This is a genomic window from Vibrio sp. Vb1337 (assembly GCF_033338715.1).
Lineage (GTDB): Bacteria > Pseudomonadota > Gammaproteobacteria > Enterobacterales > Vibrionaceae > Vibrio > Vibrio alginolyticus.
Genome location: NZ_JAWOTD010000028.1, coordinates 1 through 51,655 on the forward strand (window position 1 = coordinate 1; position 51,655 = coordinate 51,655).

Annotated in this window: 47 protein-coding genes and 1 pseudogene; 36 read left to right on the forward strand and 12 right to left on the reverse strand. The window is 45.0% G+C overall.

The genetic code is table 11. The features are described from left to right. The 4 genes and pseudogenes from R7E42_RS21485 to R7E42_RS21500 all read left to right on the forward strand — a co-directional run. Window positions 1–71, forward strand: a pseudogene (locus tag R7E42_RS21485) (elongation factor Tu); the annotation flags it as partial. 331 nt (window positions 72–402) lie between these two features. Next, window positions 403–591, forward strand: a complete 189-nt coding sequence (locus R7E42_RS21490; RefSeq protein ID WP_005381360.1) for a (2Fe-2S)-binding protein — start codon at window positions 403–405, stop codon at window positions 589–591. 93 nt (window positions 592–684) lie between these two features. Continuing rightward, window positions 685–1,161: a bacterioferritin gene (bfr, locus tag R7E42_RS21495; RefSeq protein ID WP_005381359.1), complete on the forward strand. Its 477-nt coding sequence runs from the start codon at window positions 685–687 to the stop codon at window positions 1,159–1,161. Between the two features lie 206 nt (window positions 1,162–1,367). Beyond that, a complete protein-coding gene (locus tag R7E42_RS21500; protein WP_005381358.1) occupies window positions 1,368–2,645 on the forward strand; it encodes a malic enzyme-like NAD(P)-binding protein in 1,278 nt (425 codons plus the stop codon). Between the two features lie 113 nt (window positions 2,646–2,758). On the opposite strand, the gene metJ is transcribed toward R7E42_RS21500, so the two are convergent. Further along, window positions 2,759–3,079: a met regulon transcriptional regulator MetJ gene (gene metJ / locus R7E42_RS21505; protein ID WP_005381353.1), complete on the reverse strand. Its 321-nt coding sequence runs from the start codon at window positions 3,077–3,079 to the stop codon at window positions 2,759–2,761. A 225-nt stretch (window positions 3,080–3,304) separates the two neighbouring features. On the opposite strand from metJ, the gene R7E42_RS21510 reads away from it, so the two are divergent. The 3 genes from R7E42_RS21510 to metF all read left to right on the forward strand — a co-directional run bounded on the left by R7E42_RS21510 (window position 3,305) and on the right by metF (window position 8,054). Further along, on the forward strand, window positions 3,305–4,465 hold the full coding sequence (locus tag R7E42_RS21510; protein WP_005382793.1) for an O-succinylhomoserine (thiol)-lyase: 1,161 nt from the start codon (window positions 3,305–3,307) through the stop codon (window positions 4,463–4,465). A gap of 15 nt (window positions 4,466–4,480) precedes the next feature. Beyond that, window positions 4,481–6,889 (forward strand): bifunctional aspartate kinase/homoserine dehydrogenase II, encoded by a 2,409-nt coding sequence (locus R7E42_RS21515; protein ID WP_115386339.1) that lies wholly within the window; start codon window positions 4,481–4,483, stop codon window positions 6,887–6,889. A 262-nt stretch (window positions 6,890–7,151) separates the two neighbouring features. Next, window positions 7,152–8,054 (forward strand): methylenetetrahydrofolate reductase, encoded by a 903-nt coding sequence (gene metF, locus R7E42_RS21520; protein ID WP_256900716.1) that lies wholly within the window; start codon window positions 7,152–7,154, stop codon window positions 8,052–8,054. A gap of 70 nt (window positions 8,055–8,124) precedes the next feature. On the opposite strand, the gene R7E42_RS21525 is transcribed toward metF, so the two are convergent. From R7E42_RS21525 to argE, 3 genes are all read right to left on the reverse strand, one after another. Beyond that, window positions 8,125–8,664 carry a PadR family transcriptional regulator gene (locus R7E42_RS21525; RefSeq protein ID WP_005382791.1) on the reverse strand — a complete coding sequence of 180 codons (540 nt, stop codon included), beginning with the start codon at window positions 8,662–8,664 and terminating at the stop codon, window positions 8,125–8,127. Between the two features lie 426 nt (window positions 8,665–9,090). Beyond that, on the reverse strand, window positions 9,091–11,724 hold the full coding sequence (gene ppc, locus R7E42_RS21530) for a phosphoenolpyruvate carboxylase (protein WP_005381336.1): 2,634 nt from the start codon (window positions 11,722–11,724) through the stop codon (window positions 9,091–9,093). A gap of 272 nt (window positions 11,725–11,996) precedes the next feature. Further along, window positions 11,997–13,133, reverse strand: a complete 1,137-nt coding sequence (gene argE, locus R7E42_RS21535) for an acetylornithine deacetylase (protein ID WP_005381335.1) — start codon at window positions 13,131–13,133, stop codon at window positions 11,997–11,999. Between the two features lie 144 nt (window positions 13,134–13,277). On the opposite strand from argE, the gene argC reads away from it, so the two are divergent. From argC to argH, 4 genes are all read left to right on the forward strand, one after another. Further along, window positions 13,278–14,282, forward strand: a complete 1,005-nt coding sequence (gene argC / locus R7E42_RS21540) for an N-acetyl-gamma-glutamyl-phosphate reductase (protein ID WP_005382790.1) — start codon at window positions 13,278–13,280, stop codon at window positions 14,280–14,282. A gap of 21 nt (window positions 14,283–14,303) precedes the next feature. Beyond that, a complete protein-coding gene (argB, locus tag R7E42_RS21545; protein ID WP_005381333.1) occupies window positions 14,304–15,095 on the forward strand; it encodes an acetylglutamate kinase in 792 nt (263 codons plus the stop codon). Between the two features lie 84 nt (window positions 15,096–15,179). Then, entirely contained in the window at window positions 15,180–16,394 is a 1,215-nt protein-coding gene (locus R7E42_RS21550) for an argininosuccinate synthase (RefSeq protein WP_017821738.1), read from the forward strand. A 242-nt stretch (window positions 16,395–16,636) separates the two neighbouring features. Then, window positions 16,637–18,511 (forward strand): argininosuccinate lyase, encoded by a 1,875-nt coding sequence (gene argH, locus R7E42_RS21555; protein WP_005381331.1) that lies wholly within the window; start codon window positions 16,637–16,639, stop codon window positions 18,509–18,511. A gap of 194 nt (window positions 18,512–18,705) precedes the next feature. On the opposite strand, the gene R7E42_RS21560 is transcribed toward argH, so the two are convergent. The 3 genes from R7E42_RS21560 to R7E42_RS21570 all read right to left on the reverse strand — a co-directional run bounded on the left by R7E42_RS21560 (window position 18,706) and on the right by R7E42_RS21570 (window position 21,751). Next, entirely contained in the window at window positions 18,706–18,987 is a 282-nt protein-coding gene (locus R7E42_RS21560) for a DUF3624 domain-containing protein (protein WP_017633527.1), read from the reverse strand. 372 nt (window positions 18,988–19,359) lie between these two features. Beyond that, complete coding sequence (locus R7E42_RS21565; protein WP_318072985.1) at window positions 19,360–20,832, reverse strand: dihydrolipoyl dehydrogenase; 1,473 nt, start codon at window positions 20,830–20,832, stop codon at window positions 19,360–19,362. A gap of 190 nt (window positions 20,833–21,022) precedes the next feature. After that, window positions 21,023–21,751, reverse strand: coding sequence for a redoxin family protein (locus R7E42_RS21570; protein ID WP_005382781.1), 729 nt, complete (start codon window positions 21,749–21,751; stop codon window positions 21,023–21,025). 169 nt (window positions 21,752–21,920) lie between these two features. Between R7E42_RS21570 and oxyR the strand changes: the two genes are divergently transcribed. Next, window positions 21,921–22,832, forward strand: coding sequence for a DNA-binding transcriptional regulator OxyR (oxyR, locus tag R7E42_RS21575; RefSeq protein ID WP_005381326.1), 912 nt, complete (start codon window positions 21,921–21,923; stop codon window positions 22,830–22,832). 52 nt (window positions 22,833–22,884) lie between these two features. On the opposite strand, the gene R7E42_RS21580 is transcribed toward oxyR, so the two are convergent. Beyond that, the gene (locus tag R7E42_RS21580; protein WP_005381325.1) at window positions 22,885–25,446 is read right to left on the reverse strand and encodes a penicillin-binding protein 1A; all 2,562 of its coding nucleotides are present in this window, start codon (window positions 25,444–25,446) and stop codon (window positions 22,885–22,887) included. Between the two features lie 144 nt (window positions 25,447–25,590). On the opposite strand from R7E42_RS21580, the gene pilM reads away from it, so the two are divergent. The 14 genes from pilM (at window position 25,591) to rplI (ending at window position 36,779) form a co-directional block, all read left to right on the forward strand. Then, entirely contained in the window at window positions 25,591–26,607 is a 1,017-nt protein-coding gene (gene pilM, locus R7E42_RS21585) for a type IV pilus biogenesis protein PilM (RefSeq protein WP_064354359.1), read from the forward strand. Beyond that, the gene (locus R7E42_RS21590) at window positions 26,591–27,166 is read left to right on the forward strand and encodes a PilN domain-containing protein (protein WP_064354358.1); all 576 of its coding nucleotides are present in this window, start codon (window positions 26,591–26,593) and stop codon (window positions 27,164–27,166) included. Before pilM ends, R7E42_RS21590 begins: the two co-directional genes overlap by 17 nt. Then, the gene (locus tag R7E42_RS21595) at window positions 27,159–27,752 is read left to right on the forward strand and encodes a type 4a pilus biogenesis protein PilO (RefSeq protein ID WP_064354357.1); all 594 of its coding nucleotides are present in this window, start codon (window positions 27,159–27,161) and stop codon (window positions 27,750–27,752) included. The genes R7E42_RS21590 and R7E42_RS21595 overlap by 8 nt, the downstream gene beginning before the upstream one ends. Then, on the forward strand, window positions 27,742–28,257 hold the full coding sequence (locus R7E42_RS21600) for a pilus assembly protein PilP (RefSeq protein WP_005382766.1): 516 nt from the start codon (window positions 27,742–27,744) through the stop codon (window positions 28,255–28,257). Before R7E42_RS21595 ends, R7E42_RS21600 begins: the two co-directional genes overlap by 11 nt. Window positions 28,258–28,282: 25 nt before the next feature. Next, window positions 28,283–30,028, forward strand: a complete 1,746-nt coding sequence (locus R7E42_RS21605) for a type IV pilus secretin PilQ (protein WP_005382765.1) — start codon at window positions 28,283–28,285, stop codon at window positions 30,026–30,028. Between the two features lie 187 nt (window positions 30,029–30,215). Beyond that, on the forward strand, window positions 30,216–30,734 hold the full coding sequence (gene aroK, locus R7E42_RS21610) for a shikimate kinase AroK (protein WP_005381319.1): 519 nt from the start codon (window positions 30,216–30,218) through the stop codon (window positions 30,732–30,734). A 32-nt stretch (window positions 30,735–30,766) separates the two neighbouring features. Continuing rightward, complete coding sequence (gene aroB, locus R7E42_RS21615) at window positions 30,767–31,867, forward strand: 3-dehydroquinate synthase (RefSeq protein WP_005381318.1); 1,101 nt, start codon at window positions 30,767–30,769, stop codon at window positions 31,865–31,867. A 52-nt stretch (window positions 31,868–31,919) separates the two neighbouring features. Beyond that, window positions 31,920–33,431: an SPOR domain-containing protein gene (locus R7E42_RS21620; protein WP_318072986.1), complete on the forward strand. Its 1,512-nt coding sequence runs from the start codon at window positions 31,920–31,922 to the stop codon at window positions 33,429–33,431. Between the two features lie 69 nt (window positions 33,432–33,500). Beyond that, window positions 33,501–34,340, forward strand: coding sequence for a Dam family site-specific DNA-(adenine-N6)-methyltransferase (locus R7E42_RS21625; protein WP_005381301.1), 840 nt, complete (start codon window positions 33,501–33,503; stop codon window positions 34,338–34,340). Between the two features lie 92 nt (window positions 34,341–34,432). After that, window positions 34,433–35,104: a ribulose-phosphate 3-epimerase gene (gene rpe / locus R7E42_RS21630; protein ID WP_005381300.1), complete on the forward strand. Its 672-nt coding sequence runs from the start codon at window positions 34,433–34,435 to the stop codon at window positions 35,102–35,104. Window positions 35,105–35,348: 244 nt separating this feature from the next. Continuing rightward, window positions 35,349–35,738, forward strand: a complete 390-nt coding sequence (rpsF, locus tag R7E42_RS21635) for a 30S ribosomal protein S6 (protein ID WP_005381299.1) — start codon at window positions 35,349–35,351, stop codon at window positions 35,736–35,738. An 8-nt stretch (window positions 35,739–35,746) separates the two neighbouring features. After that, window positions 35,747–36,049 (forward strand): primosomal replication protein N, encoded by a 303-nt coding sequence (gene priB / locus R7E42_RS21640; RefSeq protein WP_005381298.1) that lies wholly within the window; start codon window positions 35,747–35,749, stop codon window positions 36,047–36,049. 16 nt (window positions 36,050–36,065) lie between these two features. After that, window positions 36,066–36,293, forward strand: a complete 228-nt coding sequence (gene rpsR / locus R7E42_RS21645) for a 30S ribosomal protein S18 (RefSeq protein ID WP_000090472.1) — start codon at window positions 36,066–36,068, stop codon at window positions 36,291–36,293. 33 nt (window positions 36,294–36,326) lie between these two features. After that, a complete protein-coding gene (gene rplI / locus R7E42_RS21650) occupies window positions 36,327–36,779 on the forward strand; it encodes a 50S ribosomal protein L9 (RefSeq protein ID WP_005382760.1) in 453 nt (150 codons plus the stop codon). Window positions 36,780–36,856: 77 nt separating this feature from the next. Here the strand turns inward: rplI and R7E42_RS21655 are convergent, their stop codons facing one another. After that, window positions 36,857–37,621 (reverse strand): DUF481 domain-containing protein, encoded by a 765-nt coding sequence (locus R7E42_RS21655; protein ID WP_005381276.1) that lies wholly within the window; start codon window positions 37,619–37,621, stop codon window positions 36,857–36,859. A gap of 221 nt (window positions 37,622–37,842) precedes the next feature. Between R7E42_RS21655 and R7E42_RS21660 the strand changes: the two genes are divergently transcribed. Continuing rightward, the gene (locus R7E42_RS21660) at window positions 37,843–39,243 is read left to right on the forward strand and encodes a replicative DNA helicase (protein WP_005382759.1); all 1,401 of its coding nucleotides are present in this window, start codon (window positions 37,843–37,845) and stop codon (window positions 39,241–39,243) included. 13 nt (window positions 39,244–39,256) lie between these two features. Further along, a complete protein-coding gene (alr, locus tag R7E42_RS21665) occupies window positions 39,257–40,333 on the forward strand; it encodes an alanine racemase (RefSeq protein ID WP_031777284.1) in 1,077 nt (358 codons plus the stop codon). Window positions 40,334–40,371: 38 nt separating this feature from the next. On the opposite strand, the gene R7E42_RS21670 is transcribed toward alr, so the two are convergent. Next, entirely contained in the window at window positions 40,372–40,791 is a 420-nt protein-coding gene (locus tag R7E42_RS21670) for a secondary thiamine-phosphate synthase enzyme YjbQ (protein WP_042523680.1), read from the reverse strand. A gap of 306 nt (window positions 40,792–41,097) precedes the next feature. Between R7E42_RS21670 and pgi the strand changes: the two genes are divergently transcribed. After that, on the forward strand, window positions 41,098–42,750 hold the full coding sequence (gene pgi / locus R7E42_RS21675; protein WP_005381270.1) for a glucose-6-phosphate isomerase: 1,653 nt from the start codon (window positions 41,098–41,100) through the stop codon (window positions 42,748–42,750). 98 nt (window positions 42,751–42,848) lie between these two features. Here pgi and R7E42_RS21680 read toward each other — a convergent pair whose 3' ends face one another. Together R7E42_RS21680 and zur are read right to left on the reverse strand one after the other, a co-directional pair. Next, complete coding sequence (locus R7E42_RS21680; RefSeq protein ID WP_005381269.1) at window positions 42,849–43,310, reverse strand: chemotaxis protein CheX; 462 nt, start codon at window positions 43,308–43,310, stop codon at window positions 42,849–42,851. A gap of 9 nt (window positions 43,311–43,319) precedes the next feature. Continuing rightward, complete coding sequence (gene zur, locus R7E42_RS21685; protein WP_005381268.1) at window positions 43,320–43,784, reverse strand: zinc uptake transcriptional repressor Zur; 465 nt, start codon at window positions 43,782–43,784, stop codon at window positions 43,320–43,322. 321 nt (window positions 43,785–44,105) lie between these two features. Here zur and dusA point away from each other — a divergent pair, with 321 nt between their 5' ends. From dusA to R7E42_RS21720, 7 genes are all read left to right on the forward strand, one after another. After that, on the forward strand, window positions 44,106–45,086 hold the full coding sequence (gene dusA / locus R7E42_RS21690; protein WP_318072987.1) for a tRNA dihydrouridine(20/20a) synthase DusA: 981 nt from the start codon (window positions 44,106–44,108) through the stop codon (window positions 45,084–45,086). A 164-nt stretch (window positions 45,087–45,250) separates the two neighbouring features. Further along, window positions 45,251–45,466 carry an envelope stress response protein PspG gene (pspG, locus tag R7E42_RS21695; RefSeq protein WP_005381266.1) on the forward strand — a complete coding sequence of 72 codons (216 nt, stop codon included), beginning with the start codon at window positions 45,251–45,253 and terminating at the stop codon, window positions 45,464–45,466. Between the two features lie 98 nt (window positions 45,467–45,564). Continuing rightward, a complete protein-coding gene (locus tag R7E42_RS21700; RefSeq protein ID WP_130545458.1) occupies window positions 45,565–46,224 on the forward strand; it encodes a TIGR04219 family outer membrane beta-barrel protein in 660 nt (219 codons plus the stop codon). Window positions 46,225–46,381: 157 nt separating this feature from the next. Continuing rightward, a complete protein-coding gene (locus R7E42_RS21705; protein ID WP_005381264.1) occupies window positions 46,382–46,612 on the forward strand; it encodes a hypothetical protein in 231 nt (76 codons plus the stop codon). A gap of 117 nt (window positions 46,613–46,729) precedes the next feature. Further along, window positions 46,730–48,601: an assimilatory sulfite reductase (NADPH) flavoprotein subunit gene (locus R7E42_RS21710; RefSeq protein ID WP_318072988.1), complete on the forward strand. Its 1,872-nt coding sequence runs from the start codon at window positions 46,730–46,732 to the stop codon at window positions 48,599–48,601. Beyond that, on the forward strand, window positions 48,601–50,337 hold the full coding sequence (cysI, locus tag R7E42_RS21715) for an assimilatory sulfite reductase (NADPH) hemoprotein subunit (protein WP_262681895.1): 1,737 nt from the start codon (window positions 48,601–48,603) through the stop codon (window positions 50,335–50,337). The genes R7E42_RS21710 and cysI overlap by 1 nt, the downstream gene beginning before the upstream one ends. Beyond that, window positions 50,330–51,109, forward strand: coding sequence for a phosphoadenylyl-sulfate reductase (locus R7E42_RS21720; protein WP_005382748.1), 780 nt, complete (start codon window positions 50,330–50,332; stop codon window positions 51,107–51,109). Before cysI ends, R7E42_RS21720 begins: the two co-directional genes overlap by 8 nt. The last annotated feature ends 546 nt before the right edge of the window (window positions 51,110–51,655 follow it).

Consider the following 51,655-nt stretch of genomic DNA (forward strand, 5'->3'; position numbering starts at 1 on the left):
GTCTACGTTTCGCGATCCGTGAAGGTGGCCGTACAGTAGGTGCTGGTGTTGTTGCTAAGATCTTCGACTAATTCATAACGAATTAAACGAAATCTTGCACTGTTCTTCTTTTTGAAGAAAGCGCATCGAAAAGGGAAGCTTAGGCTTCCCTTTTTCATTTCTAGATTACATTTAGTTATAAGTGTTGAAATAAAAGACGTCACTTTTTCGATTTAAAAACAGAGTTTTACCGGCTTTGTTTCTTAACGCTTTTACTCACCCCTCTTAACCCTTTGATCTTTTCCTGCAGCGGTAAAATCGTTATAACCAAATATTCTGAGCGGACACCATAATGCGACTGGTAACAAGAACTATTCTTGTTTATATTGTTTGTCACAGATTAGTTTTATAGGTTTTTTGAGTATGTACGTTTGTCTTTGCCATGGTGTCTCCGACAAAAAAATTAGGAAGTTGGCGATAGATGAAGGCGTAACAGATATTAAAGGAATCAAAAAGTGCACGGCATTGGGCAGCCAATGTGGTAAGTGCATCAGACAGGCCAAGGAAATTTTAGCGGAAACTAGTTACACGGAATTTAAACAAGCCAGCTAATTGCTGTAAGTATGCAGTAATTATTTGCCTTACATTTTGACACCTTCTCATTTGCTTCTACATTTAAATGAAGCCAAAGAGGAGGGTTTTGTCATGAAAGGCGATCCAATCATCATTCAACATCTCAATAAAGTGCTCGGTAACGAGCTCGTCGCTATTAATCAGTATTTTCTTCACGCCCGAATGTATAAAGACTGGGGCTTAAAGCACCTAGCAGACAAGGAATATCACGAATCTATCGATGAGATGAAGCATGCCGATCATCTAATTGAGCGTATTTTGTTCCTTGAAGGCCTACCGAACCTACAAGATTTAGGTAAGTTGATGATTGGTGAAGATACCAAGGAAATGCTCGAGTGTGATTTAAAGCTTGAAATGGCGGCTATTCCAGATTTAAAAGATGCGATTGCCTACGCTGAAGACATTCGAGATTATGTGTCTAGAGATCTCTTCCAAGATATTCTTGAAGATGAAGAAGAACATGTTGATTGGCTAGAGACGCAACTTGGCTTGATTGAAATGTCTGGTATTGAGAATTATCTCCAAGCGCAATACGTGGACGAAGAGTAACGATACTTTCTGAGTTTGCATACTCCAATAATAGTAAGAAGAAAGAGCACCTGACTCGAAAATCAGGTGCTTAACCCCGTTATCTGGTCTAATCTCTTTTATTATCGGCTTTTTAAGGATATTGCTCGCAATCTTGCCTATGAAGTTTGATTTCTATCCGATAGAATTTATGCCCCCTTACCTAAAAATAAAAAAGAGAAACGTCCATGTCTGAAGACAACCACCAAGCAGCCACTCCAGAAGAAGAACATCGCCAAAAAGCATTGGATTACCATGCTTATCCAACTCCAGGAAAGATTGCTGTCGAACTGACAAAGCCTGCGGAAACGGCGGGTGATCTTGCCCTTGCTTACAGCCCTGGTGTTGCAGAGCCAGTGCGTGAAATCGCACAAAACCCGGATAACGTGTACAAGTACACTGCAAAAGGGAACATGGTTGCTGTTATTTCTAACGGTACCGCTATTCTAGGTCTAGGTAACCTAGGTCCACTTGCATCTAAGCCAGTGATGGAAGGTAAAGCGTTACTGTTTAAGCGTTTCGCAGGTCTTGACTCTATTGATATTGAAGTTAAGCACCGCACGATCGATGAATTTGTTGATACTGTTGCGAGCATTGCAGACACTTTTGGCGGTATCAACCTTGAAGATATTAAAGCACCAGACTGTTTTGAGATTGAAAAGCGTCTGATTGAACGTTGTGATGTACCAGTATTCCACGATGATCAACATGGTACTGCTATTGTAACGGCAGCGGGTATGCTGAATGCAATCGAACTTCAAGGTAAGAAACTTGAAGATTCAACAATTGTTTGTCTTGGCGCTGGCGCTGCCGCTGTAGCTTGTATGGAGCTTCTGATCAAATGCGGCGCAATGCGCGAAAAAATCTACATGCTAGATCGCAAAGGTGTGATTCACACTCGTCGTGATGATCTTAATGAATATAAGCAGCTATTTGCGAACAATACAGATAAGCGCACACTAGAAGACGTGATTGAAGGTGCAGATCTGTTCCTAGGTGTATCTGGTCCAAACCTATTGCCAGCGGAAGCGTTGAAGTTGATGGCAGATAAGCCAATCGTATTCGCATGTTCTAACCCGGATCCTGAAATCAAGCCGGAACTTGCTCACGCAGTTCGTGATGACTTGATCATGGGTACTGGCCGTAGTGATTATCCTAACCAAGTTAACAACGTATTGTGTTTCCCATTCATTTTCCGCGGTGCTCTTGATGTGCGTGCAAGTGAAATCAATGATGAAATGAAACTTGCAGCCGTTGAGGCGATTCGTGAGCTAGCAAAAGAGCCTGTACCTGAAGCCGTATTGAAGGCTGCAGGTGTTGATAAGCTAGAGTTTGGTGCGGACTATATTATTCCAAAACCAATGGATTCACGTTTGCTACCACGTGTTGCAAAAGCGGTTGCTCAGGCGGCGGTTAATTCAGGTGTAGCTCGTATCGAGATGCCTGAAAACTACATGGCAGAGTAATATATCTTTCAGATGTGATACATAAAAAATGGGACGCTATTGCGTCCCATTTTTTATGTCATTCATTTGGCTCGAGGCAAGAGTTATTACCTGAAACCTCTTATCAGGCTTTTTTATTCTTCGTCGAATGACTCAAATTCGATGCCCATTTCCGTCATCAGCGCTTTTACTTCTGTTGGAATATCATCAGGACGGTCTTTACGAAGGTCTTCATCTGTCGGAAGTGGCTGACCTGTGTACGCGTGCAAAAATGCCTCGCATAGCAATTCGCTATTGGTTGCATGGCGTAAGTTATTGATCTGACGGCGAGTACGCTCATCAGTTAGCACCTTTAAAACTTTTAGCGGGATAGAGACGGTAATTTTTTTTACTTGTTCGCTTTTTTTGCCGTGCTCTGCATATGGGCTAATGTATTCGCCATTCCAGTCAGCCATTGCACACCTTCATTTATGTAATCGGTTAAAAATAATTTAGGTGCTGATTTTAGCTGCATTTACCGCCATAAGCAAAGACATATAGACGTCTAGAAGTGTTGACGTCTCATTTTTTGACGAGTAAAGTGAACATAACAGCAAAGGAAGCGTGTTGATCACTTTATGTTACTCATTAGATATAGCGCATTCCTATTTAGAAGTCATTACCCGTGAAAGGATACACCCATGAGCACTCGCAAACCTGCGACCATTGCAGTACGCACTGGTATTGAATCAGACAGCCAATATCATGCTGTCGTTCCACCTATTTATCTTTCCACTAACTATGGTTTTCCTGCTTTTGGTGAAGTGCCCAAGTATGATTACACACGATCTGGTAATCCAAACCGCGGACTGTTGGAAAGTGCGCTATCTGAACTTGAGTCTGGAAAAGGAGCGGTTGTTACTAACTGCGGTACGTCGGCATTAAATTTATGGGTTTCCGCTTTTCTCGGCCCAGATGATCTCATTATTGCTCCTCACGATTGTTATGGTGGTACCTATCGTCTTTTTAATACCCGAGCTAACAAAGGCGATTTTAAGGTTCAGTTTGTCGATCAATCAGACGAACAGGCTTTAGATGCTGCATTGGCACAAAAACCAAAACTCATTTTGCTAGAAACTCCGTCAAACCCTCTGGTTCGCGTAGTGGATATTGCAGCTACTTGTGAAAAAGCGAAACAAATCGGCGCGTTAGTTGCGGTGGACAATACCTTTTTGACACCCGTGTACCAAAAACCTTTAGAGCTAGGTGCGGATTTTGTTATCCACTCCACAACAAAGTACATCAACGGTCATTCGGACGTAATTGGTGGAGTAATCATCACCAACACAGAAGCGCATGCAGAAGAGCTTGCATGGTGGGGCAATTGTATTGGTGCAACGGGCACACCTTTCGATAGTTACATGACACTGCGAGGTATTCGTACGCTTGCTGCTCGTATGAGAGTACATGAAGAGAGCTCACAGCAGGTACTAGCTTACCTACAGAAACAAGCGTTAGTTAAAACTATCTATCATCCAAGCCTGCCGGAACATCCAGGTCACGACATTGCTAAAAAGCAGCAAACGGGCTTTGGCTCTATGTTGAGTTTTGAGTTTGCTGGTTCGTTTGAGCAGTTAAAGGTGTTTGTGAAAGAGCTCCAACTGTTTTCATTAGCAGAGTCATTAGGTGGTGTAGAAAGTTTGATTTGCCACCCAGCATCCATGACGCACCGTGCAATGGGTGAGGAGGCGCTGGCGGAGGCTGGGGTCTCTCATCAACTATTGCGTTTGTCTGTCGGTTTGGAAGATGCACAAGACCTCATCACAGATTTAGAACAAGCGTTCGCTAAAGCTACCCAGTAATAGGAGACGATAACAATGACTGTACAACGTCAGCTGCATAAGTTTGGTGGCAGTAGCTTAGCAAACCCAGAATGCTACTTACGCGTTGTGGGTATTCTCAAGGAGTATTCGACAGAAAATGATCTTGTGGTCGTCTCTGCTGCAGGAAAAACCACTAACCGCTTGATTGAGTTTTTGGAAGGGTTAAGTAAAGATGGCCGAATTGCGCATGAAGCGCTTCAAAGCTTGAGACAGTTCCAAACTGAGCTAATAGAAAGCTTGTTGGAGAGTGAAGCAAAAGAAGAGCTGTTAGCTTTATTACATGATGAGTTCAGTACTCTCTCGGAGCTGACTGCACCACTCACTAATGCGCAAAAAGCCGCGGTACTGGGGCACGGAGAAGTATGGTCTGCTCGCCTATTGGCCGCGTTATTATCTCAACGTTCTATCCCTGCGGTTGCACAAGATGCACGAGCGTTTTTACGTGCAGAAGCGGGAACTCAACCAGAGGTTGATCGCGCTCGTTCATACCCTTTAATTAAAGAGATCCTCGCGCAGCATAACCATAAACGTGTGGTAATTACTGGCTTTATGGCTCAGAACGAGGCAGGAGAAACCATCCTACTTGGTCGTAACGGCTCTGACTATTCTGCAACGGTCATAGGCGCGCTTGCTGAAGTCAGTACTGTCACGATTTGGAGTGATGTTGCTGGTGTCTATAGTGCCGATCCACGTTTGGTGTCTGACGCTTGTTTATTACCGTTACTTCGATTGGATGAAGCCAGTGAACTTGCTCGCTTAGCTGCCCCAGTGCTACACAGTCGTACGCTTCAGCCTGTGGCGCAAAGTACCATGGACCTTAATCTCAAGTGTAGCTATCTGCCAGAGTCGGGTTCTACTCGTATTGAGCGTGTATTGGCATCTGGTCGTGGCGCTAAAATTATTACTTCACTGGATGATGTTTTATTGGTGCAGTTGTCTTTCATGCATGGGCACGACTTCGAAAAAACACAGAGTGATGTATTACAAGCGTTGCAGCGCGCGCAATTAGAGCCATTGGCATTTGAAGCTCAATCCGATCAGCATACGCTACGCTTGGCTTACACCGCAGAAATCGCCGGTGGTGCATTGAAACACTTGCAAGAGCTTGCGGTAGAGGCAGAAATTAAGCTAAAAGAAGGTTACTCGCTCTTAGCTGCGGTAGGTGCAGGCGTTACGAAAAACGCCAATCATTGCTTTGGCTTTTATCAGAAGCTAAAGCACTCTCCGGTAGAATTTATCTCTGAAACAGACTCAGGGCTGAGCCTAGTCGCTGTTTTGCGCCGTACTGATACCGAGGCGTTGGTTCAAACGATTCATAGCCAGTTGTTCCAAGCGCAAAAACGCGTGGCAGTGGCTTTATGTGGCAAGGGTAATATTGGTTCTAGTTGGCTAAATTTATTTGCTACGCAAAAAAGTGAGCTCGAAAAACGTCATGGTATGAGCTTTGATCTTGTCGCGGTTGTGGATAGCCAAACCTATTGGTTCGATGAGCAAGGTATTGAGGCGGCGAGTGTTGCTGAACGATTTGATGATGAAAGCATAGCAAACAATGGGGATTGGCTGGCACGTTTGGGAGCGCTTAAAAGCTATGATGAAGCCGTCGTGCTTGATGTTACCGCGAGTAAAGAGTTGGCTCAGCGCTACGTAGAAATCGCACAGCAAGGCATTCATTTGATTTCCGCTAACAAAGTTGCCGGTTCCGCAGATAGCCAGTACTACCATCAGGTTCAAGATGCATTCGCTAAAATTGGTCGTCATTGGCTATACAACGCAACGGTTGGTGCTGGGTTACCGATAAACCATACCGTGCGAGATCTTCGTGAAAGTGGGGATGAAATCGTCGCTCTATCGGGTATTTTCTCGGGGACGCTATCATGGCTGTTCCAACAGTTTGATGGTTCTGTGCCATTTAATGATTTAGTCGATCTTGCTTGGCAGCAAGGTTTAACCGAACCTGATCCTCGTTCTGATTTAGATGGCTCCGATGTAATGCGCAAGTTAGTCATCTTGGCTCGAGAGTCGGGCCTAGATATAGAACCAGACAGCGTTAAAGTTGAGTCTTTGGTGCCAGAAGAATTAAGAGAACTGAGCTTAGATGATTTCTTCGATAATGGAGCGTTGTTGAGTGAAATACTTCAAGAGCGTCTGACAAAAGCACAGAGAAACGATCAAGTGCTTCGCTATGTGGCGCGTTTAGAAAAAAATGGTAAAGCAACGGTGGGAGTCGAAGCGTTATCTCGTGAGCACGCGCTCGCCAACTTATTGCCATGCGATAACATTTTTGCCATAGAGAGCAAGTGGTACAAAGATAACCCTCTGGTCATTCGAGGACCAGGCGCAGGCAGAGAAGTGACAGCCGGCGCTATTCAATCCGACCTCAACCGATTGGCTGGTTTATTTTAAAGTTGCGATTGACCTAAAAACCCTGGAATTAATCCAGGGTTTTTTATTCCCCTATCAGTGCCATACTGAAGTCATAACCCGTGCAAAATGGTGAGATGATGCTCAAGTAGAAACTTGAACTATCTTCATTATTAACGTGAGAAAAATTCATAATTACAAGGTTGACATTAAATCGTATTCAATACATTCTGTAGACATATAGACGTCTAAACGTCGATTTTAAGGATTTGTTTTCGTGGCGGAGTGCCGCAGGGAGAGTAAGATGGGATATACGCACGCAGGCCATATCGACGCCTTGAACCAGAATATTGCTGAGTTATCAGATAACATCAATGTATCGTTTGAGTTTTTTCCGCCAAGCAGCGCTAAGATGGAAGAAACACTTTGGAATTCAGTGCACCGTCTTAAAACGCTTCAACCTAAATTTGTTTCTGTGACTTACGGTGCGAACTCCGGCGAGCGTGACAGAACACACTCCATCATTAAAGAAATTAAAGCCACAACCGGATTGGTTGCCGCTCCCCATCTCACTTGTATTGATGCGACTCGTGAAGAGTTGATTAATATTGCCGATGATTATTGGAACAATGGTATTGAAAATATCGTCGCTCTGCGTGGTGATATTCCTCCAGGTGGCGGTGCGCCTGATATGTATGCCTCGGATTTGGTTGAGCTGCTGAAATCACGCCACGATTTCGATATCTCCGTTGCTGCATTCCCTGAGGTTCACCCTGAAGCTAAAAGCGCTCAGTCTGACTTATTGAACCTAAAACGTAAGGTAGATGCAGGTGCAAACCGTGCTATTACTCAGTTCTTTTTTGACGTTGAGTCTTACCTGCGATTCCGTGACCGTTGTGTCGCAGCAGGAATTGACGTAGAAATTGTGCCAGGAATTTTGCCTGTATCGAACTTTAAGCAAGCTTCTCGCTTTGCGGCACAGAACAACGTGAAAGTACCAGGATGGATGAGCAAACAATTCGATGGTTTGGATGATGATCCGGTGACTCGCCAGCTTGTAGGAGCTAGCCAAGCTATTGATATGGTGCGTGTACTGAGTCGTGAAGGGGTTAAGGACTTTCACTTCTACACACTAAACCGTGCAGAGATGACTTACGCGTTATGCCATACGTTGGGTGTTCGTCCTCGCGCAGTAGTCTGTGCGTAAATCTGGTTTCAAAAGGATAAAAGGCTTGCCAAGTGGCAAGCCTTTTTCGTTTTATCAAAGCAAAAGGAGTTTAACCAATCACTTCAAGTTCAGTTAGAACTTCTTCTGCCCAAGTGATCCAAGTTTCACGTAACAGAAGGTTACGGCGAAGCGTTAGACGTTCTAGGCGAGCTTGTTTATCTAAAGTTGACGGCGTTGCGTAGTAAGCCGCTTCAATTTCTTTGTAGTGAGAAACCAGTTTGCGAGACTCTTCAACTAGCTCGGCGAGTTGGTCACGGAATGGAGCTGCAGGTTGAACGGCACATGCCATCAATTTCGCTGAAAACTCATCACGAACTGTTGGGTGTGCAGTTGGTTGATCAAACCACTCTCCTAAAGCGCTGCGACCAGCGTCTGTAATGGAGTAAACCTTGCGGTCTGGTTTGCCTTCTTGGGGTTCTAATACGCAAGTAACCAGTTCTTTCTCAGCCATTTTGTTGAGTTCACGGTACACCTGTTGGTGGCTTGCTTTCCAGAAGTAACCGATGCTAGCAGAGAATTCTTTAGTGATATCGTAACCGGTTGCGTCGCGAGTGCTAAGAACAGTTAAGATTACGTGTGGTAATGACATGTCTTCAATCCAAATGGTCAATAAACTTGTAAACAAGCTACTTATACTTTCAGCTGCGCTCTTACTGGCACTTGAGTTTTTTAATGTATAAGTAGCACCAACAATGTTGGTCCTGTCACCTTAAAGCCGTTTATCACCTAGAGAGATGGGGAGTCCCATCAAGGCTGGAGCAGGTATGATTGGATTTATGAGCTCTCAGCAGGCAAGTAGTATATAAATAATAAGCATGAAGTGGAATAGTAGGACAAAATTACCCTAAAAAACTAACATAATAATCAATAGTGTTAACTTGTGGTTTTTTATTCTTTTGTTTTGGTATTTTTTGGGTCTCTAGTGGTTTATTTGACTGCTTTTGTTTTGGTGCGATTATCCTGTGATAAAAAAAAAGCTGAGCATTTGCCCAGCTTTTTATTAAAAATGAAACGATTAGCCTGTGTTGCGCATACCAGCAGCAATACCAGCAATCGTCACCATCAACGCTTCTTCCAAGTTTGCAGAAGCTTCTTCGGTTTGACGCGTGCGGTATAGTAGCTCTGCTTGTAGCATATTCAATGGCTCAACGTAGATATTGCGTAAGCGAATCGACTCGAGTCCCCAAGGGTCATGCTGCATCAAGTTTTCATTGTTCTCTACATTCAGTACCGCTTTGATGTCTTCTTGAAGCTGAGCACGAAGTTTTTCACCGAGTGGACGGAGCGACTCATCCACCAATCGCTCATCGTAGTAGCGAGAGATATCAATATTACACTTCGAGTACACCATCTCTAGCATGCCGAGACGAGTAGAGAAAAACGGCCATTCGCGGCACATCTCTTCGAGCAATGCTTGGTGGCCTTTATCGATCGAGTATTGAATCGCTTCACCTGCGCCTAGCCATGCAGGAAGTACCAAACGGTTTTGACTCCATGAGAAGATCCACGGGATTGCACGTAAGCTTTCTACTCCGCCCTTAGGGTTGCGTTTTGCAGGACGAGAACCAAGTGGCAACTTACCGAGTTCGAGTTCTGGTGTTGCTTGGCGGAAGTAAGGCACGAAATCTGGCTCGCCACGAACCACATTTCGGTAAGACTCACAGCTTACTTCTGATAGCACTTCCATCAAGTCGCGCCATTCTTGTTTTGGCTCCGGTGGCGGTAACAAGTTGGCTTCCAGAATCGCACTTGCGTATAGGTTAAAGCTGTTTACTGCGACATCTGGGAGACCCAGTTTAAAGCGGATCATCTCGCCTTGCTCTGTTACACGTAAACCGCCTTTCAAGCTTTTTGGTGGTTGCGACAAAAGCGCAGCATGCGCAGGTGCGCCACCGCGACCGACTGTGCCCCCACGACCATGGAATAGAGTTAGCTCAACGCCTTCTTCTTCAGCCACTTTAACTAACGATTCCATCGCATGATACTGAGCCCAACCTGCAGACATAACACCTGCATCTTTCGCTGAGTCAGAGTAACCAATCATGACCATCTGGTGGTTTTGGATAAAACCACGGTAAAGGTCAATCCCCATAAGCTGCTTGATGACCGATTCTGCGTTGTTCAAATCGTCTAGCGTTTCGAACAGAGGACACACATCCATGCGGTAAGGGCAACCAGCTTCTTGTAGCAGTAGATGAACGGCTAGTACGTCAGAGGCGGTACGTGCCATTGAAATAACGTAAGCGCCAAACGCTTCACGCGGTTGTGCTGCAACAATCTTACAGGTATCCAAAACCTCTTTGACGGGTTCAGACGGTTCCCAATCACGAGGGAGAAGCGGACGTTTAGATGCCAGCTCGTTAGTTAGAAAAGCAATCTTATCTTGCTCACTCCATTGTTCGTAATCACCAATACCTAAGTAGCGAGTTAGTTCAGACAAGACGTCTGAGTGACGCGTGCTCTCTTGGCGGATATCAAGACGTACAAGATGGATACCAAATGCTTTTACGCGGCGTAGTGTATCCAGTAATGAGCCGTTGGCTATTACACCCATGCCACATTCGTTTAGTGACTGGTAGCAGGCATACAGCGGTTCCCAAAGTTGCTCGACTTTTTGCAGTGGTGCTTTAACAGCCAGCTTTTGACCGTGGATCTTAGCATCGAGAATATCTTTGGTTTCATTAAGCAGAGTGCGTAATTGCTTCAGGATCGCACGGTATGGTTCGTGCTGATCTTCGCCAGCAAGTTCACGGACTTGATCGTTTGAAACTGTCATAGACAGCTCGCTGATCAACTCGTTGATGTCATTGAGATAAAGATCGGCGGCTTTCCAACGAGACAAAAGTAAGACTTCACGCGTAACGTTGTGAGTAACAAACGGGTTACCGTCACGGTCACCGCCCATCCAAGAGGAGAAGTGCACTGGGCGAGCATCAATGGGTAAACCTTCTCCAAGGTAAGATTTTAGACGGTCATTCATCTCACGTAGGAAGTCCGGTACTGCTTCCCATAGCGAGTTTTCAACGACCGCAAAGCCCCACTTTGCTTCATCCAACGGAGTAGGGCGTTGTTGTCGAATCACGTCTGAATGCCAGCCTTGGGCAATCAGTTGCTCTAGGCGGCGTTCGGTTTTTCTGCGCTCTTTAGAAGAAAGATCGCTTAGCTCCAACTTTGATAAGCACTCATTTATCTTGACCAGTTTGTTGATCATCGTACGGCGCGTAATTTCTGTTGGGTGAGCCGTCAATACCAATTCAATATTTAGATCACGAACCGCTTGGGCAGTGTCCAGTTTGCTCACATCGTTTTGTACCAGTTTAGAAAACAGCGAGTTAATCGCGTCTGGTTCGCAAATGTGCTCTTCACAATGGCGTGAAATCGTGTGGTATTGCTCAGCGATATTGGTGAGGTTTAGAAATTGGTTAAACGCGCGAGTAACGGGCGTTAGCTGCTCATCAGGTAGATGTTTGATTTCTTCGATCAAGCTGTCTCTGTCTGCTTGATTCCCTGCTTGAGCTGATTTGGATAATTTACGAATGGTTTCCACTTTCTCGAAGATTTCTTCGCCATGGGCATCGCGAATGGTGTTACCCAATAAGTGGCCTAACATGCGCACATTACTTTTTAGTGCGGCGTATTTCTCGTTCATTGTCGTCCTGCCTCGTAAAAAAACTACATCCATTGTCCTTGTTAAGACTCCAATCTAGCGAAAAGCACCAGTTATAGTCAAATAAAGCAGACTAAGTTTGCAATTATTCCGCTGTCTCCTGATTTAGAGCAAATTTACGGCAGCCATAGAGTAAGAAGTGAAAATTAATTACAAAATAACAAGTTAAATAAGTGTTAAGACTAGCGCTAAATTGTGAAGATAAAAAGATGCAGCTCAATCGAGCTGCACAGACTTTCGAGCTTAAACGCGTATTAACAGCAGTACTTGACCATCGCCTTTGAAAGCACATCAATTGTGGGGTCGATAAAGTCGAAGGATAGAAACTCATCCGGTTGATGGGCTTGGTCGATTGACCCAGGGCCGAGCACCAAGGTTGGACACAACTGCTGTAGAAATGGTGCTTCAGTACAGTAGTTCACGGTTTCTGAACTGGTTTGGCAGATCTCTTCAACACCACCAATAAATGGGTGGTCATGTTGGCATTCGTAACCCGGAATAGGCTCATGCAATGGAATAATCTCCAGTCTCCCAGGCCATTTCGCTTCGACTTCTTTTAATGCTCCGCGCAACATGTTCTCTAAACCATCAAGGCTAATGCCGGGAAGAGGACGCACGTCGTAATGCAGTTCGCAGCAACCACAAATACGGTTAGCGCTGTCACCACCATGAATGTGTCCAAGATTTAGGGTTGGGCTTGGAATGGCAAAACCCGGATGGTGATATTCTTTAATCAATTTGTCACGCAGTTGCATCATGGCGAACATGACTTCATGCATGATCTCAATAGCGTTAACGCCAAGCGCTGGGTCCGATGAGTGACCGGACTTGCCTGTTACGCGAATGGCATTTGCCACATGCCCTTTATGACCTCGAATTGGTACAAGGCTGGTGGGTTCACCAATGATGCAGTAATCCGGCTTAAATGGGGCGTTTGCTGTGAAATGTCGCGCGCCCAACATGGTGGTCTCTTCGTCACAAGTGGCTAATACGTAAAGTGGTTTGCTCTGCTTGCTCCAATCGACTTTCTTCACTGCTTCATAAATAAAGGCGAAAAAGCCTTTCATGTCTGCTGTGCCTAAACCGTAGAAGCGGTTGTCTTTTTCCGTCAGTTTATGCGGATCAAAATTCCATCGCCCTTGATCGAATGGCACGGTATCACTATGGCCAGCAAGTAAAAGGCCACCTTCTCCCTCTCCCATACGTGCGATCATATTGTGCTTGCCTGGCTCGACTTCGATCACTTCAACGCTAAAACCCAGATCTTTAAACCAAGATGCGAGTTTTTCGATGACTTTTGCATTGCCCTGATCCCAGCTCGGATCCGTGGAGCTGATAGAAGAGGTGCTGATGAGTCCTTCATAGACCTCTAGAAAAGTTGGTAATTGCATGGATTCTTCAAATCTCCTGTTGACAGACAGACCACAAAAATGTAAAACACATATTAAATCATATTTAATGAATAAAAAATCAAAATAAAGCAAAAATTAAATATGAATAGTCATTTGAGCCTTTAAGTATATGGATGTTACACAATGCTAAAAACCACGATTATTGGAGCCAGCGGTTACACCGGCGCAGAGTTAGCGTTAATGGTTAATAAACACCCACAACTCACGCTATCAGGTTTATACGTTTCCGCCAACAGTGTTGATGCGGGAAAGAGCATCGCGCAGCTGCACGGTAAGCTAGCGGGCATCATTGATATGCCAGTTTTACCACTAACGGATCCACTGCAAATCGCTCAAGAATCGGACGTGGTGTTTTTGGCAACGGCTCACGAAGTCAGCCATGATTTAGCCCCAACTTTCTTGGAGGCAGGCTGTCAGGTATTCGATTTATCGGGTGCATTCCGTGTGAAAAGTGAAGGCTTTTACGACACTTTTTATGGCTTCGAACATCAACATAACAACTGGCTAGATAAAGCAGCATACGGCTTAGCAGAGTGGAACCAAGAATCAATAAAAACTACTCCTTTGATTGCAGTAGCAGGTTGTTATCCAACCGCTTCACAGCTTGCAATCAAACCTTTATTAGAACATGCATTACTGGATACCAACCAATGGCCAGTGATTAACGCAACCAGCGGTGTATCAGGTGCAGGGCGTAAAGCCTCCATGGTTAACAGCTTCTGTGAAGTGAGCTTGCAACCTTATGGTGTCTTTAACCATCGTCACCAGCCAGAGATTGCTCAGCACTTGGGTTGCGATGTGATTTTTACTCCGCACCTCGGCAACTTTAAACGCGGCATTCTTGCCACTATCACCATGAAGCTTGCGCAAGGTGTGACAGAAGCACAAGTGGCACAGGCGTTTGAACAAGCTTACCAAGGCAAGCCTGCGGTTCGTCTTAAAGGTGATGGTATTCCACGTATTCAGGATGTCGAAAATACCCCTTTCTGTGATATCGGCTGGAAGGTTCAAGGCGAACACATCATTGTGATTTCGGCGATCGACAACCTACTTAAAGGTGCATCGAGTCAAGCGATGCAATGTCTCAATATTCATTACGGTTACCCAGAACTGACAGCGTTGCTGTAGTCGTTGAAAGAGGGAAATGCGATGACGCAAACCAATCAAGCTCCTTTAGTCATTAAGCTAGGTGGTGCAGCTCTATCATGCACTCAAACCTTAAGCCAACTGTTTGGTGCCATTGCGGCCTACCAAAAATCGGCACAGCGACAAATCGCCATCGTTCATGGCGGTGGCTACCTAGTTGATGAGTTGATGGCAAAGCTTCAGCTTGAAACCGTAAAGAAAAACGGTTTACGCGTAACGCCTTACGATCAAATTCCTGTGATTGCAGGCGCGCTCGCAGGCACTGCGAATAAGTTACTTCAAGGTCAAGCGATTGCGGACGGTCTTAACGCTGTGGGCCTTAGCCTTGCGGATGGTGGTTTGTGTCTTGTTGAAGAACTTGACCCAGAACTCGGCGCGGTAGGCAAAGCATCACCGGGTGACTCAGCACTATTACAAGCGGTGCTAAACACAGGTGCACTGCCGATCATTAGTTCAATTGGTTTAACCAAAGATGGCCAGATGATGAATGTGAATGCTGATCAAGCAGCAGTCGCGGTTGCGGGCGCATTAGATGCGGAGTTAGTCCTGTTATCAGACGTGAGTGGTGTATTAGATGGAAAAGGCCATTTGATCAAAACCCTGTCAGAGCAGCAAGCTAACTCGTTGATCGATGGGCATGTGATCACCGATGGCATGATCGTCAAAGTTAAAGCCGCTTTGGAGGCCGCCAATGATCTTGGCCGTCCAATTGAAGTCGCGACCTGGCGTTACCCAGAAAAATTAGCACAGTTATTCGCTGGTGAAAGTATTGGTACTCAATTCTTGCCTCAATAAGCATCAGCAAAAGAATTCAATATTAGGAAGTCGTAGTTGGCACTGACCGCCGAGCGCAGCGCCAGTTAAGTTTGGAGAAAAAACATGAGCAAAGTGAACGTAAATAAAGTGGTAGTCGCATACTCAGGCGGTCTAGATACTTCAGTAATTATCCCGTGGCTAAAAGAGAACTACGACTGTGAAGTAGTGGCTTTCGTTGCCGATGTTGGTCAAGGTGCCGAAGAGCTAGAAGGCATTGAAGCGAAAGCAAAAGCCTCCGGTGCTTCTGAATGCTACATCGCTGACCTGAAAGAAGAAATGGTCGCAGACTACATTTACCCAACGCTAAAAACCGGCGCGTACTACGAAGGTAAGTACCTGCTAGGTACATCAATGGCGCGTCCAATCATTGCTAAAGCGCAGGTTGAAGTGGCACGTAAAGTGGGCGCGGATGCACTGTGTCATGGCTGTACAGGTAAAGGTAACGACCAAGTGCGTTTCGAAGGTGCATTCGCAGCACTAGCACCGGACTTACAAGTGATTGCACCTTGGCGTGAGTGGGACCTAGTGAGCCGTGAAGAGTGTTTGGATTACCTAGCTGAGCGTAATATTCCTTGCTCTGCGTCTCTTACTAAGATCTATTCACGTGATGCAAACGCATGGCACATTTCGACGGAAGGCGGCGTTTTAGAAGATACGTGGAACGCACCAAACGAAGACTGCTGGGTGTGGACTGTCGACCCAGAGCAAGCGCCAAATGAAGCGGAATACGTCACGCTGAAAGTAGAAAAAGGTGAAGTGGTCGAAGTTGATGGTGAAGCGATGACACCATACAACGCACTGGTTTACCTAAACGAGAAGGGCGCTAAGCACGGTGTTGGCCGTATCGATATCGTGGAAAACCGTCTTGTTGGGATGAAGTCTCGTGGTTGTTATGAAACACCGGGAGGCACCATCATGATGGAAGCGCTGCGTGCTGTAGAGCAGCTTGTGCTAGACAAATCATCATTCGAATTCCGTGAGGAGCTAGGTCTAAAAGCGTCTCACCTTGTATACGATGGCCGTTGGTTTACGCCACTGTGTAAATCGATCCTTGCCGCTTCAGAAGAGCTAGCGCAAGACGTTAACGGTGAAGTGGTTGTTAAGCTCTACAAAGGTCAAGCGACAGTGACGCAAAAACGTTCTGACAACAGCTTGTATTCAGAAGAGTTCGCGACTTTTGGTGAAGATGAAGTATACGACCAAAGCCATGCAGGTGGTTTCATCCGTCTTTACTCGCTATCAAGCCGTATTCGTGCATTGAACAGCCAGAAGAAATAATCCCTTAACATCCATCTTGGATTGAATAAAGACCCGCCATTTATAGGCGGGTCTTTTGGTTTCTAAAAGCGGGTATCTAAAGTTGCCTTGAATATATATGTAAAAATATTGAATTTATACTTTATTTTTTATCGAAATTGCCGTAACGTTGACCCATAAGAAAAAGTGAGCAAATGACCATCAAATTGGTTACTACTCATTCGAGAACGTTAGAGTAAGCAATAGTCATCAGGAGAGACGCAATGGCATTATGGGGCGGAAGATTTACCCAAGCGGCAGACACCAGATTTAAAGAGTTCAATGATTCGTTGCGTTTTGACTACCGATTGGCTGAGCAAGACATCGTAGGTTCAATCGCATGGTCTAAAGCTCTGCTTTCTGTTGATGTGCTATCGGCAGAAGAACAACAAAAACTGGAACTTGCTTTAAATGAGCTGAAGTTAGAAGTGATGGAAGACCCTCACCAAATTCTTCGCTCTGATGCAGAAGATATCCACTCTTGGGTTGAACAGCAGCTAATCAGTAAAGTGGGAGATTTAGGTAAAAAACTCCACACTGGGCGTTCTCGGAATGACCAAGTCGCCACAGACTTGAAACTTTGGTGTCGTCAGCAAGGTCAGCAATTATTGATTGCTTTAGATCGCCTACAAGCACAAATGGTCCATGTTGCTAAACAGCACCAAGGCACCGTATTGCCAGGCTATACTCATCTTCAGCGTGCTCAACCTGTAACCTTTGCTCACTGGTGCTTGGCTTATGTTGAAATGTTCGAGCGTGACTATTCTCGTCTGAATGATGCCTTACAGCGTCTCGACACTTGTCCACTTGGCTCGGGTGCTTTAGCGGGAACGGCTTATCCGATTGATCGCGAACAATTAGCACATAATCTCGGTTTCCACCGTGCTACGCGTAATTCACTCGATTCGGTTTCAGATCGTGATCATGTGATGGAACTGATGTCGGTGGCGTCGATTTCTATGCTTCACCTTTCTCGTCTTGCAGAAGATATGATCTTCTACAATTCAGGCGAGTCAAACTTCATTGAGTTAGCGGATACGGTGACATCTGGTTCGTCATTAATGCCACAGAAGAAAAACCCAGATGCACTTGAGTTGATCCGTGGTAAGACAGGGCGTGTCTATGGCGCATTATCGAGCATGATGATGACAGTTAAAGCCTTGCCATTGGCGTACAACAAAGACATGCAGGAAGATAAAGAAGGGTTGTTTGACGCTTTAGATACATGGAACGACTGCATGGAAATGGCAGCTCTGTGTTTTGACGGTATTAAAGTGAATGGCGAGCGCACACTAGAAGCGGCGAAACAAGGTTACGCAAACTCGACAGAGTTAGCTGATTACCTAGTGGCGAAAGGCATCCCATTCCGTGAAGCTCACCACATCGTCGGTGTCGCGGTCGTTGGTGCTATTGCTAAAGGTTGTGCGCTAGAAGAGCTGTCTATCGAAGAGTTAAAAGCCTTCTCAGAGGTCATTGAAGCGGATGTGTATGACATTCTGACTATCGATTCGTGTTTGGAAAAGCGTTGTGCTTTGGGTGGTGTTTCGCCTCACCAGGTCGCTTACGCGGTAGAACAAGCGGATAAGCGCCTGAGCCAGCGTGACAGCTCGGCGGTGAAAGTGCGTCCTGCACGTTTGACGGACATTGAAACGTTGGAAGGTATGGTTGCTTACTGGGCGAACCTTGGTGAGAATCTTCCGCGCTCTCGTAATGAGCTCGTGAGAGATATTGGCTCTTTCGCGGTGGCTGAGCATCATGGTGAAGTGACGGGTTGTGCTTCTCTATATGTGTATGACTCAGGGTTGGCTGAAATACGCTCTCTTGGTATCGAAGCGGGCTGGCAAGGCCAAGGGCAGGGCAGTGCGATTGTGAACTATTTGGTTGAGAAAGCGCGCCAGATGGCGATCAAGAAAGTCTTTGTTCTAACGCGAACGCCTGAGTTCTTTATGAAGCAAAGCTTTTTACCGACATCGAAGTCATTACTGCCGGAGAAAGTTCTGAAAGATTGCGATCAGTGCCCACGTCAACATGCATGTGATGAGGTAGCGCTTGAGATCAATTTAATGGAGCAAGTGATCCAAAAAACGCATGTGGCATGAACTGAAGTTGTGGAGTGATTTTATTAGCATTCAATGACATAGTCATTTTCCTGCTTACTTACATCAGTATTCGCTAAAAAAATCGAAAAAATTTGGAACCTTTGAGAGGAAGCCCGGTCTATTAAAGTACCACTGCTTTTTCTTAGAAGAATCTAAGAGAGCCCCAGAACTGACATTGGTTTTGGGGCTTTTTTCTATCTGTCACTTTTCTCTTTTTTATTCGCCTTTTTTTGTCCCCGTCGACGCTGCCAAGGCAAGATGACAAAACGCATCCATAAGTGTAAAAACAACAAAACGTTGAAAGCGAAGCCGGCAAAGATCAAAGCGATCGACTCGATGCTTTGTGGATCATCTTTGAGCGTAAACCACCATACAATCCAACACAGTACAGAAAGTACCGTCAATTGATCCAAGCATCGTTGGCAACGTCCAAGTTTTTTCCAAAACCAATGTTCTTCGCAGCGGCGACAAGTCATAGTGTTTTCCAAACCATTAGTGTTGCTTCAGATTATATATCTAACTAAATGGTGGAAAGCGTTTCTTACACGGGCTTAGATCGCCATGACACAACCAAAAATGGAAAGTTAGCTTTGTAAAAGCTTTGTGGCACGTAATTGATGTATGGTGCGCTGTCAGTCTTTAACAGGAAATATAATGATGTCGACAGAGTTGAAACTTGCGCTGAGTATCGCTGGTGGGTTCTTTATGATCGGTGTTGTCGCGATTTGTATGGTCAGCCGCTATGCAATGATGGCAGCGTAAGAGAGATTTCATTGCGCCGAAGTAGTAAAGCAAAGCCTCGTTGATGACGAGGCTTTGCTTTATATTTAGATAGAAGCCTGAAAGCGTTAGCAGCCAGGGCCGCAGTCAAGACAATGTTTCACCATTTCTGGCCCTAAGTGTAGTTTTGCATTCAAATCACGTAGAGCGGTGCGGACGCCTTCTTCAATCACTGGGTGATAGAAGGGCATATCTAACATCTCAGAAATCGTCATCCTATTTTGGTGCGCCCATGCTAAAAGGTGAGCAAGATGCTCTGCATTCGGGCCCATCATTTCTGCACCTAAAAAACGTCCAGTGCCTTGCTCTCCGTAGACATGCAGAATGCCTTTATTACGAAGCATGACGCGCGAACGTCCTTGATTTTCAAACGAGACTTCACCGGTTGCGAAACATCCACATGTGCCTAGACGTGTTTCTAGTTGTTTATATGTTTCGCCAACCATAGCAATTTGAGGGTCGGAGAACACGGCTGAAATTGGTGAGCGACGCAGACCCGCACGAATATCTGGGAAACGGCCTGCGTTGTCTCCAGCAATACGGCCTTGGTCAGCGGCTTCGTGCAGCAGTGGAATTTGGTTACTTGCATCACCTGCGATGAAGATGCTCTCTACCGAAGTTTGCAATGTATAGTGATCCGCCGTTGGTACGCCACGTTCATCGAGAGCCACATTGGTGTTCTCGATCGCCAGCTTATCGACGTTTGGACGACGACCCGTTGCGGCCAATACGTAATCGACAACGAAAGTTTCTAATTCGCCATCATGGTTGATGAATTGGATTTCGACCTTGTCTTCGCCGTCATTGTCTGACGAAGCAATGCGTTTCATGCTTTCGACTTTTACATTTGCATCAAGGTAGAACTCTTCCTTAAAGGCTTTATCTGCATACGCCATCACCTCTGGGTCTGTCAGTGGGCCCACTTGTCCTCCAAGGCCAAAGAGCTTCACGTTCACCCCTAGGCGGTGTAAAGCCTGACCCAATTCAAGACCGATGACTCCTGGGCCAAATACTGCCACGGACTCTGGTAAGTCATCCCAGTCAAACACATCATCGTTAATCACTAGGCGATCACCCAGTTCATTCCAAGCTGCCGGATATGCTGGACGAGATCCTGTCGCAATAACAATGCGCTGTGCGGTGACCTGAGTATGATCATCTATGATGAGAGTGCGGTCATCGGCAAACTTCGCGTAGCCCGATAGTTTGTCTTCAGCGGGAATATCATCGACACTTTCAAGCACAAAGCCAACAAAACGATCGCGTTCGCGCTTTACACGATCCATAACTTCTCGTCCGTTAATTCGTACTTCACCTTGCGGGTGTATCCCAAATCCAGGTGCTTTTTCGATTTGATGAACACTTTCTGCTGCCGCAATTAACAGCTTAGACGGCATGCATCCGACACGAGCACAGGTTGTTCCGTAGGGACCGCCCTCAATCATTACTACGCTGTTGGTATGAGCTTTTGCTGCTCGATAAGCACCAAGACCAGCCGTACCGCCACCAATAATCGCTACGTCGACATTTACTTGTTTCATCGTGAACTCTCGCTTTTGTTTTAAGCCAAGCTAGCTACATTGAGCTTGGAGAGTGATTTGGATAGTTGAATCTGGATAAGTAGTCACCTTATTGGCAGATGACTACTTATCTAGACTAGTAGAAGAAGTGGTTTAGGGTTGGCCTCCGAGCCAAAGGCACCGGAGACCGAGGGTGTAGGCTTTGGACAGCTTAGCCTAGATACGCTTCTAGCTCTTCGCTACCGCCGATGTGCTTGCCACCGATAAAGACTTGTGGAACAGTCGTGCGACCAGATATAGCTCGTAGACTAACTGTTGTTGCGTCTTTACCCAGAATCACTTCTTCATATTGAAGACCGTGGTCAATCAGATTTTGTTTCGCTTTCATACAGAAAGGGCAGCCTGGTTTAGTGAACACCGTGATGGATTCTTGCGTTTTGTAGTCAGGCGCTATGTAGTTCAGCATCGTATCTGCGTCTGACACCTTGAATGGGTCGCCTGGTTCGTTTGGCTCAATGAACATTTTTTCCACTACGCCATCTTTTACTAGCATGCTGTAACGCCATGAACGTTTGCCAAAGCCGATGTCGTTTTTATCGACTAACATACCCATGCCATCGGTGAATTCACCATTACCATCCGGGATGAAGGTAATGTTTTCTGCTTCTTGGTCTTGTTTCCATGCATTCATCACGAACGTATCATTGACCGAGACACAAATAATCTCATCCACTCCGTGCTCTTTAAATACAGGGAACAATTCGTTGTAACGAGGTAGATGGCTTGATGAACAGGTTGGAGTAAATGCACCCGGTAAGCTAAATACGATAACGGTCTTACCTTTAAATAGCTCATCGGTCGTTACATTCACCCAAGAGTCACCTTGACGAACTGGAAAAGTAACTTGAGGGACTTGTTGACCTTCTTTAGATACAAACATAATGATTTCCTTTAACTATTTTAAATTATGCGTATAGAGCTTAGCGTTTTTCGTCGCTCTGTTTCGTTTTGTTGAGCCCATTATTGTAAAAATTCTTTGATAGCTCTAATCGTTTGGTGTTATGGTTTTGATAGGTATTAGCTATTGTTAAAGAAGCGAAGCGTGAATTATGAATATTCGAGATTTTGAGTACTTAGTTGCACTTGCGGAACATAAGCACTTTCGCAAAGCGGCAGAGGCATGTTTTGTTAGCCAGCCAACATTGAGTGGGCAAATTCGTAAACTAGAGGATGAACTCGGGACCACGCTTTTAGAGCGAAGCAGCCGACGTGTTTTGTTTACCGATTCAGGGTTACAGCTGGTGGAGCAGGCTAAACGCATCTTAAGTGAAGTGAAAACCTTCAGAGATATGGCAAGTGGTCAAAGCGGAGCCATGACTGGACCGATGCATATTGGTTTCATCCCGACGGTTGGGCCTTATCTACTACCCAAAATTCTGCCGCAGATAAAAGAAGCATTTCCTGAGTTGGAACTATTTCTGCACGAAGCTCAAACACATCAATTAGTGCGTCAATTGGAAGAAGGCAAACTAGATTGCTTAGTTTTAGCTTCGGTTGATGAAACTGCGCCATTTAAAGAGATCGAAGTGTATCAAGAGCCATTAAGTGTCGCAGTGCCATGTGACCACGAGTGGGCCTCTCTCGACCATGTTGATATGTTGGAGCTGAATGGTAAAACCGTTTTAGCGTTGGGAGACGGCCACTGTCTGCGAGATCAAGCGTTAGGTTTTTGTTTTGCCGCTGGTGCAAAAGACGATGAGCGTTTTAAAGCCACCAGCTTGGAGACGTTACGCAACATGGTTGCTGCCGGTGCGGGGATTACGTTATTGCCTCAGCTTTCTATCCCTAATGAGAAGCAAAAAGATGGCGTATGCTACGTACCAGCTGTTAACCCAACCCCCTCGCGTAATATCGTGCTCGTATACCGTCCGGGCTCACCATTACGAGCTAGGTTTGAAGCTTTAGCAGCGAAGATTAAAGAGGTGTTGGCTTCTTATCCATCATTGAATGCTGCAGCATAAAAAGCAGAAATAAAAAGGGAGAGCTTGATGCTCTCCCTTGTGCTTTTGTGATTTAGAACAGTTCTTCTGCGCCAGAGCCTGAAGAATAAATACTATCTTCTAAACGGTCGCCAGCGTATTCGGTAGGCTCCGTGCCTTTTTCAAAGTATTCGAACATTGATGTGCTATCTACTTTGTGCGTTAGCATACCGCTGTTGCGATCAATACGAACTCGAATAATATCCTCTGGAATATTTTTACCTTGCTCCGGCGTCCCTTCTAGCGCAACACGCATGAAGTCAATCCAAGCAGGCTCTGCGGTTTTCGCACCCGACTCGGCACCAGAAATTTGGCCTTGCCCTAGGTTGCTGTTAACAGTGGTGCGGCCAAGTGCACGTGAATGATCATCAAAGCCAACCCAAGCTATCGCAACGACACCAGGTCCATAGCCATTGTACCAAGCATCCTTGGAATCATTCGTTGTACCCGTTTTACCCCCGATATCACGACGACCAAGTTTTTGCGCGCGCCAGCCTGTACCATTCCAACCTGTGCCTTCACGCCAGTTACCGCCACCCCAAATGTTGCTGTACATCATCTCACGCATTAAGAATGCATTCTGTTCAGAGATAACTTGCGGTGCATATTGAGGTTCATCATTTTCAAGGGCATTGTCTGTTGCAAGGCCGTCAATTGCGACGTCTTGTTCGCCAAATTCATCAGCGTAGCGATTTTCTGGCTGCTCGCTCATTTGTGGACAATCCTTATGACAAACACTCTTTGGATTGGCTTTAAACAGTACTTCACCGAATGCATCTTCCACGCGTTCTACATAGAATGGTTCAACGTAATAACCACCGTTCGCAAACACAGAGTAACCTTGTGCCACTTTCATTGGTGTTAAGCTGCCAGCTCCGAGTGCGATGGTCTCTGAGCGCGGTACTTGGTTAATATCAAAACCGAAACGAGTAAGGTACTGACGTGTCTCCTCGAGGCCAACTTCACGGAGTGTACGCACTGCCATGACGTTTTTTGATTGAGCTAAGCCGAGGCGAAGACGCGTTGGACCACCATAAGTCGGTGGTGAGTTTTTTGGTCGCCAAGCTGAACCAGAACCTGCATCCCACTTGTTGATCGGCGCATCGTTAATCAAAGTGGCTAGAGTCAGCCCTTTGTCAATTGCTGCCGAGTAGATGAAAGGCTTGATACTTGAACCAACCTGACGCACTGACATGGTTGCACGGTTAAACTTGCTGTGAACAAAGTTGAAACCACCAACCAGCGACAATATCGCGCCATTTTCTGGGTTCATCGCAACAAACGCGGTGTTTGCTGTCGGCACTTGGCTCAGTTTCCAGCTCAGTGTTGTGTTGTCATCTTCATCGGTTTCACTTACTTCGCGAACCCAAACTTGTTGACCTGTCGCTAGCACATCATGCGCTGACTTTGGTGTTGAGCCTTGGCGGTTATCAGTAATGTACTTACGAGCCCAGTGCATTCCAGTCCAAGGGATGGTTTGCTCTTCATGGTTCTTAACCCATACTTGTGCCGTCTTATCATCGACTTTCGTCACAACCGCAGGGTAAAGGTCACCATAAGTTGGCTGTTTCTTCAGGTGCTTTTCTATTTGCTCATTGTCCCAGGCCGCTTCCCCTTCTTTCCAAAGCACACTTTCTGCACCACGGTAGCCATGACGTTCATCGTATGACAAGAGGTTATTTACCGCAGACGTATTTGCAGCATCTTGCAGTTTAGAATCCACAGTCATGTAGATATTCAAGCCAGAGGTATAAGCTTCTTCTTCACCGTATTCTTTTACTGCCCATGCACGAGCCAACTCTGCTACGTAAGGTGCGGAAAGCTCAATCTCAGCGCTATGATAACGCGCCACAATAGGCTCATTGCGTGCTTCGTCATACTGCTCTTGTGTAATGTATTTCTCATCAAGCATTCGCATTAATACAACGTTACGGCGTTTTGTTGCGCGCTCAAGAGAGTAAATTGGGTTCATGGTTGATGGCGCTTTTGGCATACCAGCGAGTGTTGCAATCTCACTTAACGTCAATTCATCAAGGCTCTTGCCAAAATACACTTGAGCGGCAGCACCAAAGCCATATGAGCGGTAACCAAGGAAGATTTTATTGACATAAAGCTCCATGATTTCTTGCTTACTTAAAAGCTGCTCAATATGGATAGCAATAAAAATCTCTTTAATCTTACGCATGATCTTCTTCTCATTAGATAAGAAGAAGTTACGAGCTAGCTGTTGCGTAATCGTACTTGCACCCTGTTTAGCCGAGCCTGAAACCGCAACAACAACCGCTGCACGAGTGATGCCGATAGGGTCGATACCAGGATGCTCATAGAAACGACTATCTTCGGTTGCGATGAGCGCGTGAATTAAGTCTTGAGGAATTTCGTCATAAGTAACAGGAATACGACGCTTTTCACCGAACTGTGCGATCAGCTTCCCGTCTTGACTAAACACCTTCATAGGTGTTTGTAATTCAACGTCTTTTAGAGTTGCAACATCTGGCAATTCAGGCTTCACGTACTGATAGAAGCCAAATATTGTGGTGACTCCAAGAATTATGCAAATCAATGTTAAAAATAATAAACGCTTTATGAACTTCACCGGAGAATCCCTGATTGGTTGAGGCTGTGTAACGGCAAACCCTTGTACTCTTAGGTCAAAAATTTAGCACATAAGAGATATTAACTCTTATTTGGATGCTAATAACAACCTTTGCACGAAGAAATTTCGGAGCGAGAGTAAGAGATGGATAAGCTAATCGTTACCGGCATCGATATAGGCCATAACAGCCTCAAAGCCGTAGTACTTAAACCCACAGGCAACAATTACGCTCTGTTGGGTTACAAAGAAATATTACTAAAGGAAGGTATTGTCGCTGAAAATAACACCATAAATCATCAAGAAATTGTAAAGACCCTCAAGCAGATAAAAAAAGAACTGCCTTTTGGCGCTAAAAAAGTTGCGATCTCAGTTCCTGATAACTCGGTAATTAGCAAGAAACTGCAAATAGAACAAAATCTTGAAGAGAGTGAAGTTGAGTTTGCAGTGATACAAGCCTTTTCTCATCAATCGCCATTCCCTGTCGAAGAGCTGAGTTTAGACTTCGTTCGTCTTCGCGCTGAGGGCGGGCAGAGTGGCAGTGATAGCTATCAAGTGTTTGCGACAAGAAAAGATGTGGTAGAAGGCCGAGTCGATGCATTACAAAAGTCCGGACTAAAACCTGTTTTAGTGGACGTGCATTCGCAAAGCCTTGGTCATATCTGGAAGCTCACCGCCGATCGCTTTCCTGACAAAAACAAATACTGCTTACTCGATATTGGCACCTTATCGAGCTCCTTCACCATGTTTACCGAACAAGGTGAACTGTTTCACAAAGAGTTTGCTTACGGCACACGCGGAGTAAACTGCGCTTCTCCAGTCGATTTTCTGTCCGATGATGCTCAGGAGAAAACAGAGCTGTTTAACCGTCAAATCGTAGAGCGAGTAAAGCGCCAGATGCAGCTCTATACCTCAATCAATGGCTCACAAAACATCAAGGGTATCTGGTTATCAGGGGAAGGGGCCTCCACTCCCATGCTCGCAGAGGGGTTGTCTCAACAATTGTCGTTAGAGTGTGAATTGCTAAATCCGCTAGGGCTATTTGAGATGAAGGTGTCTAAGCGTAAGCGTCGTGCTGTGGATTGGCAGCATTTCTCAACAGCAGCCGGACTGGCCGTTCGTGGCATTCATTGGCTGGGAGGCGCCCGTGCTTTATCGCATTAATTTACTTCCTTGGCGAGAGAGTCAAAGAGAAGAGCACCGACGTCGTTTCATCAGTTTGGTCGCATTAGGCATGTTGGTCGCTGTTGGCATCCAGTGGGGTATTGGAAAGTTTTTTGAGTACCAACAAGATCAACAACAGGAGCGGCTCGATTACCTCACTCACTACATTGCCGAACTCGACCTGCGTATTGAAGCAATGAAAATTGCAGAGCAAGAGCATAGCAAAATCCTCGAACGCCTAAAGGTAGTTGAAGGTTTACAAAACGGACGAAACAAAACGACCGAGTTCATGAACTTAATGCCTGCCGTTATCCCTGAAGGTGTATATGTCGACAAGATCAAAATGAATGATCTGGAAATTGAGATCTCTGGGATCTCAGATAGCACTCCAAAACTTGCCACGATGCTGGACAACATGGAGCGCTCGGCCAAGTTGAACGACGTAGAAATGCATTCCATCGTTCACGGCAAAGCCCGTTTTGGGAAAGAGTTTCAAACATTCAAAGTGTCTTTCATGTTCAAAGTAACGGAGAAGAAATTGGAGGCTCAACGTGGTTGATTGGCAGGATCTCGAAATCGATGAAATGGCCGAGTGGCCATTGTTGCCCCAGATTATAGTAATCGCGCTTCTGATCATGGTGATTCAAGGCTTAGGTTATTGGTTTTACCTTAAACCGAAAGACGAACAGTTGAATCACTTGATCCAGCAGGAGCAGACACTCAAGGTGGCATTGAAGATCAAAGCGAACAAAGTGGCAGCGTTGCCTCAGCTTCAATCTCAATTGGATGAACTTACCACCCGTTACGAGTTATTACTGCAGCAACTGCCTGCGCAAAAAGAGCTGGCTACAATGCTCGCTTCAGTGAATGAACTTGGCATCGACAATAAGCTGACTTTCACCCGAATCGACTGGGGCGAAAAACAATCAGAGCACTTCCTTTATCGTCTCCCTTTAAACATTGAGTTAACGGGCGACTTTCATGACATCGGCCATTTTTCTCAGGCGATAGCGACGCTACCTCGAATCATCACGTTTAAAGATGTGACTTGGCAACGTGTCAGCCAAGAGAGCGAAACTCTGCACTTTCGGGTGCGCGCTAACACCTATCAGTTTAAGCCGGAGGAGACGAAAAATGACAAGTAAGTCTTTGTTGCTGGTACTGATGGGTTCTCTATTGATGGGCTGCCAGGCGAATGATGAATCATTGACGGATTTTATTCGAGGAGTGGAAACACAGGCGCGTCGAGAGGTCGAGAAGCTTAAGCCCGCAGACAAATATGTTGCAGTCACGTACGCACCGGAAGTACAGCGTGCACCCTTTGAATTACCCAAAGAAGCCACTATCGCGACTCAGCCAGTTGCAAGAAAAGATTGTTGGCAACCGCCCTCAAGAAGGCGAACTGGTAAATTAGAAAAATTCCCATTAAGCCAATTACGTTTGAAAGGTGTCATGGGCATGGATAACACGGTTTCTGGCCTTGTTCAGGCTCCCAATGGCACCGTCTATAAAGTTAAGCCGGGTCAATACCTCGGACGCAATAATGGCAAAGTGACCCATGTCAGCCACTCCTACTTGTTGATTAATGAAACGTTGCCCGACGGCTTAGGATGTTGGCAAAAACGTAAAGTTAAGTTGGCTTTGAGATAGCCCCATTTATTTTTGATATTGAGTAATGAAAATGAGACAAGGATTAACACGTACACCAAGGATACTTACTGGGCTCTTCTCCTTATGGTTGTTTGTATTTTTAGCCCCTTTAGCGGCAGCTGAAGAAGTTTCGTCCAATGCCCTAAAAAGTATCGACTTTCGAACTAATAAAGATAAAGACGCCGTGATTGTCGTCGAATTGGCGTCACCGGCCGCGATTGTAGATATCAAGCGTGTACAGGAAGGGTTAAGTATCGATTTGCTTAACACTTCAGTAAAAGACGAGCAATTGTATCTCCTAGACGTGAAAGATTTTTCGACTGTGGTTGAGAGCGTAGAAGTGTTTCGCGACACCTCGACGACGCGCTTGGTTGCGCACATCAATGAAGAATACATGCATGATTACCGTTTAACGGGGCGTTTTTTGGAAATCAAAGTAGCGAAGATCAAACCCAATGAGAAAGCCCCAGATAAAAGCATTTTAGAAAGAGAAGGTAAGCTTATTTCGATTAACTTCCAAGATATTCCTGTGCGAAACGTCTTGCAGCTTATTGCTGATTACAACCAATTCAATTTGGTTGTCTCCGACTCTGTAGAAGGCAACCTCACGCTTCGTCTTGATGGTGTCCCTTGGCAGCAAGTGCTGGATATTATTTTGCAAGTTAAGGGGTTAGATAAGCGTGTTGATGGCAACGTGATTTTAGTTGCTCCGACTGATGAGTTGGACTTGCGTGAGAAGCAGCAGTTAGAAAAACAAAAACTTACGGAAGAAATGGGAGAGCTTTCATCTGAAATCATCAAAGTTAATTTTGCTAAAGCATCAGACATTGCGGAGATGATCAATGGAGAAGGAAATATCAGCATGCTGTCAGAGCGCGGTAGTATGACCATTGATGAGCGAACTAACTCGTTATTGATTAGAGAGTTACCTGAAAACATCGAGGTGATTCGAGAAATTATTGAGTCTTTGGATATTCCAGTTAAACAGGTTCAAATTGAGGCGCGTATTGTTACCATCAATGAAGGTAACATGGACGAGTTAGGGATTCGTTGGGGTTTTACGTCTATTAATGGCAGTAATACAGTGGGCGGTTCTATTGAGAACAACCTCGCCACGATCGGTCTCTATAATGGAGAAGGGGGTGATGACGGTGGTGACGGTGATGGAGTAGGGATCGATGACTTCCTAAATGTAAACTTAGCTGCAACCAGCCCGAATGCGACCAGCATTGCTTTTCAGGTCGCAAAGTTAGGTTCAGACACCTTGTTGGATCTTGAGCTTTCTGCGCTGCAACAAGAGTCTAAAGCTGAGATTATCTCGAGCCCACGTTTGATCACTACCAATAAGAAACCAGCCTATATCGAACAAGGTACAGAGATTCCTTACCTAGAGTCATCATCAAGTGGTGCAACGACGGTGACGTTCAAAAAGGCGGTATTAAGTTTGAAGGTGACCCCGCAAATCACACCGGATAACCGCTTAGTGTTGGATTTAAGTGTCACGCAAGATAGACCTGGACAAGTCGTGAAGACAGGCACTGGTGAAGCTGTTGCGATTGATACTCAACGTATCGGGACGCAAGTGTTAGTGAATAACGGTGAAACGGTCGTTCTTGGTGGTATTTTTCAGCACAGCATTACTAACTCGGTGGACAAAGTGCCTTTGTTGGGCGATCTGCCGCTATTAGGTGCGCTTTTTCGTCGAAGCTATGAAAATGTTGGCAAAAGTGAGCTGTTAATTTTCGTCACGCCTAAGGTGGTGATTCAGTAGTTCTGTCTCGGGAAAAACTGATTAAATCAAAAATAAAGTTGCAATAGTGGCACCATGCTTGGATAATTTCGGGTCTTATCACGAATTATCTGTGAGGAACTGGTGCCACAAGCCTTGTAGAACAGCAGTTTAGCTGTGTTTTCTTGTGGCGATCTTATTGAATCAATGTTGTAAATTACTGCTAAACATGGCTGAGAAACGTAATATTTTCCTTGTTGGCCCAATGGGCGCCGGCAAAAGTACAATTGGTAGACATCTAGCACAGCAACTGCATATGGAGTTTGTTGACTCCGATACAGTGATCGAAGAACGCACTGGTGCAGACATCTCTTGGGTTTTTGATGTAGAAGGTGAAGAAGGCTTCCGCAAGCGTGAAGAAGCGGTACTTGAAGACCTAACACAAGAGCAAGGCATCGTGCTTGCGACTGGCGGTGGCTCTGTTAAGAGCAAAGAAAACCGCAATCGTCTTTCGGCACGTGGTGTTGTTGTTTACTTAGAAACGACGATTGAAAAGCAACTTGCGCGTACAAACCGCGACAAGAAGCGTCCTTTACTTCAAACGGATAACCCTCGCGAAGTACTGGAGCAATTAGCTGAAGAACGTAATCCTTTATATGAAGAAGTAGCGGATTACACTGTTCGCACTGACGATCAAAGTGCAAAAGTGGTAGCCAACCAGATCGTAAAAATGCTAGAAGAGAGATAAGTCTTTATCTTTTTTTTAATTGGAGCAAACCGATGGAACGGATTACGGTCAACCTAGCTGAGCGTAGCTACCCAATCTCTATTGGCGCCGGGTTATTTGAGGACCCGGCGTACCTCTCTCAAGTTCTCTCAAACAAAAATGCAAAACAAAAAGTTGTTGTGATCAGTAATGTCACAGTGGCGCCTTTGTATGCAGACAAAATTTTAAAGCAACTCGAGCAGCTCGGCTGTAGTGCATCCTTGTTAGAATTGCCTGACGGTGAACAGTACAAAAACTTGGATGTATTTAATCAAGTAATGAACTTCTTACTGGAAGGGAGTTATGCTCGTGATGTTGTGATCATCGCGTTAGGTGGTGGTGTTATTGGCGACCTTGTGGGTTTTGCGTCTGCCTGTTACCAGCGTGGGGTCGACTTTATTCAAATACCGACCACATTACTATCCCAAGTGGACTCTTCGGTTGGTGGAAAAACCGCGGTTAACCATCCGTTGGGTAAGAACATGATAGGTGCGTTTTACCAACCTAAAGCCGTGATCATTGATACGAACTGCCTGTCGACGTTGCCTGAACGTGAGTTCGCTGCGGGTATCGCCGAAGTCATTAAGTACGGCATTATTTACGATGCAGATTTTTTTGTATGGTTAGAAGACAATCTTGAGCGCTTGTATGCGTTGGATGAAGAAGCACTAACTTATGCGATCGCACGTTGCTGTGAAATAAAAGCGGAAGTGGTGGCTCAGGATGAGAAAGAATCGGGCATCCGTGCTTTGCTTAACTTAGGTCACACCTTTGGTCATGCGATTGAAGCGGAACTTGGCTATGGCAATTGGCTGCATGGTGAAGCGGTATCTTCCGGCACTGTTATGGCGGCCAAAACGTCGCATCTACGCGGTCTGATCTCGGAAGAGCAATTTGAGCGTATTGTTGCGATTTTGCGTCGTGCAAAACTGCCTGTGCATACTCCAGACAGTATGAATTTCGATGACTTCATCAAGCACATGATGCGAGATAAGAAAGTCCTCTCTGGTCAATTACGATTGGTTTTGCCTACAGGCATTGGCACTGCCGAGGTAATTGCTGATACGACGCAAGACGTACTCAAGCAGGCAATAGACTTCGGTCGCGATATTTAACCTTGTAATGGCGCCTTTGGGCGTCATTCTTGTAGTGTATTAAGGTTATTAGATGAGTGTTGCTCACGTACTGGAATTAGATTCTCAAATCGAGTTGCTTGATAGATTAGGTCTACTGACTAACTTTGGTTCCAATCTCATTGCGATTAATGGTCATGATGGGTACGGGAAATCTTGGTTAGCGCAGCGATACCTTGAAGTGGGTGCCAGTAACAAGAATCAATGTTTGTTACTTTGTCATTCTAATCAAGACGATGTGCAGCATCGCGTCCTTATTTTGAGTCAACTAGTTTCGGACGCATTGTTTAATCAGCAAGAGCCTTTACTTGATAGCCTTGAAAGGCTTTTAGGTGATGAGCCGTGTGACATTGCAATTGTTGTAGATGATGCGCATTTATTGAGTGAGACACTTATCTCTGAGCTTTGGATGCTGGTCTTAGAGGCGCACCATAAGCCAAATTGGACCATCAATGTCTTACTGTTTACACAGTCTGGACGTTTAGAAGGTTTGCTAGCACGTCTCAGTTATGGACAAGAGATAAAGCCTGTTGAGCTTGATATTGATATGTTGTCCGAAGTGGAAGCTCGTCGTTTCTTTGAGTCACTTGTAGCGCGCTACGTCAATGATGAGTCTGAGAAACGGGTTCGAGATGCATTTAAAAAAGTCGACCCAGTACCGGGGGACATCATGGCGTTAGGAGAGATGAAAGTGGAAAAAAGGATCATTATCCGCTCGATTGTCGGTTCACCCCTGAATATTGCGTTGGTGGTATTAGTATTACTGTTGCTTGCTGCTGGTGGCTATTGGTGGATGCTTAGTCAACCAAGTCCTGATGATAAGGCGCAGCAAATTGCTGGCAGTTTAGAGCAAACGGCTATTCCAACTTTTGAAGAGTCAGGAATCAGTGCAGCGCAGTCTTCACTGCAACCTGTAACCGATGGCTCTAGCAGTCCTGATAAGTCTGGTGCGGTTGATGATTCTGATTCATTACCGCCAGCAGTGACAGAAGAAGTAGCGAACGTAGGCAGTGATGACAATCAACAAAGAGTGGTGATTGAGTCGAATGTGGTCGATGCATTGCTTGAAGGTAAAACTGATTCAGCAGACACAAAAGCGATTGATGACGTCGTAGGTATTGAGAAGACAGAAACCGCCGATGAAACTAGCTCTCCTTTGATTAAAGTCGTAAAACCGAATCAAGATATGGCGCAAGCACCTGCTCAGTCAGAAGAGGGTGACGTAAACCAACCTGTTGTGAAGTTTTCATTTGCCCGTGAAGAACTAAAAGCGCTATCGCCAAGAGCTTATACTTTACAACTCGCAGCTATGACCTCAATGGAAGATGTACAATCCTTTCTCAATGAGCATCAACTGAATAATCAAGTGCGAATTTATCCTACCGTTCGTAATGACACCGAGTGGTATATCATCACATATCAAGATTATCCGACAATTCAAATGGCTCGTGATGCCGTCGCAAGCTTACCAGATTCGGTTAAGTCGGTGAGTCCTTGGGCAAAATCACTCCGTCAGGTTCACCGTGAAATTGAACGAGTGAAATAAACCTGAGCTTCCCTGAAAAATATGTTACATTCCGCAGCCTTAATTTTTGGTCGATAGATAGAGCAGTAGATGAAAAAGCAACGAGCCTTTCTTAAATGGGCAGGAGGAAAATACGGACTGGTTGAAGACATCCAACGTCATTTGCCGCCGGCTCGAAAGCTAGTTGAACCTTTTGTTGGTGCGGGCTCAGTGTTTCTGAATACCGATTATGACCATTATCTACTTGCAGATATCAATCCAGATTTGATCAATCTGTACAACCTGCTGAAAGAACGCCCTGAAGAGTATATCTCTGAAGCGAAGCGTTGGTTTGTCGCTGAGAACAACCGCAAAGAAGCCTACCTACACATTCGCGCTGAGTTTAATAAAACCGATGACGTGATGTACCGCTCTTTAGCGTTTTTGTACATGAACCGCTTTGGTTTTAATGGCCTATGCCGTTACAACAAAAAAGGTGGCTTCAATGTACCGTTTGGCTCTTACAAAAAGCCGTATTTCCCTGAGGCGGAATTGGAGTTTTTTGCAGAAAAAGCCAAAAAAGCTACGTTCGTTTGTGAAGGTTATCCTGAAACATTTCGTCGTGCGCGCAAAGGGAGCGTCGTGTATTGCGATCCACCTTATGCGCCGCTTTCAAATACGGCAAATTTCACCTCATACGCAGGTAATGGTTTCACGTTGGACGACCAAGCTGCATTAGCCGACATTGCTGAAAGAACAGCGACTGAACGTGGCATTCCTGTGTTGATTTCTAACCACGACACTACCTTGACACGTCGGTTGTATCACGGTGCGGATCTTAATGTGGTAAAAGTAAAGCGTACCATTAGCCGTAATGGTAACGGTCGTAATAAAGTTGATGAGCTACTTGCGCTTTTTCATGCCCCAGACATGGATAAATCAAACTCTTAATTCTCACACTATTATATCTAAATAGTGGATCTCCCCACTGGCTTCGGTAGAATTGCGCGCAGATTGTTTGCTCATTACTACTGAGGTCAGGTATGAAAGATTTTCTTATTGCTCCATCCATTTTATCGGCAGATTTTGCTCGTCTCGGTGAAGATGTAGAAAAAGTACTCGCAGCGGGTGCGGATGTGGTGCATTTCGACGTTATGGATAACCACTATGTACCAAACCTGACTTTTGGTGCGCCTGTGTGTAAAGCACTACGCGATTATGGCATCACAGCGCCAATCGATGTTCACCTAATGGTGAAACCCGTTGACCGTATTATTCCTGATTTCGCAAAAGCGGGTGCGTCGATGATTACGTTCCATGTAGAAGCTTCTGATCATGTAGACCGTACACTGCAGTTAATTAAAGAGCACGGCTGTCAGGCTGGTGTGGTACTAAACCCAGCAACGCCACTTGCAAGTCTTGAGTTTATTATGGATAAAGTCGACATGATTCTACTGATGTCGGTAAACCCTGGTTTTGGTGGTCAATCATTCATTCCTCATACACTAGATAAACTGCGTGCCGTTCGTAAGATGATTGACGAGTCTGGCCGTGATATCCGCTTAGAAATCGATGGCGGTGTGAAGGTTGACAACATTCGTGAAATTGCAGAAGCGGGCGCAGACATGTTTGTCGCAGGCTCGGCGATTTTCGGTGAGCCAGATTATAAACAAGTGATCGATCAAATGCGCGCTGAACTGGCTGAAGTTAAATAAGCAACGATAAGCCAACGCAATAACACGCTGATTTTAAAGGCTGCTAGCTTGTTGGCAGCCTTTGTGTTTTCTAGTATTAGAAGAAATTAAATATCCGCTGCGCTGAGCAAATAATCACTTGCCTATTTTACGCCCTTTCTGTACTATTCGTGCTCCTTAAACTCAGTCAATTATCTTTAGTTCCTTGCTTCCTCTGGACGACTGAGCCATTTGTGGAAGCTGAATAATCCGTAAGGAGCAACCAATGCGTCATTACGAAATCGTATTCATGGTGCACCCAGATCAAAGCGAGCAAGTTGCTGGCATGATCGAGCGTTACACTGGTTCAATCACTGAAGCTGGCGGTAAAATCCACCGTCTAGAAGACTGGGGCCGTCGTCAACTGGCTTACCCAATCAACAAGCTTCACAAAGCTCACTACGTTCTTATGAACGTTGAAGCTGACCAAGCTGTAATTGATGAGCTAGAAACTGCTTTCCGTTTCAACGATGCAGTTCTACGTAACATGATCATGCGTACTAAAGCAGCGATCACTGAGCAATCTATCATGCTTAAGCAAAAAGAAGAGCGTGCTCCACGTCGTGAAGAGCGTTCTGAAGCTAAGCCTGAAGCTAAGTCAGAAGCTGCTGAGTAAGTTTTCTTATGGCCAATCGAATGGAGCTGAGCGGCACCATTGCCAAACCGCCCATTCGTAGTAAAAGCCCTGGTGGCATTGAACACTGTCGGTTTTGGCTAGAGCATCGCTCTACTATTATCGAAGCTGACTTACCTCGACAAGTTTATTGTCGTATGCCGGTAGTCGTCAGCGGGCTTGGGTCACAAGCACTAACTCAGAATTTAGTTCAAGGCAGTAACATTAAAGTAAGTGGTTTTGTCACTTATCAAACCGGCCGAAATGGCGTGGGAAAATTAGTGTTACACGCCGACAACATTACTCAAATTTAAGATCAGGAGATAGCCCATGGCTCGTTTCTTCCGTCGTCGTAAATTCTGCCGTTTCACTGCAGAAGGCGTACAAGAGATTGATTACAAAGACGTAGCAACTCTTAAAAACTACATCACTGAAGCTGGTAAAATCGTACCTAGCCGTATCACTGGTACAAGCGCTAAGTACCAGCGTCAACTAGCACGTGCTATCAAGCGTTCACGCTACCTAGCTCTACTACCGTACACTGACAAGCATCAGTAATCGGTTCATTTTATTAAGAAAGAGGATTAAGCAATGCAAGTTATTCTACTTGATAAAATTGGTAACCTAGGTGGTCTTGGCGATACTGCAAACGTTAAATCTGGCTACGCTCGTAACTTCCTTATCCCACAAGGTAAAGCAGTTATGGCAACTAAAGCTAACGTTGAAATGTTTGAAGCTCGTCGTGCTGAACTAGAAGCTAAAGTTGCTGAGCAACTAGCTGCTGCAGAAGCTCGCGCAGAGAAAGTTAACGCTCTAGAAGCGGTAGTTATCGCTTCTAAAGCTGGTGACGAAGGCAAACTATTCGGTTCTATCGGTACTCGTGACATCGCTGACGCTATCACAGCTGCAGGCGTTGAAGTTGCTAAGAGCGAAGTTCGCCTTCCTGAAGGTGCTCTACGTAACACTGGTGAGTTCGAGATCAGCGTTCAACTTCACTCTGAAGTTTTCGCGACAGTTAATCTACAAGTTGTTGCTGCTGAGTAATTCAGTATCAAGACGAAATACTAAAAAGCACCTCCTTGGAGGTGCTTTTTTTATTTCTAAAACTGAGAGAAAAAGGGTTAAAAAGCGAAAAGTAAATTAACGGAAAATACGCTGTCCGCTTTGCTTAAGCCTTCAGGCACTTTATCGTGATACTGACGAGAGTGCGCCAGTTTCAGTGCAATATCTTCAGTAATATCATTGGTTACACTGAGTTCACTATCAGTACGTGTGTTACTTCTACCTGTTACCAACGTAATATCAGCTGCGAAACTTAAATTATCCAACGCATGCCAAGTTGTGTTGATATTTCCTCGAAAAATGCCTTCTCTAACGATATCGGGAAAGACAATATCGTCATCATCTATTTCGTCTAAGTTTGGCTCTTGATAGCGAAAACCAGGGCCTACCTCTACCTCTAAAATGAAGTTCTCAGTGTAGGAGAACTGGTAACCCAAACCACCTGACAACGTATAGTCTTTAAAATAAGCACTGTAGCGAGAATCCACTCCTTTAAAGCTGCCATACAAATACGTCTTAGGGCCTAACTTGTAGTCACTCTGCAGGGAATAGGTGGATGAGCGTTTGTCTTCTTCACCGTCTTTGTACAAGTTGTAGTACTTCCATTCACCATTAGAACGGTGTCGACCTGACGTATATTCAGCACTCAAACGAGCATTCAGGGAACGAGAGTCCGTGTTACCTGTGTGAGCTTGATAGCCGAACTCCACCTCGGTTTTTAGTGGGTCGGGTACATCAATATTTTGCTCTGGCTGTACTGATTCGTCAGCATACGATGCACTAGCGCACAGTAGGCTAAAGCTAAGTAACCAGTATCGGGACACATCAACCTCGAACGTAATCAAAAAGGAGGGGCATGATACTGATACAGATATTTGGTTGGGTCAATGGTAGGTTAATTTTTATTAGAGCTAGGCGGAAGAACCAGGCTATTACCCGGGTGGTTCACATGATGATTTCTTAACAAGTAATTGTCGCTTCGGGGAAGCATCTCAGTTAGGTTAAGGTTATAATCGTGGGTCAATAGTAGTTATCGAGCAAAGTCATGGCGGAAAACAGAAATCGCAAACCTTCAGACAGTCAGGTCGACGCAATCAAAGTGCCACCTCACTCACTAGAAGCCGAGCAATCAGTAATTGGTGGTCTTTTACTGGATAATGAACGTTGGGACACCGTTGCCGAACGTGTTGTGAGCAGTGATTTCTATAGTCGTCCACACCGCCTGATTTTTGAAGGTGTAAAAACCATTCTTGAAGCGGGTAAACCTCTCGATCTTATTACTTTATCGGAATATCTAGAGCGTCATGAGTTGTTAGAAGATGTAGGCGGTTTTGCTTACCTCGCTGACTTGGCGAAGAATACGCCAAGTGCAGCTAACATCAATGCGTATGCTGATATTGTCGCTGAGCGTGCGATTGTTCGTGGCCTTATTGGTGTCGCGAATGAAATTGCGGACGCGGGCTATGACCCTCAAGGTCGTAGTTCTGAAGATTTAATAGACATGGCGGAGAGTAAAGTTTTTGCTATCGCCGAGTCTCGAACTAGTGAAAACGAAGGACCACAAAACGTCGACAACATCCTCGAAAAGACGTTAGAACGTATCGAGTTGTTGTATAAAACGCCACAAGATGGTGTTACGGGGGTCGATACCGGTTTCACCGATCTCAATAAGAAAACCGCAGGTTTGCAAGGCTCTGATTTGGTGATTGTCGCAGCGCGTCCATCGATGGGTAAAACGACCTTTGCGATGAACTTGTGTGAAAATGCGGCCATGCAACAAGAAAAGCCCGTACTTATTTTCTCGTTAGAGATGCCAGCTGAACAGTTGATGATGCGTATGTTGGCCTCTTTGTCTCGTGTAGACCAAACCAAGATCCGTACGGGTCAGCTAGATGACGAAGATTGGGCGCGTATTTCTTCTACTATGGGTATCCTGATGCAGAAGAAAAATATGTACATTGATGATAGCTCTGGTCTAACTCCGACCGAAGTGCGTTCGCGCGCTCGCCGTATCGCTCGTGAACATGGCGGTCTGTCGATGATCATGGTCGACTACCTTCAGTTGATGCGCGTGCCTTCGTTAACCGATAACCGCACTCTTGAGATTGCTGAGATCTCGCGCTCTCTTAAGGCGCTGGCAAAAGAGCTAAATGTGCCTGTTGTGGCACTGTCGCAGCTAAACCGTTCCCTAGAGCAACGTGCGGATAAACGACCAGTAAACTCGGACTTGCGTGAATCCGGTTCCATCGAGCAGGATGCTGACTTGATCATGTTCATCTACCGTGATGAGGTTTATCACCCAGATAGTCCGTACAAAGGTACGGCCGAAATCATTATTGGTAAACAGCGTAACGGTCCTATCGGCTCTGTTCGCCTCACTTTCCAAGGTCAACATTCGCGTTTCGACAACTACGCGGGTCCTGCATTCGATATTGATGATGAGTAATCCCATGAGCTATATGAAAGCGGCCAAGGCGTGCATTGATTTGTCTGCGTTGCAGCACAACTTACAGCGCGTAAAAGCTCAAGCGCCACAAAGTAAAGTGATGGCTGTCGTCAAGGCCAATGGTTATGGTCACGGATTACGTCATGTTGCAAAACATGCTAACCATGCGGATGCGTTTGGTGTGGCTCGTATTGAAGAAGCATTGCAACTGCGCGCTTGTGGAGTAGTAAAGCCGATTCTATTGCTAGAAGGTTTTTACTCTCCTGGTGACTTACCTGTTCTTGTGACGAACAACATCCAAACCGTGGTGCACTGTGAAGAGCAGCTTATCGCCTTGGAGCAAGCAGACCTTGAAACTCCGGTTGTCGTGTGGCTGAAGATTGACAGTGGCATGCACCGCCTTGGGGTTCGTCCTGAACAATATGACGAGTTTGTAACGCGGCTAAAGGAGTGTCCAAATGTAGCGAAACCGTTGCGTTACATGAGCCACTTTGGCTGTGCAGATGAGCTGGATAGCGATATTACCCCACAACAGATTGAGCTGTTTAAATCGTTGACTTCTGGTTGCCAAGGGGAACGTTCACTGGCGGCATCTGCGGGGTTATTGGCATGGCCTCAAAGCCATTTAGATTGGGTTCGTCCGGGTATTATCATGTATGGTGTGTCGCCATTCGATGACAAAACGGCGCAAGATCTTGGGTATCAACCTGTTATGACACTTAAATCCCACCTTATTGCGGTACGTGAAGTGAAGAAGGGCGAAAGTGTTGGCTACGGTGGTATTTGGACCAGTGAGCGAGATACAAAAGTGGGTGTCATCGCTGTAGGGTATGGCGACGGTTACCCAAGAAGTGCTCCAAACGGTACGCCGGTGTGGGTTAATGGCCGTAAAGTACCTATTGCAGGTCGAGTTTCCATGGATATGCTGACGGTCGATTTGGGACCAGACGCAACGGATAAAGTCAGCGACGAAGCGATTCTTTGGGGGAAAGAGCTCCCAGTAGAAGAAGTGGCGGGTCACATTGGTACGATTGCGTATGAACTCGTGACTAAGCTAACGCCTCGCGTCGAGATGGAATACTCAAAATAAACAATGAAAGGCTAACCCAAGGTTAGCCTTTGTTTTATCTACTCACCGTTAATCGTAGCAATAACGCGGCGGCCGCCACCAAAGTCTCGATGCTCACCCAAGTAAATACCTTGCCATGTTCCTAAAGCTAATCGACCATTTTGGATTGGTACCGTCACACTACTGCCAAGCAGTGATGCTTTAATATGTGCCGGCATGTCGTCGTCACCTTCATAGGTGTGCTGATAATAAGGAGCACGCTCTGGCACAAACTTATTGAAGTGCGCTTCCATGTCCATACGCACGGTTGGATCAGCATTCTCATTTAAGGTCAAACTGGCGGAGGTGTGCTGAATAAATAAGTGTAATAAACCTACTGAAAGTTCGTTTATTTGTGGTAATTGTTGTTCAATTTCATCAGTTATCAGGTGAAAACCGCGGCATCTCGCTTTTAATTGCAGTGTTTTTTGTGCCCACATACGTGTTCCTTTGGAAATTTATAAATTGGCGTCTATCCTATTCCAATTAGAGCCTGTCATTAGTAAATGATATGATTCTTGTCATCGTAAATGAATTGTTCAATTTCAGGGCAGGGAACGTGACCTAACTCAATGTGAGTGTAAAAGCTCTCGGTCATAATTGGCGCCTGAAAAAAAATTACAAAGACTTGTTTTGTGGCAATTTGCCCAAACATCTAATTTATATTCTATTTGCTAAATCGGGGATTCCACAGTTTTCGCTAGACTGTAAGGAATGGAACCTACTGTAACATCGGGATAAAGACCATGTTGAAAAATATCAATCCAACGCAAACACAAGCTTGGAAAGCGCTAACGGCGCATTTCGAATCTGCACAAGATATGGATCTTAAAGAGCTGTTTGCTCAAGACGCAGCGCGTTTCGACAAATACTCTGCACGTTTCGGCTCAGACATCCTAGTCGATTACTCAAAGAACCTCATCAATGAGGAAACTCTGAAGCACCTGTTTGCTCTTGCGAAAGAGACCGAGCTGAAATCTGCAATTGAAGCGATGTTCAGTGGTGAAGCGATCAACCAAACAGAAGGTCGCGCTGTTCTTCACACTGCACTACGTAACCGCGCTAATACTCCAGTTATGGTAGATGGCGAAGACGTAATGCCAGCAGTGAACGCGGTTCTAGAAAAAATGAAATCATTCACTGAGCGCGTTATCGGCGGTGAATGGAAAGGTTACACAGGCAAAGCAATTACCGATATTGTGAACATCGGTATCGGCGGTTCTGACCTTGGCCCTTACATGGTGACGGAAGCTCTAGCGCCATACAAAAATCATCTAAACCTTCACTTCGTATCTAACGTTGATGGTACACACATCGTTGAAACGTTGAAGAAAGTTAACCCAGAAACGACGTTATTCTTGATCGCGTCTAAGACGTTTACAACACAAGAAACCATGACTAACGCGCACACTGCTCGTGATTGGTTCCTAGAATCGGCGGGTGATCAGGCTCATGTGGCTAAGCACTTTGCTGCGCTTTCAACAAACGCGACAGCCGTGTCTGAATTTGGTATCGATACAGCGAACATGTTTGAATTCTGGGACTGGGTTGGTGGCCGTTACTCACTATGGTCTGCGATCGGTCTATCAATTGCACTAGCAGTAGGTTTCGACAACTTTGTTGAGTTGCTTGATGGTGCTCACGAGATGGACAAGCACTTCGTATCAACAGATCTAGAAAGCAATATTCCAGTGATTCTTGCTTTGATTGGTATTTGGTACAACAACTTCCACGGTGCGGAGTCAGAAGCTATCCTACCTTACGATCAATACATGCACCGTTTTGCAGCATACTTCCAGCAAGGCAACATGGAATCAAACGGTAAATACGTTGACCGTGACGGCAATGCTGTAACTTACCAAACTGGCCCAATCATTTGGGGTGAACCAGGTACCAACGGTCAGCACGCGTTCTACCAGCTAATTCACCAAGGTACTAAGCTTATCCCATGTGACTTCATTGCACCTGCAATTAGCCACAACCCAGCTAGCGATCATCACCAAAAACTGATGTCTAACTTCTTCGCGCAAACTGAAGCTCTAGCGTTTGGTAAAAATGAAGAAACCGTGAAAGAAGAGTTGGTGAAAGTTGGTAAGAATGCTGAAGAAGTGGCAGCGATTGCGCCATTCAAAGTGTTTGAAGGTAACCGTCCAACAAACTCTATTCTAGTGAAGCAAATCACGCCTCGTACGCTAGGTAACTTGATCGCAATGTACGAACACAAAATTTTCGTACAAGGTGTTATCTGGAATATCTTCAGCTTTGACCAGTGGGGCGTGGAGCTAGGTAAACAACTGGCTAACCAAATCCTACCTGAGCTTGCAGATGAGTCTCAAATCAGCTCGCATGACAGCTCAACAAACGGTCTAATCAACGCATTTAAAGCGTTCAAAGCTTAATGTTTGAATAGATAAAGAAAAGGTCAGCAAATGCTGACCTTTTTATTGCCTGAGGCAAAAACAAAATAGGTTGGCCAGTGCCAACCTATTTTTCTCTTTTATTCGAAGCAAATTTCGATAAAGGCATTTCCCCATTGGGAAGAGAAAGGCATGATAATAATTGAGCCTTCACACTTGTGGCGAATCGTATGACCTCGGCCCGAAACCACAACCGGTGTTGCCATATCAAAGTCAAAACCACTTTCTGCCAGAATGCGTTTCGCACCACCAGTAACCATGTTGGTGATCTCACCCACCATATCGGTCACTTCTTCATTGAGCCCATTTGGACGTTCACCAAGCATGTTCTGCATGATTTCTAGGGCGAGTGCTTCATCAAAGGTGATCGACATTGAACCACGAGTTTGTGGGCCTACCATACCAATCAGACCAGAAACGTCACCTCGTGCGATCTCATCTTTTTTGATTCGCGGTTTTTGTGGCTTCAGCTCAAGAGAAGCCATAGTTTTTAGCACGTTCATTAAAGAAGCTAAAAACGGGTTTACAAATTCAGCGCGCATAACGTTCTTCTATACTTTTTCTTTCGTCTCGGAGGAACAGGCCTGGCATTCACCATGAGTTTCAATAACTTGGTTGGTCAGTTTGAATCCATGCTTCTCGGCGTTTTCGGCTAACAAGGATATCAGCGTCTCATCTTCGAGTTCAACGACATCACCACATTTATCGCAAATTAGTAATTGGAAAAAGTGCTGCTGAGTATTGAAAGAACAACAAGTAATAAAGCTATTTGTCGATTCCACTCGGTGGATGAAGCCTTGCTCTAGGAGAAAATCTAATGCTCGATAAACAGTGGGCGGCTTAGCCTGAGGCTCACTCTCTTTTAGTTGCTCCAATAGCTCATACGCACTTGAGGCGCGGCGATTAGAACAAATGAGTTCAAATACGCGTCGGCGTTGCGGAGTCAGTCGTACTCCACGCTCTGCGCAGATACTTTCAATTTGTTCAATGATTGTTGGGTTCAAACCTTTCACCATAACTATCGGACGTGCTCTATGATAAATCATTTCTATACGAAGTTCGTTTAGAAATGCTTCATTTTACCCACTATCAGAACGAAAATCATGAATTAAAGCAAGTCGGTGGTGGTGTGAAGGCGGAATAATCATCACAGAATGAATCAACGAATGACAGATTCGTATTACTTCTGCGTATTCCTAAGCACTTGGCTAGTCAGCCAACCAAATCATTCTCGCTGAAACTAGCACCCAGAGGTGCTTGGGTATACAATACCCGACTTATTTTTTGAGCGTACTGCTGCGCTCGACCTTGGCAACATAAAAACGGGTGTTTATATCATGACTCATTCTTGCAGGCTCTCCGTAGCACCAATGTTAGATTGGACTGATCGTCATTGTCGCTACTTCCATCGCTTAATGACCAAAGAAACCCTGCTGTACACTGAAATGGTGACGACAGGTGCGATCATTCATGGAAAAGGAGATTTCCTGGCTTATAACGAAGAAGAGCATCCGTTAGCCCTTCAACTTGGTGGTTCAAACCCAGCAGATTTGGCTACGTGTGCCAAGCTAGCGCAAGAGCGTGGCTACGATGAGATTAACCTAAATGTGGGGTGTCCATCTGACCGCGTACAAAATGGTCGCTTCGGTGCTTGCCTAATGGCTGAACCGCAGTTAGTTGCGGATTGTGTCGCAGCAATGAAAGACGTGGTCGATATCCCTGTAACAGTAAAGACTCGCATTGGTATTGATGCTCAAGACTCCTACGAGTTCCTAACGGATTTCGTTTCTATTGTTTCAGAAAAGGGTGGCTGTGAGCAGTTCACTATCCACGCACGTAAAGCATGGTTAAGTGGTCTAAGCCCAAAAGAAAACCGCGAGATCCCACCATTGGATTACCCACGCGCTTACCAATTGAAGCAAGACTTCTCACACCTAACGATTGCGATTAACGGTGGCGTGAAATCATTAGAAGAAGCGAAAGCACATCTTCAGCATCTTGACGGTGTGATGATTGGTCGTGAAGCATACCAAAGCCCATATTTACTGGCATCGGTAGACCAAGAGTTGTTTGGCTCTAATGCTCCAGTGAAGAAACGCAGCGAAATTGTTGAAGAGATGTACCCATACATTGAAGCGCAATTAGCGAAAGGTGCGTACCTTGGTCATATTACCCGTCACATGTTAGGTTTGTTCCAAAGCATGCCCGGTGCTCGTCAATGGCGTCGTCATATCAGTGAAAATGCGCACAAACCAGGTTCTGGTCTAGAAGTATTGCAAGACGCGCTAGCTAAGATTCCAAAAGAATTGAATGTGTAAAATTCGCCAGTTAATGGCTAAAATTACCAACTAAAGAATGATAAAGCCAGAGTGCAGAAATGCCTCTGGCTTTGTTTTTTTATTAAAAATCATAATCTTAACTTCGTTTCTGTAAGTTGGTATGGAAACTGCTCTGTTTATTGAAAACAAATGGAGAAGTGATTATGTTGGAGCTAATCTTTATTTTAGTCTTTGCGGCGACCTTGTTGGTTACGGGTATCACAATGATGACCGTATTCGCAGCAACTGGTATTGCGTTAGTTGTGATGTTTTTACTGGGAATGGTTGGAGCGGTACTCAAACTATTACCATGGTTAATCGTGATTGCATTGGGTATTTGGTTCTTCAAGAATTACGTTGCTCAGCCCCGCTATAAATAATGAGTAACATCATTTAGTTGATGGAGAGGCGTGAGAATATGGTATATTTCATCTCACGTCCTCTACGTGAATATCAGCTATCTCGGAGTAAATACTACATGACAAATAAAGCGAACATCGCTTTAACGGCATTATCGTTGGCAGTATCTTTTCCTGTTTTTGCAGAGTACTCTGTATCGACAAAAGTCGGCGCAGAGGTATGGGCTGCCGACACTAAAGTTAATGAAGCGAGACGAGATAGCAGTACCACAGGCACTTTTTACGCGGCGATTGAACATGATGTTAAATACGTCCCTAATGCGCGCCTTCGTTACTCAAGTGTTGATGCGAATTACATGGGGTTCGATAAGCTCGATTTAACTTTGTATTACCACGTTCTAGAGCATGATTTATTGCACTTTGATGCGGGTCTTACGTTCAGTAATTTAAGTGACACTAAATATATTGATGCTGGCTCAAGCAGGCGTGTAGAAGAATTTGATGAGCTGATTTGGGCTTGGTATGGCTACGCAGAAATTCAAGTTCCGGATACAAACTTTGATGTGATTGGTGAGATAAACTTTGGTGACAACAAAGGTATCAAAAGCACCGATTTCATGGCAGGTGTTCAATACAATGTACCGCTCGAAAAAGCTCGACTGGCTTTTCGTGGAGGTTACCGTGTGATTGATTTAGAGTCCGATAAATTCATGTCGGATCTAGGGAAAGAGTTTATTTTTGCTAACGGCTTCTTTGTGAGTGCGGAATACGCGTTCTAAACTCAGCCATACTAGATATTCGATTTACTTAAAACGTCGCTTTATAAGCGGCGTTTTTTTATATCACTTCATTATATCTAATCGAAATTTCTCCCTATTTGGCTGACTTAGACCATGCTTACCTAGGAGCAATGTGAAAGTTAAAGCAGGGATAGCGATGACAATAAATGAACTAAGACATCTATTCCGTGAAAATCAGCTTATCGAAGCGATTATTGAGCCTGCAATCCAAGAGGGTGGTTGGGTTGTAGAGTTCAGACATGCGCGCGGTGGTTTTGTTTTTCTAACGGACAGTCACGGCGAAGAATGTCTTTATGAAGATTTGGATACTGCGTCAAAATCGGCAATGGCAGTAGGCTTTCAACAAGTCCGCATTGAAGACCGATGAGCAAAAAGTAAGCCGTTCTTACTTCCAAAAAGTTATAAAACATTCACTTCTATTCTTTCTTGTTATTAAGGAGAGTGGGTACTCTATCGTCACGCAATGAATAGGGATGTCGTGATAATGTCTTTTCAAAAGAATGAGTATTCTCACAAGAATGTGTCTGAAGATAATAATGGGCAAGGAGGAAATCCTCCAATCGCAAGCCCTCTGAATGACCAACAAATTAGCTCACTCCAACAAACTGTCTCTGAGTTGTCTTCACAGCAACTTGCTTGGGTCAGTGGGTATTTTTGGGGATTAGCTCAAAATCAACCAAACACAGCGGTAACTCCAATTGCACAAGCAACGGCAGCCGTATCAGCGAAGCCAGCAGGTAAGTTGAGTATTATTTTTGCTTCCCAAACGGGCAATGCTAAAGGTGTTGCTGAAGCTCTGGAACAGGAAGCAAAAGCAGAAGGAATTGCAGTCGAACTTTTTGATGCAAGCGATTACAAAGGTAAAAACTTAGCCAAAGAAACGCATGTCATTATTGTGGCATCGACTAACGGCGAAGGCGAAGCGCCAGACAATGCCATTGAGCTACATGAGTTTTTGCAATCGAAGAAGGCTCCTAAGCTGCCAAACCTGCAATATGGTGTTATTGCACTGGGAGATTCTAGCTACGAATTCTTCTGTCAGACCGGTAAAGACTTCGACACTTACCTATCAAAGCTAGGCGCGACTCCATTTATCGAGCGTCTTGATTGCGATGTGGATTATGAAGCCCCTGCAACTGAATGGCGTAAGAATGCGTTAGACAAGGTAAAAGATACACTGTCTTCTGGCTCTGAAGCGGATGTGGTTCAACTTCCTGTGGGTCAAGCTGCGACTGCGCACTCTCCTTACAATAAACAAAATCCGTACACTGCGACGTTACTGACCAGTCAAAAAATCACGGGCCGTGACTCTGGAAAAGACGTTCGTCATATAGAAATCGACTTAGAAGGCTCGGGCTTAACGTATCAGTCTGGTGATGCACTAGGTGTGTGGTTTGAAAATAGCTCGGAACTTGCAAATGCCATTCTTGGTAAGGTCGGTTTGTCTGGGGTTGAGACTGTTGACGTTGATGGTGAAAGCTTGTCAATCCACAGTGCTCTTGTGAGTAAATATGAAATCACAACATCTAACCCACAGCTCATCACAAAGTTTGCCGAGTTATCCGGTAGCAAGAAGCTACAAAAGTTAGTTGAAGATAAAGATAAGCTTCGCGAGTACTCTGCAAATACTCAAATCGTTGATGTACTGGCAGAAAAGAAAACCAAGTTAACCGCAGATGAATTGATTGGTTTGCTTCGTCGTCTTACTCCACGCCTTTACTCTATTGCATCAAGCCAAGAAGAGGTCGATGAAGAAGTACACCTAACGGTTGCTTTGGTTGAGTACGAACAAAACGACGAAAAACGATATGGTGGTGCGTCTAGTTTCTTAGCACAGCGTCTCGAAGAGGGAGATGAAGTTAAAGTATTTGTTGAGCATAACAACAACTTTAAACTGCCGGAAGATGATAGTACTCCAATTATCATGGTTGGTCCTGGCACAGGGATCGCACCATTCCGTAGCTTTATTCAGGAACGTGAAAACCGCGATGCTGAAGGCAAAAACTGGTTGTTCTTTGGTGATCGCACGTTCACTCAAGACTTCTTGTACCAAGTGGAATGGCAAAAGTATCTCAAGTCAGGAGTACTAAGCCGATTGGATGTTGCCTTTAGTCGTGACCAAGTAGAAAAGGTTTACGTACAACATCGCATCTTAGAAAACGCAGCTCAAGTGTGGCAGTGGATCCAAGAAGGCGCTTATATCTATGTCTGCGGTGATGCAACGCGTATGGCAAAAGATGTGCACGACGCATTGGTTATCGTTGCTGAACAAGAAGGCAAGATGCCGCGTGACGATGCAGAACAATTTATTAATGACCTACGTAAAGCGAAACGTTATCAGAGGGATGTTTACTAATGACTTTTTCTACGGACAATAATAAGCAGGTTGTATTAGGTGAAGAGTTAGGGCCGCTATCTGATAACGAGCGCCTGAAGCGAGAAAGCAACTTATTACGTGGCACTATTGAGCAAGATTTACAGGACCGTATTACAGGTGGCTTTACTGCCGACAACTTCCAGTTAATTCGTTTCCACGGTATGTATCAACAAGACGATCGTGATATCCGTAATGAACGCACAAAGCAAAAACTGGAACCATTACATAATGTGATGCTTCGTGCTCGTATGCCTGGAGGCATCATCACGCCAACGCAATGGTTAGCGATCGACAAGTTCGCAACGGAGCACTCTTTATATGGAAGTATTCGTCTGACGACTCGCCAAACGTTCCAGTTTCATGGGGTATTAAAACCGAATATTAAGTTGATGCATCAAACGCTCAACAGTATTGGCATTGATTCGATTGCAACCGCGGGTGATGTAAACCGTAACGTGTTGTGTACCACTAACCCAGTGGAGTCAGAGTTACACCAAGAAGCTTACGAATGGGCGAAGAAGATCAGTGAGCATCTATTACCAAAGACGCGCGCTTATGCAGAGATTTGGCTAGACGGTGAAAAAGTAGAAAGCACAGAAGAAGACGAGCCGATTCTAGGCAAGAACTACTTACCACGTAAGTTTAAAACCACAGTGGTTATCCCACCGCAAAATGACGTAGATGTACACGCTAACGATCTCAACTTCGTAGCGATTGCAGATAACGGCAAGCTGGTTGGTTTTAACGTCCTGGTCGGCGGCGGCTTAGCGATGACGCATGGCGATACATCAACTTATCCGCGCCGCGCTGACGACTTTGGCTTTATTCCGCTGGACAAGACACTTGATGTTGCCGCAGCTGTAGTAACAACTCAGCGCGACTGGGGTAACCGTTCAAACCGTAAGAACGCAAAAACCAAATACACATTGGATCGTGTAGGTAGCGATGTCTTTAAAGCGGAAGTCGAGAAACGTGCTGGTGTTAAGTTTGAGCAAAGCCGTCCATATGAATTCACAGAACGTGGTGACCGTATTGGCTGGGTAGAAGGAATTGATGGTAAATATCATTTAGCGCTTTTCATCGAAAATGGTCGCTTATTAGACTTTCCAGGTAAACCACTTAAGACGGGTGTTGCTGAAATTGCCAAAATCCACAAAGGCGATTTCCGCATGACAGCAAACCAAAACCTAATTGTTGCGGGTGTACCTAAAAACGAAAAAGCGAAGATTGAAAAGATCGCTCGTGAACATGGCTTAATGGACGACGGCGTAAGTGAACAGCGTAAGAACTCAATGGCTTGTGTTGCTTTTCCAACTTGTCCGCTAGCGATGGCAGAAGCTGAACGTTTCCTTCCTCAGTTTGTTACTGATGTTGAGGGGATTCTGGAGAAGCACAACCTACCAGAAAATGACAACATCATTTTGCGTGTAACTGGGTGTCCAAATGGTTGTGGTCGCGCAATGTTGGCTGAAATTGGTCTAGTTGGCAAAGCGCCGGGTCGTTACAACTTGCACCTAGGTGGTAACCGTGCCGGTACTCGAGTACCAAAAATGTATAAAGAGAACATCACGGATAAGCAAATCTTAGAAGAGATTGATCTGCTGGTGGCCCGATGGTCGAAAGAGCGTGAAGAAGGCGAAGCCTTTGGCGATTTCACTATTCGTGCTGGCATTGTCCAAGAAGTGCTCGTATCAAAGAGGGACTTTCATGCTTGATTCTGTAGCATCCAAGCTGGAGCTCACAGAGTTACTGACATTAACAAAGACGGAGCAAATCCTCCGTCTTGCTCAAATTAATGTCGAGCTCGAAAAGCTTTCAGCACAAGAGAGAGTAGCGTGGGCTTTAGATAATCTAGAAGGCGAGTTCGCGGTTTCTTCTAGTTTTGGTATTCAAGCCGCGGTTATGCTTCATTTAGTTACTCGCGCCAAAGCGGACATCCCCGTCATTCTAACCGATACTGGTTACCTGTTTGCTGAGACGTACCGATTTATCGATGAGCTGACAGATGCTCTCAACCTAAATTTAAAAGTTTATCGAGCCAAGGAAAGTGCGAATTGGCAAGAAGCTCGATATGGAAAATTATGGGAGCAAGGCGTAGAGGGAATTGAAAAATACAACAAGCTCAATAAAGTTGAGCCGATGCGTCGAGCGTTAAAAGAGCTTAATGTTGGAACGTGGTTCTCTGGACTGCGTCGAGAGCAAAGTAAATCTCGTGCAGGTTTACCGATTCTATCAATTCAGAACGGTGTGTTTAAATTTCTACCAGTAATTGATTGGACTAATAAAGACGTTCATTACTACTTAGAACAACACGGCCTTAAATACCACCCATTGTGGGATGAAGGTTACCTTTCAGTTGGTGATACACATACTACTCGTAAATGGGAGCCGGGAATGTCAGAGGAAGAAACTCGATTCTTTGGCTTAAAGCGAGAATGTGGCCTACACGAAGATGATGGCTCTGAACAAGATGGGTCTGGCATATAGCCATAATGCTCTTTAAATAGAGTTTAGGTTAAGTTTAATAAAGATAGCTGCAATAAAGCAGCTTTCTTTATTTATGGTACTTGAAAAACACGTCTCAAAGAACAACTCTGTGGATAAGTTGTGTGATAGTTTGGGGTAAAGTTGAATAAATAAAGGTTTGATCGAAAACTCATCGTTTAACCACTGTTTTTGCAATTTTTGAAAAATAACACTTGCCAATGTGAGCGCGATCTCTATAATGCCTCCTCGTTGACAGGGCAAGGCCTCACAAGGGTTTAAGCGAAGTTGATAAGGCTGAAAAGAAAAACGAAATAATTTGAAGAAAGTGTTTGACACAATAAATTATCTCGCTAGAATGGCCGCCTCTTCCGAAGTGATGTCAATCACAAAGAAGAGTTGCTCTTTAACAATATAGACCTATCAATCTGTGTGGGCACTCGTTGATGATAATCCAATTAGAAACTTCGGTTTCAAATTAGGTTTCAATGAAACGAAGTGACCATTGAATCTTCGGATTCAGCACAGTCAATTCAAACATTACTTTAT

Bases quoted from the DNA above. Each gene is read 5' to 3' on its own strand.
- R7E42_RS21490 (WP_005381360.1), top strand. From the start codon at position 403: ATGTACGTTTGTCTTTGCCATGGTGTCTCCGACAAAAAAATTAGGAAG.
- bfr (WP_005381359.1), top strand. From the start codon at position 685: ATGAAAGGCGATCCAATCATCATTCAACATCTCAATAAAGTGCTCGGT.
- R7E42_RS21500 (WP_005381358.1), top strand. From the start codon at position 1,368: ATGTCTGAAGACAACCACCAAGCAGCCACTCCAGAAGAAGAACATCGC.
- metJ (WP_005381353.1), bottom strand. From the start codon at position 3,079: ATGGCTGACTGGAATGGCGAATACATTAGCCCATATGCAGAGCACGGC.
- R7E42_RS21510 (WP_005382793.1), top strand. From the start codon at position 3,305: ATGAGCACTCGCAAACCTGCGACCATTGCAGTACGCACTGGTATTGAA.
- R7E42_RS21515 (WP_115386339.1), top strand. From the start codon at position 4,481: ATGACTGTACAACGTCAGCTGCATAAGTTTGGTGGCAGTAGCTTAGCA.
- metF (WP_256900716.1), top strand. From the start codon at position 7,152: ATGGGATATACGCACGCAGGCCATATCGACGCCTTGAACCAGAATATT.
- R7E42_RS21525 (WP_005382791.1), bottom strand. From the start codon at position 8,664: ATGTCATTACCACACGTAATCTTAACTGTTCTTAGCACTCGCGACGCA.
- ppc (WP_005381336.1), bottom strand. From the start codon at position 11,724: ATGAACGAGAAATACGCCGCACTAAAAAGTAATGTGCGCATGTTAGGC.
- argE (WP_005381335.1), bottom strand. From the start codon at position 13,133: ATGCAATTACCAACTTTTCTAGAGGTCTATGAAGGACTCATCAGCACC.
- argC (WP_005382790.1), top strand. From the start codon at position 13,278: ATGCTAAAAACCACGATTATTGGAGCCAGCGGTTACACCGGCGCAGAG.
- argB (WP_005381333.1), top strand. From the start codon at position 14,304: ATGACGCAAACCAATCAAGCTCCTTTAGTCATTAAGCTAGGTGGTGCA.
- R7E42_RS21550 (WP_017821738.1), top strand. From the start codon at position 15,180: ATGAGCAAAGTGAACGTAAATAAAGTGGTAGTCGCATACTCAGGCGGT.
- argH (WP_005381331.1), top strand. From the start codon at position 16,637: ATGGCATTATGGGGCGGAAGATTTACCCAAGCGGCAGACACCAGATTT.
- R7E42_RS21560 (WP_017633527.1), bottom strand. From the start codon at position 18,987: ATGACTTGTCGCCGCTGCGAAGAACATTGGTTTTGGAAAAAACTTGGA.
- R7E42_RS21565 (WP_318072985.1), bottom strand. From the start codon at position 20,832: ATGAAACAAGTAAATGTCGACGTAGCGATTATTGGTGGCGGTACGGCT.
- R7E42_RS21570 (WP_005382781.1), bottom strand. From the start codon at position 21,751: ATGTTTGTATCTAAAGAAGGTCAACAAGTCCCTCAAGTTACTTTTCCA.
- oxyR (WP_005381326.1), top strand. From the start codon at position 21,921: ATGAATATTCGAGATTTTGAGTACTTAGTTGCACTTGCGGAACATAAG.
- pilM (WP_064354359.1), top strand. From the start codon at position 25,591: ATGGATAAGCTAATCGTTACCGGCATCGATATAGGCCATAACAGCCTC.
- R7E42_RS21600 (WP_005382766.1), top strand. From the start codon at position 27,742: ATGACAAGTAAGTCTTTGTTGCTGGTACTGATGGGTTCTCTATTGATG.
- R7E42_RS21605 (WP_005382765.1), top strand. From the start codon at position 28,283: ATGAAAATGAGACAAGGATTAACACGTACACCAAGGATACTTACTGGG.
- aroK (WP_005381319.1), top strand. From the start codon at position 30,216: ATGGCTGAGAAACGTAATATTTTCCTTGTTGGCCCAATGGGCGCCGGC.
- aroB (WP_005381318.1), top strand. From the start codon at position 30,767: ATGGAACGGATTACGGTCAACCTAGCTGAGCGTAGCTACCCAATCTCT.
- R7E42_RS21620 (WP_318072986.1), top strand. From the start codon at position 31,920: ATGAGTGTTGCTCACGTACTGGAATTAGATTCTCAAATCGAGTTGCTT.
- R7E42_RS21625 (WP_005381301.1), top strand. From the start codon at position 33,501: ATGAAAAAGCAACGAGCCTTTCTTAAATGGGCAGGAGGAAAATACGGA.
- rpe (WP_005381300.1), top strand. From the start codon at position 34,433: ATGAAAGATTTTCTTATTGCTCCATCCATTTTATCGGCAGATTTTGCT.
- rpsF (WP_005381299.1), top strand. From the start codon at position 35,349: ATGCGTCATTACGAAATCGTATTCATGGTGCACCCAGATCAAAGCGAG.
- priB (WP_005381298.1), top strand. From the start codon at position 35,747: ATGGCCAATCGAATGGAGCTGAGCGGCACCATTGCCAAACCGCCCATT.
- rpsR (WP_000090472.1), top strand. From the start codon at position 36,066: ATGGCTCGTTTCTTCCGTCGTCGTAAATTCTGCCGTTTCACTGCAGAA.
- rplI (WP_005382760.1), top strand. From the start codon at position 36,327: ATGCAAGTTATTCTACTTGATAAAATTGGTAACCTAGGTGGTCTTGGC.
- R7E42_RS21660 (WP_005382759.1), top strand. From the start codon at position 37,843: ATGGCGGAAAACAGAAATCGCAAACCTTCAGACAGTCAGGTCGACGCA.
- alr (WP_031777284.1), top strand. From the start codon at position 39,257: ATGAAAGCGGCCAAGGCGTGCATTGATTTGTCTGCGTTGCAGCACAAC.
- R7E42_RS21670 (WP_042523680.1), bottom strand. From the start codon at position 40,791: ATGTGGGCACAAAAAACACTGCAATTAAAAGCGAGATGCCGCGGTTTT.
- pgi (WP_005381270.1), top strand. From the start codon at position 41,098: ATGTTGAAAAATATCAATCCAACGCAAACACAAGCTTGGAAAGCGCTA.
- R7E42_RS21680 (WP_005381269.1), bottom strand. From the start codon at position 43,310: ATGCGCGCTGAATTTGTAAACCCGTTTTTAGCTTCTTTAATGAACGTG.
- zur (WP_005381268.1), bottom strand. From the start codon at position 43,784: ATGGTGAAAGGTTTGAACCCAACAATCATTGAACAAATTGAAAGTATC.
- dusA (WP_318072987.1), top strand. From the start codon at position 44,106: ATGACTCATTCTTGCAGGCTCTCCGTAGCACCAATGTTAGATTGGACT.
- pspG (WP_005381266.1), top strand. From the start codon at position 45,251: ATGTTGGAGCTAATCTTTATTTTAGTCTTTGCGGCGACCTTGTTGGTT.
- R7E42_RS21700 (WP_130545458.1), top strand. From the start codon at position 45,565: ATGACAAATAAAGCGAACATCGCTTTAACGGCATTATCGTTGGCAGTA.
- R7E42_RS21705 (WP_005381264.1), top strand. From the start codon at position 46,382: ATGACAATAAATGAACTAAGACATCTATTCCGTGAAAATCAGCTTATC.
- R7E42_RS21710 (WP_318072988.1), top strand. From the start codon at position 46,730: ATGTCTTTTCAAAAGAATGAGTATTCTCACAAGAATGTGTCTGAAGAT.
- cysI (WP_262681895.1), top strand. From the start codon at position 48,601: ATGACTTTTTCTACGGACAATAATAAGCAGGTTGTATTAGGTGAAGAG.
- R7E42_RS21720 (WP_005382748.1), top strand. From the start codon at position 50,330: ATGCTTGATTCTGTAGCATCCAAGCTGGAGCTCACAGAGTTACTGACA.